This is a genomic window from Pseudomonas sp. AC242 (genome assembly GCF_979258655.1).
The window spans coordinates 4,555,367-4,611,234 of record NZ_OZ409873.1 but is presented as its reverse complement, the minus strand read 5'-3'; the positions used below and the strand labels follow the sequence as shown (position 1 = coordinate 4,611,234).

At 59.3% G+C, this 55,868-nt stretch carries 52 protein-coding genes and 1 riboswitch (2 of these 53 running past the window's edge); of the genes, 30 read left to right on the top strand and 22 right to left on the bottom strand.

Annotated elements, in window-relative coordinates; translation table 11 throughout:
* The 7 genes from ACZZ0A_RS20600 to ACZZ0A_RS20570 all read right to left on the bottom strand — a co-directional run.
* Positions 1–586: the 5' portion of an SDR family NAD(P)-dependent oxidoreductase gene (locus tag ACZZ0A_RS20600; protein WP_007912854.1), read on the bottom strand. Its footprint begins 197 nt before the window's first position; the window shows 586 of its 783 coding nt (coding positions 1–586); its start codon is at positions 584–586; the stop codon falls past the left edge of the window.
* Complete coding sequence (locus tag ACZZ0A_RS20595) at positions 583–1,005, bottom strand: nuclear transport factor 2 family protein (RefSeq protein WP_007912852.1); 423 nt, start codon at positions 1,003–1,005, stop codon at positions 583–585. The genes ACZZ0A_RS20600 and ACZZ0A_RS20595 overlap by 4 nt, the downstream gene beginning before the upstream one ends.
* Positions 998–2,443 carry a deoxyribodipyrimidine photo-lyase gene (gene phrB / locus ACZZ0A_RS20590; RefSeq protein ID WP_463543667.1) on the bottom strand — a complete coding sequence of 482 codons (1,446 nt, stop codon included), beginning with the start codon at positions 2,441–2,443 and terminating at the stop codon, positions 998–1,000. Before phrB ends, ACZZ0A_RS20595 begins: the two co-directional genes overlap by 8 nt.
* A 20-nt stretch (positions 2,444–2,463) precedes the next feature.
* Positions 2,464–3,405 carry a MerR family transcriptional regulator gene (locus ACZZ0A_RS20585; RefSeq protein WP_447787090.1) on the bottom strand — a complete coding sequence of 314 codons (942 nt, stop codon included), beginning with the start codon at positions 3,403–3,405 and terminating at the stop codon, positions 2,464–2,466.
* A complete protein-coding gene (locus ACZZ0A_RS20580; RefSeq protein ID WP_095114383.1) occupies positions 3,405–4,367 on the bottom strand; it encodes a YbgA family protein in 963 nt (320 codons plus the stop codon). The genes ACZZ0A_RS20585 and ACZZ0A_RS20580 overlap by 1 nt, the downstream gene beginning before the upstream one ends.
* A 179-nt stretch (positions 4,368–4,546) precedes the next feature.
* Positions 4,547–4,765, bottom strand: a complete 219-nt coding sequence (locus ACZZ0A_RS20575) for a TIGR02450 family Trp-rich protein (protein ID WP_095114384.1) — start codon at positions 4,763–4,765, stop codon at positions 4,547–4,549.
* Positions 4,762–5,748, bottom strand: coding sequence for an NAD(P)/FAD-dependent oxidoreductase (locus ACZZ0A_RS20570; RefSeq protein ID WP_007912846.1), 987 nt, complete (start codon positions 5,746–5,748; stop codon positions 4,762–4,764). Before ACZZ0A_RS20570 ends, ACZZ0A_RS20575 begins: the two co-directional genes overlap by 4 nt.
* Before the next feature lie 197 nt (positions 5,749–5,945).
* Here ACZZ0A_RS20570 and ACZZ0A_RS20565 point away from each other — a divergent pair, with 197 nt between their 5' ends.
* Both ACZZ0A_RS20565 and hemH read left to right on the top strand, forming a co-directional pair.
* On the top strand, positions 5,946–6,848 hold the full coding sequence (locus ACZZ0A_RS20565) for a TIGR01777 family oxidoreductase (RefSeq protein ID WP_007912845.1): 903 nt from the start codon (positions 5,946–5,948) through the stop codon (positions 6,846–6,848).
* A gap of 13 nt (positions 6,849–6,861) precedes the next feature.
* On the top strand, positions 6,862–7,887 hold the full coding sequence (gene hemH / locus ACZZ0A_RS20560) for a ferrochelatase (RefSeq protein WP_123376573.1): 1,026 nt from the start codon (positions 6,862–6,864) through the stop codon (positions 7,885–7,887).
* Between the two features lie 74 nt (positions 7,888–7,961).
* Here hemH and ACZZ0A_RS20555 read toward each other — a convergent pair whose 3' ends face one another.
* Both ACZZ0A_RS20555 and upp read right to left on the bottom strand, forming a co-directional pair.
* Positions 7,962–9,236, bottom strand: coding sequence for a uracil-xanthine permease family protein (locus tag ACZZ0A_RS20555; RefSeq protein WP_077574503.1), 1,275 nt, complete (start codon positions 9,234–9,236; stop codon positions 7,962–7,964).
* Positions 9,237–9,238: 2 nt separating this feature from the next.
* Positions 9,239–9,877, bottom strand: a complete 639-nt coding sequence (gene upp / locus ACZZ0A_RS20550; protein ID WP_007912842.1) for a uracil phosphoribosyltransferase — start codon at positions 9,875–9,877, stop codon at positions 9,239–9,241.
* A gap of 175 nt (positions 9,878–10,052) precedes the next feature.
* On the opposite strand from upp, the gene ACZZ0A_RS20545 reads away from it, so the two are divergent.
* The 3 genes from ACZZ0A_RS20545 (at position 10,053) to ACZZ0A_RS20535 (ending at position 11,602) form a co-directional block, all read left to right on the top strand.
* Positions 10,053–10,610 carry a hypoxanthine-guanine phosphoribosyltransferase gene (locus ACZZ0A_RS20545; protein ID WP_007912840.1) on the top strand — a complete coding sequence of 186 codons (558 nt, stop codon included), beginning with the start codon at positions 10,053–10,055 and terminating at the stop codon, positions 10,608–10,610.
* A gap of 161 nt (positions 10,611–10,771) precedes the next feature.
* Positions 10,772–11,251: a hypothetical protein gene (locus ACZZ0A_RS20540; protein WP_007912838.1), complete on the top strand. Its 480-nt coding sequence runs from the start codon at positions 10,772–10,774 to the stop codon at positions 11,249–11,251.
* Between the two features lie 63 nt (positions 11,252–11,314).
* Entirely contained in the window at positions 11,315–11,602 is a 288-nt protein-coding gene (locus ACZZ0A_RS20535; protein WP_463543666.1) for a PA4642 family protein, read from the top strand.
* A 137-nt stretch (positions 11,603–11,739) separates the two neighbouring features.
* On the opposite strand, the gene mqo is transcribed toward ACZZ0A_RS20535, so the two are convergent.
* Complete coding sequence (gene mqo, locus ACZZ0A_RS20530) at positions 11,740–13,248, bottom strand: malate dehydrogenase (quinone) (protein ID WP_095114387.1); 1,509 nt, start codon at positions 13,246–13,248, stop codon at positions 11,740–11,742.
* Between the two features lie 708 nt (positions 13,249–13,956).
* Complete coding sequence (locus ACZZ0A_RS20525; protein ID WP_007912834.1) at positions 13,957–14,190, bottom strand: hypothetical protein; 234 nt, start codon at positions 14,188–14,190, stop codon at positions 13,957–13,959.
* 204 nt (positions 14,191–14,394) lie between these two features.
* Between ACZZ0A_RS20525 and ACZZ0A_RS20520 the strand changes: the two genes are divergently transcribed.
* Complete coding sequence (locus ACZZ0A_RS20520) at positions 14,395–14,979, top strand: YajG family lipoprotein (RefSeq protein WP_007912832.1); 585 nt, start codon at positions 14,395–14,397, stop codon at positions 14,977–14,979.
* Between the two features lie 245 nt (positions 14,980–15,224).
* Here the strand turns inward: ACZZ0A_RS20520 and ACZZ0A_RS20515 are convergent, their stop codons facing one another.
* Positions 15,225–15,431 (bottom strand): hypothetical protein, encoded by a 207-nt coding sequence (locus ACZZ0A_RS20515; RefSeq protein WP_008083982.1) that lies wholly within the window; start codon positions 15,429–15,431, stop codon positions 15,225–15,227.
* 193 nt (positions 15,432–15,624) lie between these two features.
* Here ACZZ0A_RS20515 and ACZZ0A_RS20510 point away from each other — a divergent pair, with 193 nt between their 5' ends.
* Positions 15,625–15,903 carry a hypothetical protein gene (locus ACZZ0A_RS20510; protein ID WP_007912825.1) on the top strand — a complete coding sequence of 93 codons (279 nt, stop codon included), beginning with the start codon at positions 15,625–15,627 and terminating at the stop codon, positions 15,901–15,903.
* 60 nt (positions 15,904–15,963) lie between these two features.
* On the opposite strand, the gene ACZZ0A_RS20505 is transcribed toward ACZZ0A_RS20510, so the two are convergent.
* On the bottom strand, positions 15,964–17,127 hold the full coding sequence (locus ACZZ0A_RS20505) for a 1-acyl-sn-glycerol-3-phosphate acyltransferase (protein ID WP_414893581.1): 1,164 nt from the start codon (positions 17,125–17,127) through the stop codon (positions 15,964–15,966).
* A gap of 142 nt (positions 17,128–17,269) precedes the next feature.
* Between ACZZ0A_RS20505 and ACZZ0A_RS20500 the strand changes: the two genes are divergently transcribed.
* From ACZZ0A_RS20500 to ACZZ0A_RS20490, 3 genes are read left to right on the top strand one after another with little or no spacing between them, the layout of a single operon-like run.
* On the top strand, positions 17,270–17,452 hold the full coding sequence (locus ACZZ0A_RS20500) for a CPXCG motif-containing cysteine-rich protein (protein WP_122599131.1): 183 nt from the start codon (positions 17,270–17,272) through the stop codon (positions 17,450–17,452).
* A 9-nt stretch (positions 17,453–17,461) separates the two neighbouring features.
* Positions 17,462–17,722, top strand: a complete 261-nt coding sequence (locus ACZZ0A_RS20495; protein WP_007912819.1) for a putative signal transducing protein — start codon at positions 17,462–17,464, stop codon at positions 17,720–17,722.
* A 36-nt stretch (positions 17,723–17,758) separates the two neighbouring features.
* Positions 17,759–18,382 carry an SOS response-associated peptidase gene (locus ACZZ0A_RS20490; protein ID WP_463543665.1) on the top strand — a complete coding sequence of 208 codons (624 nt, stop codon included), beginning with the start codon at positions 17,759–17,761 and terminating at the stop codon, positions 18,380–18,382.
* 207 nt (positions 18,383–18,589) lie between these two features.
* Here ACZZ0A_RS20490 and ACZZ0A_RS20485 read toward each other — a convergent pair whose 3' ends face one another.
* Entirely contained in the window at positions 18,590–20,731 is a 2,142-nt protein-coding gene (locus ACZZ0A_RS20485; RefSeq protein ID WP_463543664.1) for a methyl-accepting chemotaxis protein, read from the bottom strand.
* A gap of 263 nt (positions 20,732–20,994) precedes the next feature.
* Between ACZZ0A_RS20485 and ACZZ0A_RS20480 the strand changes: the two genes are divergently transcribed.
* Positions 20,995–21,813 (top strand): M48 family metallopeptidase, encoded by an 819-nt coding sequence (locus tag ACZZ0A_RS20480; RefSeq protein ID WP_007912815.1) that lies wholly within the window; start codon positions 20,995–20,997, stop codon positions 21,811–21,813.
* Between the two features lie 124 nt (positions 21,814–21,937).
* Here the strand turns inward: ACZZ0A_RS20480 and ACZZ0A_RS20475 are convergent, their stop codons facing one another.
* The 3 genes from ACZZ0A_RS20475 to ACZZ0A_RS20465 form a co-directional block, all read right to left on the bottom strand.
* The gene (locus tag ACZZ0A_RS20475) at positions 21,938–22,522 is read right to left on the bottom strand and encodes a TMEM165/GDT1 family protein (RefSeq protein WP_007912813.1); all 585 of its coding nucleotides are present in this window, start codon (positions 22,520–22,522) and stop codon (positions 21,938–21,940) included.
* An 87-nt stretch (positions 22,523–22,609) separates the two neighbouring features.
* Positions 22,610–22,734: riboswitch (yybP-ykoY riboswitch) on the bottom strand.
* Positions 22,735–22,773: 39 nt separating this feature from the next.
* The gene (locus tag ACZZ0A_RS20470; RefSeq protein WP_322844761.1) at positions 22,774–23,772 is read right to left on the bottom strand and encodes a class I SAM-dependent methyltransferase; all 999 of its coding nucleotides are present in this window, start codon (positions 23,770–23,772) and stop codon (positions 22,774–22,776) included.
* Between the two features lie 32 nt (positions 23,773–23,804).
* Positions 23,805–24,770 carry a 2-hydroxyacid dehydrogenase gene (locus ACZZ0A_RS20465; protein WP_095112424.1) on the bottom strand — a complete coding sequence of 322 codons (966 nt, stop codon included), beginning with the start codon at positions 24,768–24,770 and terminating at the stop codon, positions 23,805–23,807.
* 91 nt (positions 24,771–24,861) lie between these two features.
* On the opposite strand from ACZZ0A_RS20465, the gene ACZZ0A_RS20460 reads away from it, so the two are divergent.
* Positions 24,862–25,491, top strand: coding sequence for a LysE family translocator (locus ACZZ0A_RS20460; RefSeq protein ID WP_007912807.1), 630 nt, complete (start codon positions 24,862–24,864; stop codon positions 25,489–25,491).
* Between the two features lie 95 nt (positions 25,492–25,586).
* Here the strand turns inward: ACZZ0A_RS20460 and ACZZ0A_RS20455 are convergent, their stop codons facing one another.
* The gene (locus ACZZ0A_RS20455; protein ID WP_007912805.1) at positions 25,587–26,351 is read right to left on the bottom strand and encodes an AraC family transcriptional regulator; all 765 of its coding nucleotides are present in this window, start codon (positions 26,349–26,351) and stop codon (positions 25,587–25,589) included.
* Positions 26,352–26,436: 85 nt separating this feature from the next.
* Here ACZZ0A_RS20455 and ACZZ0A_RS20450 point away from each other — a divergent pair, with 85 nt between their 5' ends.
* From ACZZ0A_RS20450 to ACZZ0A_RS20430, 5 genes are all read left to right on the top strand, one after another.
* Positions 26,437–27,621 carry an MFS transporter gene (locus ACZZ0A_RS20450; RefSeq protein ID WP_414893584.1) on the top strand — a complete coding sequence of 395 codons (1,185 nt, stop codon included), beginning with the start codon at positions 26,437–26,439 and terminating at the stop codon, positions 27,619–27,621.
* Positions 27,622–27,767: 146 nt separating this feature from the next.
* Positions 27,768–29,450: a fatty acid--CoA ligase gene (locus ACZZ0A_RS20445; protein ID WP_007912801.1), complete on the top strand. Its 1,683-nt coding sequence runs from the start codon at positions 27,768–27,770 to the stop codon at positions 29,448–29,450.
* Positions 29,451–29,787: 337 nt separating this feature from the next.
* Complete coding sequence (locus ACZZ0A_RS20440; protein WP_007912799.1) at positions 29,788–31,677, top strand: DUF1302 domain-containing protein; 1,890 nt, start codon at positions 29,788–29,790, stop codon at positions 31,675–31,677.
* A 26-nt stretch (positions 31,678–31,703) separates the two neighbouring features.
* On the top strand, positions 31,704–33,068 hold the full coding sequence (locus ACZZ0A_RS20435; RefSeq protein WP_007912796.1) for a DUF1329 domain-containing protein: 1,365 nt from the start codon (positions 31,704–31,706) through the stop codon (positions 33,066–33,068).
* 201 nt (positions 33,069–33,269) lie between these two features.
* Positions 33,270–36,002: a LuxR C-terminal-related transcriptional regulator gene (locus ACZZ0A_RS20430; protein WP_095112420.1), complete on the top strand. Its 2,733-nt coding sequence runs from the start codon at positions 33,270–33,272 to the stop codon at positions 36,000–36,002.
* Positions 36,003–36,088: 86 nt separating this feature from the next.
* On the opposite strand, the gene ACZZ0A_RS20425 is transcribed toward ACZZ0A_RS20430, so the two are convergent.
* Positions 36,089–41,671, bottom strand: coding sequence for a matrixin family metalloprotease (locus ACZZ0A_RS20425; RefSeq protein ID WP_463543663.1), 5,583 nt, complete (start codon positions 41,669–41,671; stop codon positions 36,089–36,091).
* 202 nt (positions 41,672–41,873) lie between these two features.
* On the opposite strand from ACZZ0A_RS20425, the gene ACZZ0A_RS20420 reads away from it, so the two are divergent.
* A complete protein-coding gene (locus ACZZ0A_RS20420; RefSeq protein WP_463543662.1) occupies positions 41,874–42,518 on the top strand; it encodes an MBL fold metallo-hydrolase in 645 nt (214 codons plus the stop codon).
* Positions 42,519–42,635: 117 nt separating this feature from the next.
* On the top strand, positions 42,636–43,373 hold the full coding sequence (locus tag ACZZ0A_RS20415; RefSeq protein ID WP_007917058.1) for an OmpA family lipoprotein: 738 nt from the start codon (positions 42,636–42,638) through the stop codon (positions 43,371–43,373).
* 254 nt (positions 43,374–43,627) lie between these two features.
* On the opposite strand, the gene ACZZ0A_RS20410 is transcribed toward ACZZ0A_RS20415, so the two are convergent.
* Positions 43,628–44,062: a Z-ring associated ZapG family protein gene (locus tag ACZZ0A_RS20410; protein ID WP_007917055.1), complete on the bottom strand. Its 435-nt coding sequence runs from the start codon at positions 44,060–44,062 to the stop codon at positions 43,628–43,630.
* 144 nt (positions 44,063–44,206) lie between these two features.
* Between ACZZ0A_RS20410 and ACZZ0A_RS20405 the strand changes: the two genes are divergently transcribed.
* The 3 genes from ACZZ0A_RS20405 to zapE all read left to right on the top strand — a co-directional run bounded on the left by ACZZ0A_RS20405 (position 44,207) and on the right by zapE (position 47,401).
* On the top strand, positions 44,207–44,836 hold the full coding sequence (locus tag ACZZ0A_RS20405; protein WP_038361122.1) for an alpha/beta hydrolase: 630 nt from the start codon (positions 44,207–44,209) through the stop codon (positions 44,834–44,836).
* Between the two features lie 24 nt (positions 44,837–44,860).
* On the top strand, positions 44,861–46,216 hold the full coding sequence (locus ACZZ0A_RS20400; protein ID WP_414917000.1) for a tryptophan--tRNA ligase: 1,356 nt from the start codon (positions 44,861–44,863) through the stop codon (positions 46,214–46,216).
* A 90-nt stretch (positions 46,217–46,306) separates the two neighbouring features.
* On the top strand, positions 46,307–47,401 hold the full coding sequence (zapE, locus tag ACZZ0A_RS20395; protein WP_034156483.1) for a cell division protein ZapE: 1,095 nt from the start codon (positions 46,307–46,309) through the stop codon (positions 47,399–47,401).
* A 184-nt stretch (positions 47,402–47,585) separates the two neighbouring features.
* Here the strand turns inward: zapE and ACZZ0A_RS20390 are convergent, their stop codons facing one another.
* On the bottom strand, positions 47,586–48,482 hold the full coding sequence (locus tag ACZZ0A_RS20390; RefSeq protein WP_171057287.1) for a GlxA family transcriptional regulator: 897 nt from the start codon (positions 48,480–48,482) through the stop codon (positions 47,586–47,588).
* A 250-nt stretch (positions 48,483–48,732) separates the two neighbouring features.
* On the opposite strand from ACZZ0A_RS20390, the gene ACZZ0A_RS20385 reads away from it, so the two are divergent.
* Complete coding sequence (locus ACZZ0A_RS20385; RefSeq protein ID WP_095112414.1) at positions 48,733–49,869, top strand: acyl-CoA dehydrogenase family protein; 1,137 nt, start codon at positions 48,733–48,735, stop codon at positions 49,867–49,869.
* A 156-nt stretch (positions 49,870–50,025) separates the two neighbouring features.
* Here the strand turns inward: ACZZ0A_RS20385 and ACZZ0A_RS20380 are convergent, their stop codons facing one another.
* Entirely contained in the window at positions 50,026–51,066 is a 1,041-nt protein-coding gene (locus tag ACZZ0A_RS20380) for an NADP(H)-dependent aldo-keto reductase (RefSeq protein ID WP_463543661.1), read from the bottom strand.
* 245 nt (positions 51,067–51,311) lie between these two features.
* On the opposite strand from ACZZ0A_RS20380, the gene rplM reads away from it, so the two are divergent.
* From rplM to ACZZ0A_RS20345, 7 genes are all read left to right on the top strand, one after another.
* A complete protein-coding gene (rplM, locus tag ACZZ0A_RS20375; RefSeq protein ID WP_007917032.1) occupies positions 51,312–51,740 on the top strand; it encodes a 50S ribosomal protein L13 in 429 nt (142 codons plus the stop codon).
* 14 nt (positions 51,741–51,754) lie between these two features.
* The gene (gene rpsI, locus ACZZ0A_RS20370; RefSeq protein ID WP_003205364.1) at positions 51,755–52,147 is read left to right on the top strand and encodes a 30S ribosomal protein S9; all 393 of its coding nucleotides are present in this window, start codon (positions 51,755–51,757) and stop codon (positions 52,145–52,147) included.
* Positions 52,148–52,417: 270 nt separating this feature from the next.
* A complete protein-coding gene (petA, locus tag ACZZ0A_RS20365) occupies positions 52,418–53,011 on the top strand; it encodes a ubiquinol-cytochrome c reductase iron-sulfur subunit (protein ID WP_007917031.1) in 594 nt (197 codons plus the stop codon).
* Entirely contained in the window at positions 53,011–54,222 is a 1,212-nt protein-coding gene (locus ACZZ0A_RS20360) for a cytochrome b (protein WP_007917029.1), read from the top strand. Before petA ends, ACZZ0A_RS20360 begins: the two co-directional genes overlap by 1 nt.
* Entirely contained in the window at positions 54,222–55,004 is a 783-nt protein-coding gene (locus tag ACZZ0A_RS20355) for a cytochrome c1 (protein WP_007917027.1), read from the top strand. The genes ACZZ0A_RS20360 and ACZZ0A_RS20355 overlap by 1 nt, the downstream gene beginning before the upstream one ends.
* Positions 55,005–55,150: 146 nt before the next feature.
* Positions 55,151–55,768, top strand: coding sequence for a glutathione S-transferase N-terminal domain-containing protein (locus ACZZ0A_RS20350; protein ID WP_007917025.1), 618 nt, complete (start codon positions 55,151–55,153; stop codon positions 55,766–55,768).
* A 16-nt stretch (positions 55,769–55,784) separates the two neighbouring features.
* Positions 55,785–55,868 carry the 5' portion of a ClpXP protease specificity-enhancing factor gene (locus tag ACZZ0A_RS20345; protein WP_007917024.1) on the top strand. The gene runs 330 nt beyond the window's last position, so 84 of the gene's 414 nt are visible here — the first part of the coding sequence; its start codon is at positions 55,785–55,787; the stop codon falls past the right edge of the window.

Genomic DNA, 55,868 nt, shown 5'->3' with positions numbered 1-55,868 from the left:
GGAAATCGTTTTTGGCGGTCAGCGGTGTTTCGACAAAACCGGGGCTGACCACGGTGACTTCAATGCCTTCGTCGGCCAGATCGATGCGCAACGACTCGAACAGGTAACGCAAACCGGCCTTCGAGGCACCGTAGGCTTCGGCCCGTGGCAGCGGCAGATAGGTCACCGAACTGGCGACGCCGACCAGGTGCGGCGCAGTGCCTTTGCGCAGCAGCGGCAGTGCGGCCTCGATGCAATAACTGCTGGCGAGCAGGTTGGTGCGCACCACATGTTCGATGATCGATGAGTCGAACTGCTTGGCGTCCACGTATTCGCAGGTGCCGGCGTTGAGAATCACCGAGTCCAGCGAACCCCAGTCCTCGGCGATCTGCTCACCGATTTCGCGCACAGTCTGGCTGTTGGTCAGATCTCCCGGCACGACCAGAACCTGCCCCGGATAGCGTTGCGACAAGACCTTGAGCGGAGCAACCTGACGGGAACTGACTGCCAGGTGCGCACCGGTTTTCAGGATCTCTTCAGCCAGCGCCGCGCCGATGCCACTGCTGGCCCCGGTCAACCAATAACGCCGTGGAGGTGTACGACTCATCCCATTCTCCTTTTCAGCCAGGCAATGACCCGGCCCAATACTGGCAAGTGTTCATACAGCAGCGCCCCGGCATCGAAGTAATCCCGGTGGCGATAAACCTTGTCACGCCAGAGCAGATGCGAGCAGCCGCTGACGCGAATCACGCGGCCATTCGCCAGGCGCGGATGGCGATAGCTCATGACCCAGCGCAAATAGCCTTCGCAGTCGCTGATCTGGTCGAAACCATGAAAGTCGAAGCGCAGTTCGCTGACGTTGGCGTATAACTCGCCGAAATAGTCGCGTAACTGCGCCAGCCCCTGCACCTCATGCAGCGGGTCGGTGAAGTGAATGTCATCGCTGTACAGCTCGCCCAGGCTTTGCAGGTTGTCTTTGTTCAACGCTGAAAATTGCCGGGCGAAGCGGCGCAGGAATTCACTCATCATCACCTCCTGAAGACGTACGCGAAGGCAGATTCTTGAAGGCTGCCAGCGCCCGTTGCCGCGAGGTGCTGAGGTTGACGATCGGCGACGGATAGTCTGCGGCGCCGAACAAGCCGCCGAGGTTGGCCGGGTTGTGCACTTCTTTTTTGTTGAGGCCGGCCAGTTCTGGTAGCCAGTGCTTGATGAACAAGCCTTCGCTGTCGAATTTTTCCGATTGGCTCAGCGGATTGAAGATGCGGAAGTACGGCGCCGAATCGGTGCCCGTCGACGAACTCCATTGCCAGCCACCGTTGTTCGCCGCCAGATCGCCATCAATCAAGTGGCGCATGAAAAAGCGTTCGCCTTCGCGCCAGTCGATCAGCAGGTTTTTGGTCAGGAACATCGCCACGATCATGCGCAGGCGATTGTGCATCCAGCCGGTTTCGAGCAATTGGCGCATGGCCGCGTCGATGATCGGCAGACCGGTGCGCGCTTCTTGCCATGCGGCAAGATCGTCCGGCGCATCACGCCAGGCCAACGCCTCGGTTTCCGGGCGAAATGCACGGTGCCGAGAGACCCGTGGATAGCCGACCAGAATGTGTTTGTAGAACTCACGCCACAGCAACTCGTTGATCCAGGTGACCGCACCGACCTTGCCGCTCTCGAACTCGCCCTGATTGCTTTGCAGGGCGGCGTGCAGGCATTGGCGCGGCGAAATCACGCCGGCCGCGAGATACGCCGAGAGCTGACTGGTGCCGGGTTTGGCCGGGAAGTCGCGTTCGCTCTGGTAGTAGTCGATCTGCGCGTCGGTGAAGGTGTCGAGACGGCGCCGGGCTTCGTTTTCGCCGGCGGGCCATAGATCGCGCAAGGTCTGGCTCGGCGTCGAGAAGCCCTTAACCGAGTCGGGAATCGGATCGCTGCTGAGCTCAAGTTTTTCCTGTTTGCCGGGGGCCTTGACCAGCGCCGGCATCGAGCGATGCAGGCGTTCGTAACAGACTTTGCGGAACTGACTGAACACCTTGAAGTAACTCTCGGTCTTGGTCAGCACGCTGCCAGGTTTGAACAGCAACTGGTCGAGATAGCTGTGAAAGGTGATGCCCTCGGCCTTTAGTGTTTCGCCTACCGCTGCATCGCGACGGCTTTCATGAACGCCATATTCTTCATTGGCGTGAACCGCCGCTATCTTCAGCTGCCGGCAGAGTTTGAGCAGTTCTGCCGGGGCTTGATCCCAATGGGTTGCGGTGCGAATCAGCAACGGGATGTTGAGTTTGCCAAGGCTTGCGCTCAGCTCACGCAGGTTGCGCAACCAGAAGTCGACCTTGCACGGCGCATCGTCATGTTCCAGCCACTGCTGCGCGCTCAACAGGTACACGGCGACCGTCGGGCCGCGCGCTGCGGCGGCCGCGAGGGCGGTGTTGTCATGTTGGCGCAAGTCGCTGCGCAGCCAGATCAATTGCATGTCGGAACTCACTGCGTCCATTAGATCAGCCCACGCTGAACGAGCACCTGGTGCGCTACAAGCGCGTCTTCAGCCAGGAACACATCAGCCATCTCTGAGGTTTTTACGGACAACTCGGCGTAGTGGATGCATACCGTTGGTCCGACCAGCATTTTTGTACAACCGACTCCGTTCAGTAGTTTGGGCAACTGCGCAAGGTTCATGGCTTTGCTGGAATACAGCAGTACGCCACGGGCTTGCAGATGTTCGACCGCCAGCGCCAGTTCGGCGGCAGGCAGCGGCCAGTCAAACACTTGCACCGGACAATCAGCGCTACTGATCAGCCACGCGCACAGCCACAGATGAGGTTCCAGTGGCAGGTCGGAATGATTGATCAATAGCAGCGGGGCGCCATGCAACTGACGATTGTTATGGTAGATGCGTGTGCCGAATTTGCTGCGTAACCACGAATAAAAGAACACCCGCTCCATCTGTGCGCCGAACTGGCCTTGCCAGCGCTGCTCCAGTTCCGCCAACAGCGGCATCAGCAATTGCTCGCACAATGTGCGTGGCGGGTAGAGCGCCATGGCCTGATTGACGCTGTCGTCGAGGCTGCGTTCATTGAGTTGCGTGACGGCCGTCAGCAGTGTCTGGCGCAACCGCTGCCAGTCGTTTTCCACGGTTTCGCTGAACGCCTGTGGTGTGTCGAGCAGAGGTTTGACCTGGCTGACCGCGACGCCACGGTTGAGCCAGGTAAGGATGGTCAGAATCCGCTGCACATGTTCGGCCGAATACAGCCGGTGGCCCTTGGGCGTGCGTTGCGGCACGACCAGCCCGTAGCGGCGTTCCCACGCGCGCAAAGTGATCGCGTTGACGCCGGTCTGCCGGGCGACTTCGCGGATCGGCAGCCAGCCCTCGTCGAGGGCTTTTTTAAAATCAGCGCCAAGGTCTTCCTGGGCGCTGGTATCCATTTTGTCGTTCATTAGATTGCGTTTCGCAGGCTGAGGTTTTCCGGGTGCGGTTGCAGGTAAACCTGTTGCGCGATGTACGAATCCGGATGGAGGCGAAAGTGGTGCTTGAGCAGCGTCAACGGCACCACCAGCGGCACGATGCCCTGGCGGTACTGGCCGATGACGTGTTGCATTTCCTGTTTGTCTTCGGCGCTGATTGCCTGTTTCAGATAACCGCTGATGTGCAGCAAAACGTTGCAGTGCGTGCCACGGGTGGCGCATTTCTTCAATGCCGCCATCAGTTCGCTGAAATAGCGCGGGCCGAGTTCGGCGGGATCGGTGTCGGCCATGTTGCCGAGCATTTTGCCCAGCGCTTTGTATTGCGGCGGATTGTGCGCCATCAGCAAATATTTATAGCGCGAATGGAATTCGGTGAGGGCGCGACGACTCAGGCCACCGGCAAGGACGTGTTGCCATTCGCTGTAGGCGAACACGCGGGTGATGAAGTTCTCGCGCAGCACCGGATCATTGAGGCGCCCGGCTTCTTCCACCGGCAAATCCGGATGGCGCGCGCAGAACGCCTGGGCGTAAATACCGCGCCCGCCGCCGTTAATCGGGGCACCGTTGGTGTGGTAGACCTTGACCCGTTCGAGGCCGCAGGACGGCGATTGCTGCATGAAGATGTAGCCGCAGATGTCATCAAGCTCGGCGGCCATTTTCGTGCCGTACTCGGCCAATGGCTGGGTGACGTTGATCGCCGGGTTGACCGTGCCGACCGCTTGCGGATGCTCGGCCTCGCCAACGAGGCGGATCGGTTCGCGCGGGATGCCCAGGCCGATGGCGACTTCAGGGCATACCGGGACAAAATCGAAATGCTCGGTGAGGGTGCGGCTGCACAGTCGCGATTCCTTGTGCCCACCGTTGAAGCGCACCTCGGCACCCAGCAGGCAGGCGCTGATGGCGATTTTTGGCTTGGCTACGCAAGTATCTGACATGGGCACCTCGAATCTATACCTGTACAGAGGTAGATCTCTGTACAACTTTCGTCAGCATAGATTCATGGGTGTACAAGTCAAATTATTTGTACAACTTTCTGTAGGAGCTGCCGAAGGCTGCGATCTTTTGATGTTGTGGTTGTAAAGCAAAATCAAAAGATCGCAGCCTTCGGCAGCTCCTACATGAGCCAACCGATTTTCCAGTGAGTGCTGTTTTGTAGCGCTTGCCAATCGAGTCGTTCGGCACGCTTGGTCAACACCGCCTGCAATTCGACTTCCAGCACCGTACCTTCCTCATCTCGGAACAGTTCGGTCACCAGAAAATGTTTTTCACGATTCAGCGGTTGAGCTGCTGTCCATTTCGACAGCAGCAATTTTTGCGGATTGATGCGGTTCATTGCAGGTGTTCGTGCAAGCGTCGTGCAGCTTCCTGGCCACTGAGCCAAGCGCCTTCGACGCGCCCGGACAGGCACCAGTCGCCGCAAGCGTAGAGGCCCAGATCGGCATCGGCCAGCGTGCCCCATTCGTGGCCCGTCGCGGGTCGCGCATAGAGCCAGCGGTGGGCGAGGCTGAAGGTCGGCGCGGGCATGGCGCTGTGCAGCAATTCGGCAAAGGCACCGTGCAGTTGCTCGATCACCGCTTCCTTGGACAAGTCGATGTGTTGCCGGCTCCACGCGCTGGTGGCATGCAGCACCCACGTGTCGAGGGTGTTGTCGCGCCCCGGTTTACTGCGGTTTCGCGCCAACCAGTCGAGCGGGCTGTCCTGCACAAAGCAACCTTCGATCGGCGTATCCAGTGGTGTTTCGAAAGCGAGGGCGACGGCCCAGGTCGGGTCCATTTTCACCCCGGCGGCGGCCCCGGCAAGTTTCGGTGCGGCGGCCAGCAGGGCAGTCGCTTGCGGTGCTGGCGTGGCGATCACGACATGACTGAACGGCCCGTGCGTGAAACCTTCGGCGTCCTGCAAGTGCCAATGTTCTTCACCGCGATAGACCTCGGTAATCCGGCAGGCAAAGTGCACTTCCAGACCGTCAAGCAAGCCACGAGTAATGGCGCTCATACGCGGCGCACCGACCCATCGGGTCTGCTCGTCCGGCGACAGGTTCAGTTGCCCGCCCTGATAGGTGTAGAGCTGTGGCGTCCACTCGGCGACCCAACCCTGGCTTTGCCAACGCTGCACTTCGGTGACGAAGCGGCGGTCGCGGGCAGTGAAATATTGCGCGCCCATGTCCAGCGAGCCAGCGTCACTGCGCTTGCTCGACATACGCCCGCCGCTGCCGCGACTTTTGTCGAATAATTGAACGGTGTGCCCGCTCTCTGTCAGAGCCTGGGCGGCGGAGAGCCCGGCGATGCCGGTGCCGATGATTGCGATAGGTACAGTCATAGGGGCCTCGTTTACCTTTCTGTACAGACTACGCCGTGGATGAAACCTGTACAATTTTGTTTTTTGGTATAACTTCTAGCGTTCTCGTTCTGACAGCTTGGCCTATGGTTAAACAATAGAGCCTGCCCGATAGAAAAGATCCCTGCTTATAAAAATAGACTAGTGATCCGGGTTAAACGCCACGCGAGGAAGATGTCATGCACATATTGCTGACCGGCGGTACTGGTTTGATTGGACGTGCGCTCTGCCGACACTGGTTGGGGCAGGGCCATCGCTTGACGGTGTGGAGCCGCAAGCCGGAGAAAGTCGCGAAAATCTGTGGTGCGCAGGTACGTGGTATTGCGCGCCTGGAAGACCTCGGCGAAGAGTCGGTCGACGCGATCATCAATCTGGCCGGTGCGCCGATTGCCGATCGGCCGTGGACCCATCGACGCAAAGCGTTGCTGTGGAGCAGCCGCATCACCCTGACCGAAACCCTGTTGGCCTGGCTGGAAACGCGATCACAAAAACCGGCGTTGCTGATCTCCGGGTCGGCGATCGGCTGGTACGGCGACGGCGGTGAGCGCGAACTGACGGAAGATTCGCCGCCGGTGATCGATGATTTCGCCAGCCAGTTGTGCATCGCCTGGGAAGAAACCGCGCAACGTGCCGAAGCGCAGGGAATCCGCGTGGTGCTGGTGCGAACGGGTCTGGTGCTGTCGGCCGAGGGCGGCTTTTTGTCGCGCTTGCTGTTGCCCTTCAAGCTCGGGCTGGGTGGGCCTTTGGGCAATGGTCGGCAGTGGATGCCGTGGATTCATATCAACGATCAAATCGCCCTGATTGATTTTCTTCTGCATCGTGATCAGGCCAGTGGTCCTTATAATGCGTGCGCGCCGCAACCTGTGCGCAATCGCGAATTTGCCAAGACGCTGGGCAGCGTTCTGCACCGCCCGGCGTTCATGCCGATGCCGACGCTGGCACTGAAAGTCGGCCTCGGCGAAATGTCTTTGTTGTTGCTCGGCGGCCAGAAGGCCCTGCCGGCACGCTTGCTGGAAGCGGGTTTCACTTTCCAGTTCACGGATTTACGCGCGGCCCTGGACGATCTCTCCAGCCGCCTCTGAAATAGGACGTTGCATGACCGATCACGCTTTGCTTCTGGTCAACCTGGGTTCCCCGGCCTCAACCTCAGTGGCCGATGTACGCAGCTACCTCAACCAATTCCTGATGGACCCGTACGTGATCGACCTGCCGTGGCCGGTGCGGCGTTTGCTGGTGTCGCTGATCCTGGTCAAGCGCCCGGAACAATCGGCCCACGCTTACGCCTCGATCTGGTGGGAGGAGGGCTCACCGCTGGTGGTGCTCAGCCGTCGTCTGCAACAGCAGATGACCGCACAGTGGAATCACGGCCCGGTGGAACTGGCGATGCGTTACGGCGAGCCGTCGATTGAAACCTGTTTGCTCAAGCTGGTGGCGGCGGGGCACAAGCGCATCACGCTGGCGCCGCTGTATCCGCAGTTCGCTGACAGCACTACGACCACGGTGATCGAAGAAGCCAAACGGGTGATTCGCCAGAAGAAGCTCGACGTGCAATTGTCGGTGCTGCAGCCGTTCTACGATCAGCCGGAATACCTCGATGCGCTGGTTGAAAGCGCCCGGCCACATTTGCAGCAGGATTACGATCACTTGCTGCTGAGCTTCCACGGTCTGCCTGAGCGGCACCTGACCAAACTCGATCCGACCGGCAATCATTGTTTCAAGAATGACGACTGCTGCAAGAACGCTTCGCCTGCAGTATTGGCGACCTGTTATCGCGCGCAATGCCTGCGGACAGCGGCGTTGTTCGCCGAGCGCATGGGCCTGCCGGATGGCAAGTGGTCGGTGTCGTTTCAGTCCCGTCTGGGCCGGGCGAAGTGGATCGAACCGTACACCGAAGCGCGGCTGGATGAACTGGCGAAAAGCGGCGTGAAGAAAATACTGGTGATGTGCCCGGCGTTTGTCGCCGATTGCATCGAGACGCTGGAAGAGATTGGTGATCGCGGCAAGGAACAGTTCCGCGAAGCGGGGGGCGAAGAGTTGGTGCTGGTGCCGTGCCTGAATGATGACACGCATTGGGCGAAAGCCTTGGCGACTCTCTGCGAAAGAGCACCGCTGGCGCTCTGAAAGCGAATCGCGAGCAGGCTCACTCCCACATGATCGTTCCCACGCAGAGCGTGGGAACGATCAGATCTAAGGGGTTAGATCAGCGGCTCATCCGCCTTCTTGTTCTTCCAGCCATCATTGCCCGGCAGAATCAGGTTCAGCGCAATCGCCACCACCGCGCACAGCGCGATGCCTTTGAGGCCGAAATCATCCGGGCCAGTGCCGGTGCCAACCAGCACACCGCCAATGCCGAACACCAGCGTCACCGACACAATGACCAGATTGCGCGCTTCGCCCAGATCGATCTTGTGACGGATCAGGGTGTTCATCCCCACGGCCGCAATCGAACCGAACAACAGGCACAGAATCCCGCCCATCACCGGCACCGGAATGCTTTGCAGCAGCGCGCCGAACTTGCCGATGAACGCCAGGCTGATGGCGAAGATCGCCGCCCAGGTCATGATTTTCGGGTTGTAGTTCTTGGTCAGCATCACCGCGCCCGTTACTTCGGCGTAGGTGGTGTTTGGTGGGCCGCCGAACAGGCCGGCTGCGGTGGTGGCAATGCCGTCACCGAGCAGGGTGCGATGCAGGCCGGGCTTCTTCAGGTAATCGCGACCGGTCACGCTACCGACGGCAATCACGCCACCGATGTGCTCAATGGCCGGGGCCAATGCCACCGGAACAATGAACAGAATCGCCTGCCAGTTAAACTCCGGCGCGGTGAAGTGCGGAATCGCAAACCAGGGCGCTGCGGCAATCTTCGCGGTATCAACGACACCGAAATAGAACGCCATGGCAAAACCGACCAGCACGCCGGAAATGATCGGCACCAGACGGAAGATGCCTTTGCCGAACACCGCCACGATCAACGTGGTCAGCAATGCCGGCATCGAGATCAGCATAGCGGTCTGGTAGTGGATCAGTTCGGAACCGTCGCCAGCCTTGCCCATTGCCATGTTTGCGGCAATCGGTGCCATGGCCAGGCCGATGGAAATGATCACCGGACCAATCACCACCGGTGGCAGCAGACGGTCGATAAAGCCCGTGCCTTTGATCTTCACGGCAAGGCCGAGGAAGGTGTAGACGAAACCGGCTGCCATCACTCCGCCCATGGTCGCGGCGAGGCCGAACTGGCCCTTGGCGAGAATGATCGGGGTGATGAAAGCGAAGCTCGACGCCAGAAACACCGGCACCTGACGCCCGGTGACGATCTGGAACAGGATCGTCCCAAGACCTGCGGTAAACAGTGCCACGTTCGGGTCCAGGCCCGTGATCAGCGGCATCAGCACCAAAGCGCCGAAAGCCACGAACAGCATCTGGGCGCCGGACAGCACCGTGCGCCAGAGCGGATCGTTGAACTCTTGCTGCATGGTCACGCGTCCTTCTGCTTGGTGCCGAAGATCTTGTCACCGGCGTCGCCAAGTCCAGGAATGATGTAACCGTGCTCGTTCAAGCGCTCATCAATGGACGCGGTGTAGATGGTCACGTCCGGGTGAGCTTTTTCGACTGCTGCGATACCTTCCGGCGCGGCAACCAGCACCATCGCGCGGATGTCTTTGCAACCAGCCTTTTTCAACAGGTCGATGGTCGCGACCATCGAGCTGCCAGTGGCGAGCATCGGGTCGATGATCATCGCCAACCGTTCGTCGATTTCCGGAACCAGTTTTTCCAGATAGGTGTGCGCTTGCAGGGTTTCTTCGTTGCGGGCGACACCCACAGCGGAAACCTTGGCACCCGGGATCAGGCTCAGCACGCCTTCGAGCATGCCGATGCCGGCGCGCAGGATCGGCACGACAGTGATCTTCTTGCCGGCGATTTTCTCGACCGACACGGTGCCGCACCAGCCTGCAATATCGTAGGACTCCAGCGGCAAATCTTTTGTAGCTTCATAGGTCAACAGGGCGCCGACTTCCTGAGCGAGCTCACGGAAGTTCTTGGTGCTGATATCGGCGCGGCGCATCAGGCCGAGTTTATGACGGATCAGCGGATGGCGGATCTCGAGGATGGGCATGGAAAAACTCCGGCGGCGGGCAAAAAAACCGGCCTAGATTAATCTATCCGAGGGTGATGTCCTATAGGACATTCTGTACGTTAGTCCATAAAGGCTTGATTCGGCCTCGCGAGATGCGTACCTTTGCCCGCTTTTCGCAGCCATACCCCCCCACATTCCCCCCCTGGAGAGCGCCATGTCCGCTGATCTCGAGCATATCCGTCAAATCATGCGAGAGGCTGACTGCCTGTACACCGAGTCTGAAGTCGAGGCGGCCATCGCCCGTGTCGGTGCACAAATCAACGAACAACTGGCTGACAGCAACCCGGTGGTGTTCTGCGTGATGAACGGCGGGCTGATTTTCTCCGGCAAACTGCTGACGCATCTGCACTTCCCGCTGGAAGCCTCCTACCTGCACGCGACCCGTTATCGCAACGAAACCAGCGGCGGCGACCTGTTCTGGAAAGCCAAGCCGGAAGTCTCGTTCATCGACCGCGACGTACTGATCATCGACGACATCCTCGACGAAGGTCACACCCTCGGTGCGATCATCGACTTCTGCAAACACGCCGGCGCGCGCAAAGTGCACACCGCCGTACTGATCGACAAGGACCATGACCGCAAGGCGCGTCCTGACCTGAAAGCCGATTTCGTCGGCCTGCCGTGCATCGACCGTTACATCTTCGGTTACGGCATGGACTACAAAGGCTACTGGCGCAACGCCAACGGGATTTTTGCCGTTAAAGGCATGTAAGACCCTGCACCATCCCCTGTAGGAGTGAGCCTGCTCGCGATAGCGTCGTATCAGCCAACATCAACGTTGCTGACAGACCGCAATCGCGAGCAGGCTCACTCCTACATTTGTTTGCGTGATACCCATGCTAGAGTGCTCGGCCCCGCCCTCCGGAGCCTGTCATGCGCCTCTTGATCCGCAGCCTCGCCGCCTTCTTGCTGGCCGTCAGCCTGCCGCTGTCCGCCGCGCCGATGCACAGCCAATTCCTGCCGCCGGACGATCTGACCGTGCGCGATGCCGAGCCCGAGCAGCAGCAACTTCTGCAGGTCACCGATTACTCGGTGGTCGTCGGCGCGCAACGTCAGTCCAATCAGCAGCCGATTCCGGTTACCTCGCCGTTGATGATCCGCCTCAAGGGCAAGTCCTTGAACAAGGGAGCGACCATCACCCAAGTGCTGGTCAATTTCGACGGCGAAAGTAAAAGCCTGAAAAAACCGGTCTACGACGACAAGAGCAAAACCCTGACGTTGTTTTATCCACAGGCCCAATACCGCGTGATCATCGATCTGCTGCGCAATGACACCGTGTATGTGCAGTTCCTCAGTTACGCCAACGGCCATATCTGGGCCGATTTGCACACCGGGGCGGTGCGATCGCGTTGAGCCCGGCGGCCGGGCAGGGGTAAACTGCCCGCCCCGTGTAATGTCTGCGAGCTGGAGTCGGCAATGCGTAAAGATAAGAAACAAGTGATTGGTGACGAGATCGGCGATGAGCAGATCAAGCTGTTCCTCGATTTTGAACCGGTCGACGCCACTTCGCCGTCACTGCACAAACTGATCAAAGCTTACCGTGGCCTGCGTATCGATGATTTCGAACGCTTTCTGGGCTTCTTCGTCGCTGCCGGTTATGACGTTGATGGCAAAGACGAGCAGGGCCAGACCTTCGTTGACGTGATCGCCGATCAGCGCAACGCCCCGGACTACATCGAGCTGATCGATAAAGCTCGCGCTTAAGATCAAAAGATCGCAGCCTTCGGCAGCTCCTACAGGATAAATACACATCCCATGTAGGAGCTGCCGCAGGCTGCGATCTTTTGCTTCTGACAGACATAAAAAAACGCCCCGATTGGGGCGTTTTTTATGCGGCTTGATCAAGCGTAGCTTGGGGTCTCGCTGCTTTCTTCAACCAGCTCCAGCGCGATGTTGTTCTGCGTATTGATCTTGCGATACAGCGCAGCATCGGTTTCCAGAACCTTTTCACGGGCCGGGAAGATCTCGGCCAGTTTGCCAGCCCACTCACCCTTGGCCTTGGCCGGGAAGCACTTCTCGATCAGTTCCAGCATGATCGAAACGGTCACCGACGCACCTGGCGAAGCACCGAGCAGGGCGGCGAGGGAACCGTCCTTGGCCGCAACCAGTTCGGTACCGAACTGCAGGATGCCGCCTTTTTTCGGGTCTTTCTTGATGATCTGCACCCGTTGGCCGGCCACTTCCAGGCGCCAGTCTTCGGCTTTCGCCTCAGGGTAGAAACGGCGCAGGGAATCCAGACGCTGTTCCATCGACTGCATCACTTCGCTGACCAGGTATTTGGTCAGGTCCATGTTGTTTTTCGCCACGGCCAGCATCGGCCCGATGTTGCCGGCGCGCACCGACAGCGGCAGGTCCATGAAGGAACCGTGCTTGAGGAACTTGGTGGTGAAACCGGCGTATGGCCCGAACAGCAGGGATTTCTTGCCGTCGACCACGCGGGTGTCCAGGTGCGGCACCGACATCGGTGGCGAACCCACGGCGGCCTGGCTGTAAACCTTGGCCTGGTGCTGTTTGACCACTTCCGGATTGTCGCAGCGCAGCCATTGGCCACTGATCGGGAAGCCGCCGAAGCCTTTGCTTTCTTCGATGCCCGAAGCCTGCAGCAATGGCAGGGCGGCACCGCCGGCGCCGAGGAAGACGAACTTGGCGTCGACTTCACGGGTGTTGCCGTTGTTGACGTCCTTGATGCTCACGGTCCAGCCAGCGCCGTTACGCTTGAGGCCGGTGACGCGCTTGCAGTATTTGACTTGGGTGTCGGGTGCGCTGGTCAGGTGCTTGAGCAACTGATTGGTCAGGGCGCCGAAGTTGACGTCGGTGCCGTTCATCACGCGAGTGGCGGCGAGGACTTCGTCCGGCGAGCGCCCCGGCATCATCAACGGCATCCATTCGGCCATTTTGGCCTTGTCTTCGGTGTATTCCATGTCGGCGAAGGCGTGGTGCTTGTGCAGCACGTCAAAACGTTCTTTCAGGAACGACACGCCGGAGTCGCCCTGGACGAAACTCAGGTGCGGTACCGGGCTGATGAAGGATTTGCACGAGCCGAAGGTGCCTTTCTTGGTCAGGTACGACCAGAACTGCTTCGACACCTCGAACTGGGTGTTGATGTGCACGGCTTTCTTGATGTCGACGGTGCCATCGGCGGCCTGCGGCGTGTAGTTCAGCTCGCACAGACCGGCGTGGCCGGTACCGGCGTTGTTCCAAGGGTTGGAACTCTCTGCGGCACCGGAATCCATCAGCTCGACGACTTCCAGCTTGATCGCGGGGTCGAGCTCTTTGAGCAGCACGGCAAGAGTGGCACTCATGATGCCGGCCCCAACCAGTACTACGTCGACTGCTTCGTTATGCGCCATTTAACGCGTCTCCAAAATCTGCAGCACCAAATTGTCGGCATGGCTGCCAGGCGTTCCGGGACAGATCAGTGGTGTCCAGGCTATCCATGGTCAGGTCGCCATGTCCGAATCTTCGCAATTTTTCGCAACTTCAACGGATGTATGCGGCTTGGCTTCAAGAGCTCCATGAACTCATTTCAGCGCGCGGCTGGCAATTCGACTTATGGTCGAGACATCCGTTTTTGTGCAACCAAATCCGTAGCGGACAGGCTTCAGGCTCCGATATTCGAGGTATACCCGGTCCTGTGTCGTTGGGCTGTTTCAGACGCTAATGGTGCATGTTCAGACGCAAAACTTTTCATTTGCTCGCCACACTCTTGTGAAGTTGTGAAAACCCGTTTTTTTCACGCTCTTTTGAAGACGTGAACCTCAAAAAAGGGCTGTCCAGGCCTGGCACCTTGCCCGCAAAGGCAAAACAACGCGGTGGCCGAGCGTCATGACAGCTCTGCAGATTCGCGAAAAGCGGGGTTTTTGCCGGAAGAACAGGCAAGCGCGCCAACTTCACTCGATCTGTGTGGGCGGCTCTCTGTGGGCGATTTTGGGTGTCGATGCATGCGCATTGACGCTGTTGCGGGGCCCGATCAGGAGACGTCCTTATAATCGGGGGGAGATTGTATCGAAGAAATGCGGGCAGTTGCTCGTGTTTAATGACTTTTATTAGGCATCCGGTCAGATGCTCAACATCGCTTGCACCCGTGCGCGGGGCTGCGACGCTATGACGCGGGCGCTGGCGGGCAGTGGCTGGTGCAACCAGTTGAGGCGGATTTCTTCGATTTCCACCCAACCGTCACCCATCGGCTGCAGGCTGCACTGCTTGAATGCCTGGCAATGGCCGTTGCGGTCGAGCAGGGCGAAGCTGCGATGCAGCGGACGTGGGGCGAACAACGAGATCAGATAACGCATGATTGAGTACCTTGTGGGGGACTGATTGCAAGGTTGCCAAAGCGCCGTGACGTCAACGTGTATGGCGGGTGAATAATCTGTGACAGGAACCGCTTTCCCACGGGTTTGTCAGACATTTCAGTATTCGCTGCCGGGCGCTGGTTACCCGCAGTGGCCCACCGCTATACTGCCGGCCTGTTTGTGCCTGATTCTGGAGAGAAGAGCATGTTGCAACGCCTGTTGTTCGGTTTGATCACTGTGGCCGGTTTGACCCTGGCCGGCTGCGCCCACAGCCCGCAACAACTGAGCCCGGAGCCGAAGCTGACCACCCAGCTGCCTGCGGTCGGCCGTGGCCAGCCTGTTGTCGTGCGTGTGGTCGACGGTCGCCCGTCGCCAACGTTGGGCACCCGTGGCGGCCTGTACCCGGAAACCAGCGCTATCACCGTGCAGCGCGAGCAGATCCTGCCGAAGTTGCAGGCTCAGGCTGAAGCCGCCGTGCGTCTGCTCGGCTTCACCCCGACCAACAACGCGCCAAACGCGCCGCAGTTGACCGTGACGTTGGCCGAACTGAAGTATCAGTCGCCTAAAGAAGGCATGTACGTGACCGAAGCGACCATCGGCGCGACCTTCCGCTCCGACGTGCAGAACGCCAACCGTCGCTACAGCGGCCGTTACGGTGCGTCGCTGGACCAGCGTTTCGGCATGGCGCCGAACCAGGAAACCAACACCAAACTGGTCAGCGATGTCTTGAGCGATGCGCTGACGCGTCTGTTCAAGGATCCGACTGTGGGTCAGGTTTTGGCTGAGTAAGTTTTCGGCGGATGTGAAAAAGCCCGGGGCCAGTGATGGTTCCGGGCTTTTTTGTGGGGCCTGAAATCCTCCCCCTCACCCCAGCCCTCTCCCCCAGGGGGGCGAGGGGGAAAGGGAGCCGATCGGGGGCTTTTCAGAACCGGAGTTCAACTCGAGTTTTTCAGGTCGATGTATCTCGAATAAACACCTCGGTCAGTCCCCTCTCCTTCTGGGAGAGGGCTAGGGTGAGGGTGCTTTTGCTATTTTCAGGCCGCCTGAGAATAGAAGTCGAGCACGCTGACGCCCGTCAGCAAATCCGTCTCGGGCAAATCTGCATGCTGATGCCCGCCGAGCGCGCAATACACCAGCCAATGGCGATCCTGAACATTGAAGGCAAGGCTGCCGACGAGGCTTTGTTGTTCGTCGTAAGGCGTGATGAGGTACAGACGATCCTGGTTTTCAGCGTGAAGCATGTCGCGTTCCATGTGTGTTTCGAGGCGCGCAGGGTGGCCTATCCACATGACGATGCCGTGACACAGGACAGCCATCGGTCGATTGTCAGGTTATTTGTCGCAAAGACTGGGGGTGAACCGGCAGGTTTGGTTAGAATCCGCGCCGCAGTCGTCGATCGGGCGTCTGCCATACCGGTTCAGATAGAGGTCTGTGATGTCGCTGCACTTGATGACACTGTTTACCGCCCATCCCGCCAAGTTGATCAACCTGCTGGCGCTGTTGTTGGCGTTTCCGGGCAGTTGGCTGCTGCACGCCACTCGCCGCCGTGAACAGCGCGCGATGGCCAGCATTGCCGCCCAGCGTCAGGCGCAGCCGAATGCCGAGCCGATCCTGGACTGGGCGACCTTGCGCATGAACCGGTTTTTCTATCGCTTCGGTTTTGCTTGCCTCGCTCTGGCCCTGATCGTTTCCTGGATCAGCACGCGCTTCTAAAAGCTTCAGGCATAAAAAACGGCGCCCGAAGGCGCCGTTTTTGCGTCAGGTGGAAACCGCTTACAGCGGCAACCCAGCCTTGACCCGGTATTGATTACGCACCGGCGTCGCATATTGCAGGACCAGATACGGACGATGCTCCTCAGGGCAAGCGTCCAGCCGGCTCTGCCATTCTTCCTGCGCCTTGGCCAGCTCATCCGCCGGGAAAACCTCGGCAGCCTTCGGCACATTCAACTGCGGATCGGCATCGGCCCACTGCGAGTACGCCAGGTAATGCACCGGGAATAACCGGTAGCCGCCGAGAATCTGCTTGTCCATTTCGACCGCCAATTGCTTGGTGTCTTCAAACAGCTCGGTGATCGGCGCCGCAAAGTTCACGTGCACCCGGCCCTTGTAGCCGGTGATGCCCTTGGCGATGCTTACGTCATCCTCGCCCGGCGCTTTCGCGTAGGTGCCGGTGGTGGCGCGGATGAATAGCTCGCGGGCCTTGGCCTGGTCGCACGGGTCGTATTCGTAGCTGATCGACACCGGGGTGACGTTCAGCGAGCGAATGACTTCGCCGAACGGCTCGTCCTTGCGGCTCATGTGGAACATCTTGAGGATCGCCGACTCGGTGCGATCGTCGCCGTCCTTCGCCCGACCTTCGGCCTGAGCGATCCAGATCGACGCGCAATCGTTGCGGATCGAGTGGTTGATGTACGCCGACAACAGTTGATACGCAGCCATTTTCTCGCGACGGCCGGTGATCGAACGGTGAACGATGAAGCTCTTGTTCAAGCGCATCAGGTCGCTGACAAACGGCTTCTGCAGCAGATTGTCGCCGATCGCGATGCGCGGGGTCGGCAGGCCTGCGTGGTACACGGCATAGTTGACGAAGGCCGGGTCCATCACGATGTCGCGGTGGTTGGCGATGAACAGATAGGCGCTGCCGGACTTGAATTGCTCGACACCGGTGTAGGTCACGCCGTCGGTGGCGCGCTCGATGGTGTGGTCGACGTAGGACTCGACCTTGTCCTGCAACGTCGCCACCGAGGTCACGTCGGCGAACTCACGACGCAGCCGATGGGCTATAAGTGGTTTGAGCATCCAGCCGAAGGCACCGGCAAAACGCGGGAAGCGGAAGTGGGTGAGGATATCTAGAAACGCCTTGTCGCCGAGCAGTCTTGCCAGTACCACAGGTACTTCGCTGTCGTCGTAAGGTCGGATGGCATCGAATTCGCCCATCATGCTCTCTTGTTGGAAACGGCTAGGGTAAGTAAAGGTTTTGATCGAAAACCCGCGGGGCACGGTCTGAAAAAGTAGCCAGACAAAAATAGCCCTGCAAATAGACCGGCGATTATACGCACAAGTCACTTGGGAGACCGCGATGCTGGAAACCGCTGAATACGAATGTCCTTATTGTGGGGAAGTAGTAGAGACGACGCTGGACCTGTCCGGTGGAGATCAGACTTACATTGAGGACTGTCAGGTGTGTTGTCGGCCGATCACGTTTGTATTGCAGGTTCATGGAGAGGAATGGCATCTGGAAGTCTTCAGCGAAAACGAGTGAGGCGTGCCCATGCAGCGAATCTATGAGCCGGAAAACCTGATGGAAGGTGAAATGCTCAAGGGCATGCTCGCCAGCGAAGGCATCGAGGCGCACTTGATTGGCCGCGATTTGCTCGGCGGTACGGGTGAATTGCCGATCTTCGGGTTATTGGGACTGTCCGTCGATAACGATCAGGCCGAATACGCCCGCGAGCTGATCACCGCGTACAATGCCGCGCTGCCGCTGCCCGGCGATGAACCGGAGAGCTTTCCCGGGACGCTGGTCTGTTAGGCTGAGCTTCGTTTTACTTCAGAGTCGTGTTGCCCCATGTGTGGACGTTATGCCCTGTTTCGCTGGAACCGCGATTTCGCGGCCCTGCCAGGTTTTCCCGCCGATCAGCAGGCGCAGTGGAACATTTCCCCCAATGATTCGGTGTTGATGCTGCGTGCCGCTGAAGATGGCCAGCGCACCTTGGCCCGCGCCCGTTGGGGGCTGACGCCGCCGTGGCTGACCGATTTGTCGAAGACGCCGGCGCATGCCCGCGCGGAAACCGTGGCGGAGCAACCGATGTTTCGTGAAGCGCTGCGCCAGCGTCGCTGCCTCCTGCCGGCAAATGGCTTCTACGAATGGCGCGGAACACAGCGCAAGCGGCCGTACTGGCTGACGCCAGGGGAGGGCGCTTCGCTGTTTTTTGCGGCGATCTGGGAGGCGTATCCGGTGCAGGAGCAGGTCTGGCTGAGCACGGCGGTGATTACTCAGCCGGCGTCGAGTCAGCGGCGGCCGTTGATTTTGGATGAGGCGGGGCAGGCGGCTTGGCTGGATCCGGAGACGCCGTTACATGTATTGCAGGGGTTGCTGGCCAGTGAACCGGCGGCGCTGCGTGAGCGGGTGTTGGCGAATCTGATTAATGATCCCAAGCTCAATGGGCCGGAGTGTCTGACTCCGGGTTAAAGCCTGAAGGTCAAAAGCCCCTCACCCTAGCCCTCTCCCGGAGGGAGAGGGGACTGACCGAGTTTTCTACCGTCATGCATCGACCTGAAAAATCGTGGCGATTATGGATTCGGTGAAAAGCGTTCAAGTCGGTGTACTTCGTCAATATCCCCCAATCAGTCCCCTCTCCCTCTGGGAGAGGGTTAGGGTGAGGGTGCTCTTGGCTTTTCAGACCTTGAACTGATTGATCAACCGCCGCTGCTGCTCCGCCAGTTTGGTCAGATCCGCGCTCGCCGAACTCGACTCATCCGCGCCACCCGCCACTTCATTGGCCACTTGCCCAATGTTGATCACGTTGCGATTGATGTCATCCGCCACTGCACTCTGCTCTTCCGCCGCACTAGCGATCTGCGTGTTCATGTCGTTGATTACCGATACCGCGTGAGTAATCGTCTCCAGTGCTTGAGCCGCTTTCGCCGCGTGCTGCACGCTTTCGTCGGTGCGGTTCTGGCTGTCCTCCATGACCCGCACGACATCGCGGGTGCCCTGTTGCAGTTGCTGGATCATGGACTGGATTTCTTCAGTGGCTTTCTGGGTTTTCTGCGCCAGATTGCGCACTTCATCCGCCACCACGGCAAAGCCGCGACCCTGCTCGCCGGCACGCGCCGCTTCAATCGCCGCGTTCAGCGCCAGCAGATTGGTCTGCTCGGCAATCCCGCGAATCGCCGTGAGAATCGCGTTGATGTTCTCGCTGTCCTTGGCCAAGGTCTGCACCACATCGACAGCCTTGCCGATTTCCAGCGCCAACACGCCAATCGAATCGGACGTGTCACGCACGATCTGCATGCCCTGACTCGCCGCCTGATCGGCATGGCTGGCCGCTTGCGCAGCCTGCGTAGCGTTACGCGCGACGTCCTGGGCGGTGGCGGTCATTTCCTGCACCGCCGTGGCGACTTGATCGATCTCGGCCATTTGTTTCTGGATGCCGATGTTGGTGCGAATGGCAATGTCGGCGGTGTGTTCCGAAGAATCGCTGACGCTCTGCACCGACGTCACCACTTGGGTGATCATCGCCTGCAATTTAGCGAGGAAGGTATTGAAGCCCTTGGCGATCGAGCCCAATTCATCGCTGCGATCACTGCTCAAGCGTCGGGTCAGATCACCTTCACCCTGAGCAATGTCATTGAGCATCGCGACCATTTGCTTCAGCGGTCGGGCGATGCCGTGGCCGACCAGCCAGATCACCAGCAAGCCAATGCCGGCGATGATCAGGCCGACCATGGCCATGCCGAACGTGTCGGACTTGCGTTGCGCATCGAGGTCGGCCTGCAGTTTTTGCAGATCCGCCATCACCGCGTTGAGCGGCAGTTGCAACATCAACGTCCAGCGCGCGTCGGTCTGGCCGATGCCGAATGGCAGGTACAACTCGATGCGCCCCTTGTCCTTGTTCACCGAGTAAGTCACTTCGCCGCGCTTGAGATTGGCCATGTTGGCGGTTTGTTCGGCGTCGAGGATGTCGCTGACTTTTTCGCCGAACTTGCTCGGGTCTTTGGTGTAGGCAACGATCCGCCCGTTACCGCCAATCAGCGCCATTTGCCCGGCGCCGCTGTACAACTTCTGGTTGGCGCCGAGGAGCATTTCCTGAATGAAGTTCACCGACAGGTCGGCGCCGACAATGCCCTGGAAAGCGCCGTTGAGCATGATCGGCTCAATAAAGGAGGCGAGCATGACGATCTTGTCACCGACCTTGTACGGCGCCGGATCGATCACGCAGGCTTTCTTCGTTTCCTTCGAGCACAAGTAGTACTCGCTGGCGCGCACGCCGGTGGACAGGGTTTTCTGGTCGTCAACGTCGACCAGTTTGTCCAGGCCGAGGGTGCCGTCATCGTTGCGGAACCACCACGGCAGGAAGCGCCCGTTGGCGGCATCGATACCGACCACGCTGGTGCCGACGTAGGCCGCGTCATTGTGGTCCAGGGCGTTCTTTTCCCAGCCGATGTAAGTGCCGAGAATCTTCGGGTTCTTTTCGACGTTTTCTTTGATCAGGCTGATCAGTTGTTCGCGGCTGACGCTCAGGCGCGGCTGGCCATCGGCGCCCGGCGTACCGAGCAGGGCGTTGACTCGCACCAGACCGCCGGCGATCAGCAGCGGCGCTTCGAGTTCGCGCTGGATCTGGCTGACCTGGGTTTGTGCCAGCGAAGTCAGGCGCCGTTCGATGACTTGCTCGAACTGCGCCTGAGTGCGCTGCTGCACCATTTCTTGTGTGCGCGCGCCGGAAAACAGCGCATACAGCACCAGCGCGGCCACCACGCTGAGCACGATGGCGCCGGCCAGGGCGGCAACGGAAAACTGGATCGACTTGAACTTCATGGGAGCTCCGCACGCAAGAGGACGTCTGCGCTGATGTATCGGCAGGCGGCATTGGGCCATGAGTGCGAGCAGGTGCAATTGAAAGCCGATGTCGCAAATGGATCAGTGCGCGACGCAGTTGCACGGGGCTTGATGGTGGCTGTGAATTTTTTACGACAGGCCAAGTGGGAAACGTCTGAAAGTCGCTGCAACACGTCCGTTGTATCTGGCGCCGATACAATTACCCGCCTAGGATACGCGACAGGTTTTCAGGGAGCTTTTGAATGAACAAGACATTGGTTGTAAGTGCACTGAGCGCAGCGCTGTTGCTGGCCGGTTGTCAGTCGGTCAACACCACCAGCGGCGGCGCCGTGGGGGTGGAGCGCAAGCAGTACATGTTCAGCATGCTGTCCTCGCAAGAGGTCGACCAGATGTATGCCCAGTCGTATCAGAAGACCGTCGGCGAGGCCTCCAGCAAAGGTGTGCTGGACAAGACCAGCCCCGAGGCCAAGCGGGTTCAGGCGATTGCCAACCGCCTGATCGCCCAGGCGCCGAATTTCCGTCCGGATGCGGCGCAATGGCAGTGGGAGGTCAATCTGATCAAGAGTGATGAACTTAACGCCAACTGCGGGCCTGGCGGCAAGATCATTTTCTACACCGGGCTGATCGACAGCCTGAAACTCACCGACGATGAAATCGCCGCGGTCATGGGCCATGAAATCGCCCACGCCCTGCGCGAACACGGTCGTGAAGCGATGTCCAAGGCTTACGGGATTGAAATGGCCAAGCAGGGCGCAGGTGCATTGCTCGGTCTGGGGCAGGACAGTCTGGCGCTGGCCGACACCGTGGCCAACTACGGCATGACCCTGCCGAACAGCCGTGCCAACGAAAACGAAGCTGACCTGATTGGTCTGGAGCTGGCCGCTCGTGCGGGCTACAACCCGAATGCCGCGATCACTCTGTGGAACAAGATGAGCAAGGCGTCGGAAGGTTCGCCGCCGGAGTTCATGAGTACTCACCCGGCTTCGACCAGCCGGATTGCCTCGTTGCAGGCGGCGATTCCGAAGGTCATGCCGCTGTACGAACAAGCGCCTAAATCCTGAGTCGGTGATCGTTCCCACGCTCTGCGTGGGAATGCCTCAAGGGACGCTCCGCGTTCCAAAAGGGACGCAAAGCGTCCCCGGCTGCATTCCCACGCAGAGCGTGGGAACGATCCTTCTCTCAGGGTTAAACCCAGCCACTGCTCTGCATTGCCTTGTACACCGCAACGATCGCCAGAATCATGAATGCCGAGGCCGCGAGGCGACGGATCAGGGTCAGTGGCAGTTTGTCCGCAGCAAAATTACCCGCCAGAACCACCGGCACGTTGGCAATCAACATGCCCGCCGTCGTACCGATAATCACCAGCCACAGATCCGGGTATTGTGCTGCGAGCATCACCGTAGCGACCTGAGTCTTGTCGCCCATTTCGGCGAGAAAAAACGCAATCAACGTGGTAAGGAAAGGCCCGAACTTGCGCGCGGTGCTGGTTTCATCGTCGTCCATTTTGTCCGGGACCAATGTCCACAGCGCAGTGGCGGTGAAGCTTGCGGCGAGTATCCAGTGCAGCGTCGCATTCGAGAAGAAACTGCCGAACCAGGCGCCGACCGCACCGGCTGCTGCGTGGTTGGCCAGGGTCGCGGCAACAATACCGGCAATGATCGGCCAGGGTTTGCGGAAGCGAGCGGCAAGAATCAGCGCGAGCAGTTGCGTCTTGTCGCCGATTTCGGCCAAGGCAACGATTGCGGTGGGAACGAGTAACGAGTCCAGCATCAGGATTTCCTAAGGGGCGGGTCGACACGGCTATGACACGTACAGCCTTCCCGCCCCGGGTAAGGTGTGCGTGTCATAGGTCTTGTCAAACCCTGCGATCCGTCTGCTGCGGACGCTTGGGTCGCATACGCCATGATCTGAGGATCAAGTATGTTGACGTATGCCGGACGAGCTTGGCGCTCGTGGGAGACTACTCCCCTAGGACGGAGCGGATTCTGCCTAGGCAAATCCGATTGAGCAAGAACAAATTTTCAGCCGCGCTTGGCCCGGTAAATCCGGAAACCATTGCCTTCGGCCTTGATCGCACAGATGCCCAGATGCTCTTCGATCAGTGGTTGATACTTGAGGAAACTATTCGCGACCAAGCGCAGTTCGCCGCCGTTTTTCAGATGTTTCGCTGCTTTTCGCAGCAAGTTCTCCGTGGCGAAATAATCGGTATGCACGCCGACATGGAAGGGTGGGTTGCTCAGAATAGCGTTCAAACCCATTGGTGCAGCGTCGATCCCGTCCCCGGTCAGCACTTCGGCTTCCAGACCGTTGGCCGCCAGCGTCAGACGGCTGCTGGCAGCGGCAAACGCATCCACATCCAGCAACGTGACCTGATTGTGTGGGTAGCGACGTTTGACCGCAGCCCCCAGCACGCCCGCGCCGCAACCGAAGTCGAGCAAATGGCCGCTCGGCAGTTTGTCCAGATGCTCCAGCAGCAGGGCGCTGCCGCGATCCAGGCGACCGTGGCTGAATACGCCCGGCAGGCTGATGACTTTCAGCGGACCCTCGGCCAAAGGCAATTCATAGGTCTGCGCCAGGCTTTCCAGGGATTTTGCTTCCGGCGCGTTGGCTACGGTGACTTGCCAGAGCTGGCAATGACGCGCGCTGTCGAGCTTGCGCGGTTTGCCGAACGGGTTGAGCTGCTTGGACGCGCCTTCGATGCCGCTGCGTTTTTCGCCGACTAGAAACACTTCGCGGCCGGCCAGACGCGAAGCCACCGCGTTGAGGATGTAATCGGTCAGATCCTTGGATTTTGGCAAGAACACCACGGCGCTGTCGAACTCGCGCTCCGGGACATTCACGCCGAAATGGCTGCGACCTTCGAAGCGCGCGTCCAGCGCGGCTTGATCGCCGGCATGCCAGCACCAGCCAAATGCGTTGGGCAGGCGCCCGAGCAAATCGTCGGCAGGCAAACCAGCCAGCAACAACGAACCTTGAAATAACTCGGGCTGACGAAGCAGTACTTCACTGCGCGGATCCATAACTGCTCCTCAAAAAAAAGTGCCGCAGTTTATCAACTGACGACCCGCAGCGCCTTACCGCTGAAAAACGCCTGGGCGTTTTCGGTCAATTGGCCGACGATGCGCTGCCGTGCCTCGCGGCTGCCCCAGGCGTTGTGCGGGGTGACAATCAGGCGCGGAATGTCCGCCGCGAGCAACGGATTGCCCTGGGTCGGCGGCTCGACGCTCAACACATCGGTAGCCGCGCCGCCGAGGTGACCGTTGCGCAAGGCATCGGCCAGCGCTTGCTCATCGATCAGTCCGCCGCGTGCCGTGTTGACCACGAATGCTCCGGGTTTCATCGACGCCAATTCGCGGGCACCGATGAAGTGGCGGGTGTGCTCATTGAGCGGGCAGTGCAGGGTGAGGGCGTCGATCTGCGGCAACAGCTCATCCAGTGGCAAGCGATCCGGGCGGGCTGGGCGCCCGGGAATCTGCCCGAGCAGCACGCGCATGCCGAACGCTTCGGCCAATCGCGCCACGGCGCCGCCGAGTTCGCCATGCCCGAGCAAGCCGAGGGTTTTGCCTTCCAGCTCGACAATCGGGTAGTCGAGCAAACAGAACTGTTTCGCCTGTTGCCAGCGACCTTCGCCAACGGCTTTCTGATAATCGGCCAGACGCGTGGCGAGGTTGAGCAGCAGCATGATCGTGTGCTGCGCCACCGACGGCGTGCCGTAACCTTGGCAGTTGCACACGGTGATGCCGTGAGCGCGGGCGGCAGCAAGGTCGACGTTGTTGGTGCCGGTGGCGGTGATCAGGATCAGTTTCAGCTCGGGGTTGGCGGCCATCGCGGCGGCGTCGATCAGGATCTTGTTGGAAATGGCGACGGTGGCGCCATGCAGGCGTTCGCTGACTTGCTCGGGCAAGGTCTGGGCGAACAGCTGCAGATCGCTGAAACACTCGCGCAACGGACTGAGGTCGAGGTCGCCGAGATCCAGCGAAGGGTGATCAAGGAATACCGCGCGGCGCGTGTTCGTCATCAACTGTACCTTTTGTGCTGTGAGCGTTGGGCGTAATCTGCCGAGCCTACCAGATGAAACAAATTGATACGCTTGGCCGAAAGGAGCCCCCATGTACTGGACCGAGTTCTTGACCGTTGCACTGATCCACTTGCTGGCCGTCGCCAGCCCCGGCCCGGACTTCGCCGTGGTGGTGCGCGAGAGCGTGACCCACGGGCGCCGCGCGGGCACCTGGACCGCGCTGGGCGTGGGTACGGCGATTTTCCTCCACGTTGGTTATTCGCTGCTCGGCATTGGCCTGATCGTGTCGCAATCGATTGTGCTGTTCAACGCCTTGAAATGGGCGGCGGCTGCGTACTTGCTGTACATCGGCTTCAAGGCATTGCGCGCGCAACCGGCGAAAACCGTCACCGATGATCTGCACAAAGAAGCGGGCGTACGCACCGCTCGCGGCGCATTCACTTCAGGCTTCGTGACCAACGGCCTGAACCCGAAAGCCACGCTGTTCTTTCTGTCGCTGTTCACCGTGGTGATCAATCCGCACACGCCACTGGCCGTGCAGGCCGGTTACGGGATTTACCTGGCTGTCGCAACTGCGATTTGGTTCTGCCTGGTGGCGATGCTGTTCAGCCAGCAACGTGTACGCGCCGGTTTCGCCCGCATGGGCCATTGGTTCGACCGCACCATGGGCGCGGTGCTGATCGCTCTCGGCGTGAAAATCGCGTTCACCGAGATGCATTGATCCTACTGTGTAGGAGCTGCCGAAGGCTGCGATCTTTTGATCTTGATCTTAAAAACAAAGTCAAAAGATCGCAGCCTCGTTGCACTCGACAGCTCCTACACCAGTTCGCTGAGCTTGCTCAGGTTATTCAGGTATTCGCGCGGATTCTCCCCGAGTAAACGGCGAAACATCGCGCTGAACGCCCGCGCGCTGCCGTAACCCAGATCCCGCGCCACACGCTGCACGCTGTCCCCGGCGAGCAGGCGTGGCAGGGCTTCCATCAGGCGCAGTTGCTGGCGCCAGGCGTTGAAACTCATCTGCAATTGTTGCTGAAACAGCCGCGCCAACGTGCGTGAGCTGGCACCGACCTGCTGCGCCCAGTCTTCCAGCGTATTGGCGTGATCCGGGGTGTGCAGCAGTGCCAGACAGATGTTTTGCAGACGCCGGTCAGTGGGCATCGGAATGTGCAGCGGCAGGTTCTCCAGGCTGGCGAGTTCTTCGAGCATCAGTTGCTGGATCAACGGATTATCGGCATGCGGCGGCCCTTGCACGGCACGCAGGATCAGCTCGCGCAGCAGCGGCGTCACCGCCAATACGCAGCACTGTTGCAGGCTGGCGGGCGACAGCTCAGGGGCGATGAACAGCGAGCGCATCTGCACATCGCCACTCATGAAAATCTCGTGCGCCACCTCGGGTGGAATCCACACCGCGCGACTCGGCGGAATCACCCACGCACCCGATTGCGTGACCACGCGCATGATCCCGCTGACCGCGTACAACAACTGCGCCTCGCGATGCAGGTGCAGCGGCTGGTGCGCGCCATCCAGATAATCCCGGGGGTAGGCACTCACCGGGCCGTGTTCGAAGTGGCTGATCAACATGTCTGATTCGATGACTTGCTTGGCAGGAATGCGCTTTATGGCCAACTTAGCATAAGCGCCACACAACAACGTAAAGCGTGCCGCCATGAATCAATCCCGCAATGTCATTCGCTATATCAACGCCGCGCATGTGATCGATCACATGTTCATGCTGATTTTTCCCGCCGCCGTGCTTGGCATGACTCAAGCGTTCGGTCTCGATTACGCCGCACTGATCGGCTTGTCACTGGGCGGTTTCATTGCCTTCGGCGCTTGTTCACTACCCGCTGGTTGGCTGGGTGATCACTGGAGTCGGCGACAGATGATGCTGGTGTTTTTCTTCGGCATTGGCGCTTCGGCGATCTTCACCGGGCTGAGCAACAGCCCGAGCATGCTGGTGATCGGCCTGACCCTGATCGGTATTTTTGCGGCAATTTATCACCCGGTCGGCACGGCAATGCTGGTTGCTTACGCGCAGAACCGTGGCCGCGAAATCGGCATCAATGGCATGTGGGGCAATCTGGGCGTGGCGTTTTCTGCGTTGATCACGGGGTTGTTGGTGGCGCAATTCGGTTGGCGATCGGCGTTTCTTATCCCGGGCGCAGTGGCGATTGTGCTGGGGGTTGGTTTCGCTTTGCAGGTGCGTGAAGAACCGATTCCGAAGCGTGCGCACACACCACTCAAAGGTGCCGCCGGTCAGCGTATTTCGATGATGATGGTGTTCGGCGTGCTGGCGTTGGCCACGGCCACCGGCGGTGTGGTGTTCAACGCCACCACCATGACCTATCCAAAGCTGTTTCAGGAGCGTTTGCATGAGCTGTTCGCTTCGCCGCAAACCCTCGGCGTGGTGGTCAGTCTGGCCTATGCCTTCGGCGCGGTCGCGCAGTTGAGCATTGGTCGGATATTGCATCGGCTCAGCCTGAAATGGCCGTTCATTGTCCTGACGCTGTGCCAGGCACCGTTGCTGTTTGCGCTGGCCTATGCCGACGGCTGGGCAGTAATTGCCCTCGGTGCAGCGTTCATGTTCGTGGTGTTCGGGCAGGTAACAGTCAACGATGCGATGGTTGCCAACTTCGTCGCCCCGCAATGGCAATCACGGGTGTTCGCCCTGCGTTACTGTTTATCGTTTGGTGCCAGTGCGACGGCGATTCCGCTGATTTCCTATGTCGAACCGCGCCATGGTTTTGTAGGCCTGTACTTGATTCTCGCGGGTTTCGGCGCGTTGACCTTCCTTGCTGCAGTCGTATTCCCACGCACGCCTTCTGAAGAGGCAGTAGGACAAACGGCCTGACCGAAGACGAAAACCGGCAAATGCTGGCGCAAAGCTAGCATTTGTACGGCTTTGCAAATCATTCCTTTGGCTGATTTGGCTGGCGTATAAGGGTTCTAGAGTACCAATCTCTACGCCAACACCGTGCAGTCAGAAAAGGGATTCTTATGTTGCAGACTCGCGTCATTCCCCCGGCCGATGGGGCCTACCAGTATCCATTGCTGATCAAACGGCTGCTGATGTCCGGCGCCCGTTACGAGAAAACCCGCGAGATCATTTACCGCGACCAGATTCGCTATAGCTACCCGACCCTGATCGAGCGCGTGGCGCGGTTGGCCAACGTGCTGACGGCGGCCGGTGTCAAGGCCGGTGACACCGTGGCGGTGATGGACTGGGACAGCCACCGTTACCTGGAATGCATGTTTGCGATTCCGATGATTGGCGCGGTGATCCACACCATCAACGTGCGTCTGTCGCCTGAGCAGATCCTCTACACCATGAACCACGCCGAGGACCGCTTTGTGCTGGTCAACAGCGAGTTCGTCGGGTTGTATCAAGCGATCGCGCCGCACCTGACCACGGTCGAGAAAACCCTGCTGCTGACCGATCTGCCGGAGAAAACCGCCGATTTGCCGAATCTGGTCGGCGAGTACGAGCAACTGCTGGCCGCTGCAAGTCCGCAGTACGACTTCCAGGACTTCGACGAAAACTCGGTCGCGACCACGTTCTACACCACCGGCACCACCGGCAACCCGAAAGGCGTGTATTTCACCCATCGGCAACTGGTGCTGCACACCATGGGTGTGTCGACGATCATGGGTTCCATTGACAGCGTGCGCCTGCTTGGCACCAACGATGTGTACATGCCGATCACGCCAATGTTCCACGTTCACGCCTGGGGTCTGCCATACGTGGCAACCATGCTCGGACTCAAGCAGGTTTATCCGGGCCGCTACGATCCGGAGTTTCTGGTGGAGTTGTGGCGCAAAGAGAAGGTCACCTTCTCCCACTGCGTGCCGACCATTCTGCAAATGCTGCTTAACGCCAAAGGCGCACAAGGCACCGATTTCGGCGGCTGGAAAATCGTCATTGGCGGCAGCGCGCTCAATCGCACGCTGTATGAAACCGCGAAGGCCCGCGGCATTCAGCTCACCGCCGCCTACGGCATGTCGGAAACCGGGCCGCTGGTGTCCTGCGCGCACCTCAACGACGAACTGATGGCCGGCACCGAAGACGAGCGCACCACTTACCGAATCAAGGCCGGTGTGCCGGGGCCGCTGGTGGAGGCGGCAATCGTCGACGGCGACGGCAATTTCCTCCCGGCCGACGGTGAGACCCAGGGCGAACTGGTGCTGCGCGCGCCCTGGCTCACCGAAGGTTATTTCAACGAACCGCAGAAGGGCGCCGAACTCTGGGCCGGCGGCTGGTTGCACACCGGCGATGTCGCCACGCTCGACAGCATGGGCGTGATCGACATCCGCGACCGCATCAAGGACGTGATCAAGACTGGCGGCGAGTGGATCTCCTCGCTGGACCTCGAAGACTTGATCAGTCGTCACGTCGCGGTACGCGAAGTAGCAGTGGTGGGGATCGCCGATCCGCAGTGGGGCGAGCGTCCGTTTGCCTTGCTGGTGATCCGTGAAGGGCATGTGATCGGGGCACGCGAGCTCAAGGAACACCTCAAGCCGTTCGTGGAGTTGGGCCACCTGAGCAAGTGGGCAATCCCGAGTCAGATCGCCCTTGTTACCGAAATTCCCAAGACCAGTGTCGGCAAGCTCGACAAGAAGCGCATCCGCCTCGACATCACCGAATGGCAGGCCAACAACAGCACCTTCCTCTCGACACTTTGAGTGTCTGCTGGCGCGCCGAAACCGGCGCGCCAGACCCACCAAGCAAGCGCTTGGCTTGTGAAATCGAAAAAATCAGCCATCCTTGCCGTGCCGACATGCGTCGGACTGGCGAAAGGACTGTTCCAGAGTGGCCGGCAGCTGCAAATCACACTTTAGAGGGATCAAGCAGTACCACCTGCTGGCTATAGTCCGCTCAAGGATTTTTAAGAACGGAGCACACGCACAAATCGGGGCGATGCATCTTTGGAGTGATTTCGGGTTGTCTCTGGCACCTGGTCCTTCAGGCGTTTTTAAAAGTACTCACTGCCATAACAATAATGCACATGGAGTAGCGTCGATGACCTCAGTAAACCAGTTCTGGCGCCGGGCGAAACTGCCTCTGGCGGTCAGTCTTGCCTCTTCGCTCGCCGGGCCCGCATTCGGCGTCAGTTTCAACGTCGGTGAAATCGAGGGCCAGTTCGACTCGTCCCTGTCGATCGGTGCCAGTTGGTCTACTCAGAGCCCGAACAAGAACCTCATCGGCGTCAACAACGGTGGCCACGGCCTGTCGCAGACATCCGATGACGGTCACGCCAACTTCAAGAGCGGTGAAACCTTTTCGAAGATCTTCAAGGGCATCCATGACCTTGAACTGAAATACGGCGACACCGGCGTGTTCGTCCGTGGCAAATACTGGTACGACTTCGAACTCAAGGATGAAAGCCGCCAGTTCAAGGACATCAGCGATTCGGGTCGCAAAGAGGGCGCCAAATCGTCCGGCGGGCAGATCCTCGACGCCTTCGTCTACCACAACTACGCGATTGCCGATCAGCCGGGTTCCGTGCGTCTGGGCAAGCAGGTGGTGAGCTGGGGTGAAAGTACCTTCATCGGCGGCGGCATCAACTCGATCAACCCGATCGACGTCTCCGCGTTCCGTCGTCCGGGTGCCGAAATCAAGGAAGGCCTGATTCCGGTCAACATGTTCTATGTGTCGCAGAGCCTGACCGAAAACCTTTCGGCTGAAGCGTTCTACCAGCTGGAATGGGACCAGACCGTCGTCGACAACTGCGGCACGTTCTTCTCTCAGCCGGACATCGTTGCGGATGGCTGCGACAGCAATCTGCGCGTGCTGAACAAGCGTTCGCAGATTCCGGCGATTGCCCTGGGGCCTCTGGCGGGCGCAGGCGTCGATGTCAACGAAGAAGGCGTGCTGGTGCGTCGCGGCCCGGATCGCGATGCCCGCGACAGCGGTCAGTGGGGGGCGTCCCTCAAATACATGTTCGAGCCACTCGATACCGAGTTCGGCGCCTACTTCATGAATTACCACAGCCGTGCGCCGATCTTCAGTGCGACTGGTGCACCGCAGTCTGTCTACAACACTGCGGCCTCGCTGCCGGGGCCATTTGCCGCGCTCGCGCCACTGCTGGTAGCGGGCAACTCGAACTACTTCATTGAATACCCTGAAGACATTCGCCTTTACGGTCTGAGCTTCTCCACCACCCTGCCTACCGGTACGGCGTGGAGCGGTGAGATCAGCTACCGTCCGAACGCGCCGGTGCAACTGAACTCCACCGACATCCTGTTCGCCGGTGTGCGTCCGATCGGTGGTGCACTGACCAACGCTTCGATTCTCAATGGCGTGCCGGGTCAGGACCTGCACGGTTACGAACGCAAGGAAATCACCCAGATCCAGACAACGTTCACGCACTTCTTCGACCAGGTCATGGGCGCCAGCCGTCTGACCCTCGTCGGTGAAGTCGGCGCGACCTACGTCGGCGGCCTGGAAAGCCGTTCCGAGAAGCGTTATGGCCGCGATCCGGTGTATGGCCCGGGCGAGTTGCCGGCCACTGGCACAGCCAACACCTGCGCCAACATTCTCAACGCCAGCACCATCAACGGTGCAGGGCCGGGTTCGCCGCAGAACAACCGCAGCCGCAATTGCGACAACGACGGTTTCACCACATCGATGTCGTGGGGTTACCGCGGTCGCGCCATCTGGGAATACAACGACGTCTTCGCCGGTGTGAACCTCAAGCCGAACGTGGCCTGGTCCCACGACGTCAGCGGTTACTCGCCAGGCCCTGGCGGCAACTTCGAGGAAGGTCGCAAAGCGGTCAGCCTGGGCGTTGATGCCGAATACCAGAACACCTACACCGCGAGCCTGGCTTACACCAACTTCTTTGACGGCAAGTACACCACTGTGGATGACCGCGACTTCGTTGCGCTCAGCTTCGGCGTGAACTTCTAAGCACTGCATTCAGGACGAACGAATTTATGAAAATAACAAAGAGTCTGTTCCACGCCGGTGTTCTGGGCCTGTCGCTGCTGGCGACCGGCGTCATGGCCGCCGTGCCTGCTGCCGAAGCCGACAAACTGGGCAAGAGCCTGACGCCGATGGGCGCCGAAATGGCCGGTAACGCCGACGGTTCGATCCCGGCGTGGAAGCCGTTGCCAAAGAATGCCGGCTCGGTCGACAGCAAGGGTTTCCTGTCCAATCCATACGCCAGTGAGCAACCGCTGTTCACCATCACTGCGAAAGACGTCGACAAGTACAAGGACAAGCTGGCGCCGGGTCAGTACGCGATGTTCAAGCGTTACCCGGAAACCTTCAAGATGCCGGTCTACCCATCCCATCGCGGGGCGACCGTGCCGGATGACGTGTTCGCCGCCATCAAGAAAAATGCCACCACCACCAACCTGGTGTCTGGCGGCAACGGTCTGGAAAACTTCGACACCGCCGTACCATTCCCGATTCCTAAAACCGGTGTGGAAGTGATCTGGAACCACATCACCCGCTACCGCGGTGGCAGCGTGACCCGTCTGGTGACCCAGGCCACGCCGCAACCGAACGGCTCGTACAGCCTGGTGTACTTCCAGGATCAGTTCGTGTTCCGCGACAAGATGAAGGACTACGATCCGGCGAACCCGGGCAACATCCTGTTCTACTTCAAGCAGAAAGTGACCGCGCCGGCACGTCTGGCCGGTGGTGTGCTGCTGGTGCACGAAACCCTCGACCAGGTGAAAGAGCCACGTTCGGCGTGGGTCTATAACGCCGGTCAGCGCCGTGTCCGTCGTGCGCCACAAGTGTCCTACGACGGCCCGGGTACTGCGGCGGATGGCCTGCGGACTTCCGACAACCTCGACATGTTCAACGGTGCGCCGGATCGCTACGACTGGAAGCTCGAAGGCAAGAAAGAGATGTACATCGCCTCCGACAGCTACAAGCTCGACGATCCGAAGTTGAAGTACGCCGACATCATCAAGGCCGGCCACATCAACCAGGACCTGGCGCGTTACGAGCTGCGTCGCGTCTGGCATGTGGTAGCAACCCTGAAGGAAGGTCAGCGCCACATCTACGCCAAGCGTGACTTCTACATCGATGAAGACACCTGGCAGGCTGCGGTGATCGACCACTACGACGGTCGTGGCCAACTGTGGCGCGTCGCTGAAGCACACGCCGAGAACTACTACGACAAGCAAGTGCCGTGGTATGCCCTGGAAACCCTTTACGACCTGCAGTCCGGCCGCTATCTGGCACTGGGCATGAAGAACGAAGAGAAGAGTGCCTATGACTTCGGCTTCACCGCTACCACCAGCGACTTCACCCCGGCCGCCCTGCGTCAGGATGGTGTCCGCTAACCCGTTGTAACCCGAGGCCGCATCCTCGTGAAAACGCCCCGACTGGTTCGGGGCGTTTTTTTGCTTTTGTAGGGGGGGAGCCACAGGAGGGTGTAGCCTTTTTGTAGCCATTTGTAGCAGCAACCTTCATAACCGGTTCGTTTAAGGCTAGTCTGCGGACATCTGCAACGCCGCCAACAGCAATTCGAACAAGAGCCGGCCATGACTGATCTGTCCCCACTTCCGGGTCCCGCAAGCGTTGCCGTCGCGGCACTGGACGGGCGTTTTTTTCGCCCGCCATTACCCGACGGCTACGTGTTGCGACCACGCCTTTGCGAGCGCCTGCAGGCCGGGCTCGGTGGGCGGCTGTTGCTGGTCAGCGCCCCCGCCGGGTTCGGCAAGAGTTCGCTGGCGGTGGAGTTCTGTCAGAGTCTGCCGGCGCACTGGCAAAGCCTCTGGCTGGGCCTGAGTCCTCGCGACAATGACCCCGGTCGCTTTCTCGAACGTTTGCTCGAAGGTTTGCAGGACTATTTTCCGCAACTGGGCAGTCGCGCACTCGGCCTGCTGAAAATGCGCCAACGCCATCAGCCCTTTGCCTTTGAAGAATGGCTCGACGGCCTGCTTGATGAGCTGGCGCTGCACCTCGATCCTGCTGCGCCGTTGCTGCTGGTGCTCGACGATTACCATCTCGCGCAAGGTCCGGTGCTTGACCGTTGCCTGCAGTTTTTCCTCAATCATCTGCCTGATGGCTTGCTGGTGATGGTCACCAGTCGCCAGCGCCCGGACTGGCATCTGGCGCGCTTGCGTCTGTCGCGGCAGTTGCTGGAGTTGCATGAGCAGGATCTGCGCCTGACCCATGACGAAGCGCTGACCTTGCTTGATCGTCATAGCAGTTCGCTGCGCGGCGAAGCGCTGGAAAACCTGATTCAGCGCAGCGAAGGCTGGGTCGCCGGTTTGCGTTTCTGGTTGCTGGCGGTGTCCGAAGCCGGCAGCGATGCGGCGCTGCCACAAGCACTGAACGGCGGGGAAGGGCTGATCCGCGATTATCTGCTGGAAGAGGTCATCGATTGCCTGCCAGCCGAAGTGCAGGCGTTCCTCTATGAAACCGCACCGCAAGAGCGTTTTTGCAGTGAGTTGTGCGATGCCGTTCGTGAGGCCCACGACAGCGCCGAGATTCTGCGTTTCCTGTTGGCGCATCAGGTCTTTCTGGTACCGCTGGATGAGCATGGGCACTGGTATCGTTATCACCATTTATTCTCTGATTTATTGCGCAGCCGGCCGATTGCTCAGGCGATGGTGCCGACGGCCACGCTGCACCTGCGCGCCTGTCGCTGGTTCAACGCGCAGGGGCTGCTGGATGAAGCGGTTGAACAGGCGTTGCGCGCCGGTCACCTCGATGTCGCCGCGAATCTGGTGCAGAACCTCTCGGAGGAGCAACTGCTGGCCGAGCAAAACGTCGGCATGCTGCTGCGCTGGAAAATGGATTTGCCCGACAGCCTGCTGATCAGCACGCCGCGGCTGATCGTTCTCTACAGTTGGGCGCTGGGGCTGGCCTGTCAGCTCGATGCCGCCGAAGAGTTGTCCAGCCATCTGAGCCGTTTCCTGCCGGCGCCATCGGCCACGGCGCAAAAGTCGATGCTGGCGCAATGGCTGGCGTTGAGCGGAATCATTGCCCGGGGCCGCGGCCATCGTGAGCTGACGCTCAGATACTGCAGCGAAGCCCTGGAAAGTCTGCCGGCCAAACGTTATGGCCAGCGGCTGATGTGCTTATCGACCCTGTCCAATCTGGCCATTGCCGATGGCGATCTGTGGCGCGCACGCGGTCTTAACCGCGAATCCCTGGAGCTGGCGCAGCGGGTCGGCAATCCGTTGTTCGAAGCTTTGGCCCATTACGATCGTGCGCGGGTGTTACAGGCACGCGGTGAAATTCTGCGCGCACTCGATGAAGTCCATCAGGGGCTGGAACGGTTGCGCGGCCTGTCGCCACAACGTTTGTATGCGGTGCGCGCGCGGCTGACCCTGTACGAGGGTTTTCTGTTGGCGATGCGCTTGCAGCCTCAGGCCGCACGCGTGCGCTTGTTGGCCGGGATCGGCGAGGCACGGGCCTGTCGCGACATCAGCGTATTGATTGGCCATTGCGTGATCGCGCGTCTGGATGGCAGCAGCGGCGAGTTCGCCAAGGCCTTTGCCGAGCTCGCCGAAGCCGAACGCCTGATGCACATCTGGGACGTGCCGCCGATCTACTATCTGGCAATGATCACGCTGGTCAAATGTGAGTTGTGGCTGGCGCAGGGCCGCACCGATCTGGCCGAGGCGTGGCTTGCGCGGTTGGGCCAGACCTACACCGGCGAGCGCGCCGCTGCGCCGCCGGAGTTTCACCCCCAACTGCCATTGCACGTGGAGCTGCAACAAGCGCTGCTCGACATGACGCGCGGCCAGCCGATGCTCGCCGAAGGGCGGCTGGACGTGCTGCACGAAAACGGTCAGCAAACCGGGCGCCAGTTACTCAGCGTGATGGCGTTGACGCAAAAGGTGGCGTTGCTACTGGCGGGCGGGCGCGAGCCGGAAGCACGCAAGACGTTGAGCCAGGCGCTGGAGCTGGCGGCCGGCGGGGTGTTGCAGCCATTCGATGGATTGGCCAAGGAGCACACGGACTGGTTGCGTGGGCAATTGCTGGCGTTCCCCGGACTGGCAGGCCAGCAACTGCTCAAGCATCTACCGCCAGCGCCGCCCCGGCAGATGCCGGAGTCCACGGTCACCGAACAGCTCAGCAGTCGCGAACTGGCCGTACTGCGGTTGATTGCCCAGGGTTGTTCGAACCAGGAAATCAGCGAGCAATTGTTCATTTCGCTGCACACCGTGAAAACCCACGCCAGTCATATCAACAGCAAGCTGGGGGTTGAGCGGCGGACGCAGGCAGTGGCGCGGGCCAAAGAGTTGGGCCTGTTGGCCTAGGAAATAAAAAACGTGGACAAAAAAACACCCCGCGATGGCGGGGTGTTTTCATTTTTCAGCTTCGAATGTTTCAGGCAGCTAAGGGATCAGACGATGACGTCGTTCGCACTGAGCGAGTTGACGCCCACCACTTGCACTTCGAAGTGCCCCCCCGCGTCTGCGCTCAGATTGCCCGACAGGACGTTATCTGCAAAACGCAGTTGCCCCAGCCCGGTGAATTCATTGGAGCCAATGAACGTCAAGTGTTGGTAGCCGAGGGTCATCGGGTCAATGTCGAATTTGGAGAAATCGATTTTGTCACCTTCCAGAGCGTTGAAATCGGCAATGACGTTCTGCGAGGAGCTTGTTCCGAATTCCTTTCCGAGATTGATCATGTTAGTGATGGCAAAGGTGTCAGCCCCGGTACCGCCCGTCAACGTGCTATGTCCCCACCCACCGTACAGTGTGTCGTTTCCTTCCCCACCGAACAGTTTGTCGGTTCCGCCATTGCCGCCGAGTACGTTGTTGCCGGCGTTACCCGTCAGAATGTTATCGAGGTTGTTGCCCCACATTGTCAGGTCTGCGCTGCCGAGCAGGGTGCCGTCCTCGACGTAATCCGAAAGGTTGTAGTCGACCGAAGTGCGGATCAGGTCGTGACCGCCATTCTGGAACTCGAAGATGAGGTCATTGACGTTATCCACAATAAAGATATCGTCGCCGCCCTCGCCAATCATGCGATCAGCGCCGAGACCGCCCGACAGGATGTTGTTGCCATCGTTGCCGTGCAAGACGTTTTCCAGGGCATTACCTGTCAGATTCAGGTTGGCACTGCCAATCATCTGACCATCTTCGACGTTGTCCGCCAGTGTGTAGTCGATGCTGGTGTTGACGGTATCAATCCCCTCATCCGCGAGTTCAACGATAACGTCGTTGATGTTATCCACGTTGTAGACGTCATGCCCGGCTCCACCAATCATGGTGTCTGCGCCTAGCCCGCCATCGATGTAGTTGGTGGCGGAGTTGCCTGTGATGGTGTTGTCCAGCGCATTGCCGGTGAGTGCACCCCACGTGTCGCCAAACATCGTCAAGTCTTCGACATTGGCGCCGAGGGTGTAGCTGATACTGGTTCTGACCAGATCATGCCCTTCGCCGATCTGCTCGATCACGACATCGTTGATGTTATCCACAACGTAGGTGTCGTTGCCGGCGCCACCGATCATGGTGTCGGCTCCCATGCCGCCGTCGAGAATGTTGTTGCCGATGTTGCCGGTGATACGGTTGTTGACCGCGTTGCCGGTGCCGTTGAGGTTGGCGCTGCCGATCAGGATCAGGTTTTCGACGTTGGCGCCGAGGGTGTAGTCGATGCTCGCGAACACGCGGTCGAGTGCGGTCAGCGAGGCGTCGGTTTCGGTCACCACATCACCGACGTTGTCGACGTAGTAGGTATCAACGCCGTCGCCACCGATCATGGTGTCGGCGCCGAGGCCGCCGTCGAGGGTGTCGTCACCGGCGCCGCCGCTGAGGGTGTTGTTCATGGCGTTGCCGGTGAGCACGTTGTTCAGGCTGTTGCCGGTGCCGTTGATGGCGTTGCCGGTCAGCACCAGATTTTCCAGGTTGGCGCCCAGTGTCCAGTCAACCGACGCGCGGACGGTGTCGATTTCGTTCGCCAGGGTGCTGGTCTCGGTGATGATGTCGCCAGCGTTGTCGACGACATAAGTGTCGTTGCCCAAGCCGCCAATCAGCGTGTCGATGCCGGCGCCGCCGTCGAGAATGTTGTCACCGGCGTTACCGGTCATACGGTTGCTGACCGCGTTGCCGGTGCCGTTGAGGTTGCCATTGCCGGTGAGGATCAGGTTTTCGACGTTGGCGCCGAGGGTGTAGTCGATGGAGGCGAACACGCGGTCGAGCGCGGTCAGCGAGGCATCGGCTTCGATGACCACGTCGCCGACGTTGTCGACGTAGTAGGTGTCGACACCGTCGCCGCCGATCATGGTGTCGGCGCCGAGGCCGCCATCGAGGGTGTTGGCCGCCGCGTTGCCGGTCAGCGTGTTGTTCAGCGCGTTACCGGTGCCGTTGACGGCGTTGCCGGTGAGCACGAGGTTTTCCAGGTTGGCGCCGAGTGTCCAGTCCAGCGAAGAACGCACGGTGTCGATTTCGGTGATCAGGGTGCTGGTTTCATTCACGGTGTCGCCGATGTTGTCGACGATGTAAGTGTCGTTGCCCAAGCCACCGATCAGCGTGTCGGCACCCAGGCCGCCGTCAAGAATGTTATCGCCGTCGTTGCCGGTGATGCGGTTGCTGACCGCGCTGCCGGTACCGTTGAGGTTGGCCGTGCCGGTCAGGATCAGGTTTTCGACGTTGGCGCCGAGGGTGTAGTCGATGGACGCGAACACGCGGTCGAGTGCGGTCAGCGAGGCATCGGTTTCGATCACTACATCGCCGACGTTGTCGACGTAGTAGGTGTCGACGCCATCACCACCGATCATGGTGTCGGCACCTGCGCCGCCATTGAGGGTGTTGGCCAGGGCGTTGCCGGTGATGCGGTTATCCCGCTCATTGCCGGTGCCGTTGACGGCGTTGCCGATCAGGATCAGGTTCTCGACGTTGGCGCCGAGGGTGTAGTCGATGGAGGCGAACACGCGGTCGAGCGCGGTCAGCGAGGCATCGGCTTCGATGACCACGTCGCCGACGTTGTCGACGTAGTAGGTGTCGACACCGTCGCCGCCGATCATGGTGTCGGCGCCGAGGCCGCCATCGAGGGTGTTGGCCGCTGCGTTGCCGGTCAGCGTGTTGTTCAGCGCGTTACCGGTGCCGTTGACGGCGTTGCCGGTGAGCACGAGGTTTTCCAGGTTGGCGCCGAGTGTCCAGTCCAGCGAAGAACGCACGGTGTCGATTTCGGTGATCAGGGTGCTGGTTTCATTCACGGTGTCGCCGATGTTGTCGACGATGTAAGTGTCGTTGCCCAAGCCACCGATCAGCGTGTCGGCGCCGAGGCCACCGTCAAGAATGTTATCGCCGTCGTTGCCGGTGATGCGGTTGCTGACCGCGCTGCCGGTGCCATTGAGGTTGGCCGTGCCGGTCAGGATCAGGTTTTCGACGTTGGCGCCGAGGGTGTAGTCGATGGATGCGAACACGCGGTCGAGTGCGGTCAGCGAGGCATCGGTTTCGATCACTACATCGCCGACGTTGTCGACGTAGTAGGTATCGACGCCATCACCGCCGATCATGGTGTCGGCACCTGCGCCGCCATTGAGGGTGTTGGCCAGGGCGTTGCCGGTGATGCGGTTATCCCGCTCATTGCCGGTGCCGTTGACAGCGTTGCCGATCAGGATCAGGTTCTCGACGTTGGCGCCGAGGGTGTAGTCGATGGAGGCGAACACGCGGTCGAGCGCGGTCAGCGAGGCATCGGCTTCGATGACCACGTCACCGACGTTGTCGACGTAGTAGGTGTCGACACCGTCGCCGCCGATCATGGTGTCGGCGCCGAGGCCGCCATCGAGGGTGTTGGCCGCTGCGTTGCCGGTCAGCGTGTTGTTCAGCGCGTTACCGGTGCCGTTGACGGCGTTGCCGGTGAGCACGAGGTTTTCCAGGTTGGCGCCGAGTGTCCAGTCAACCGATGCACGGACGGTGTCGATCTCGTTCGCCAGGGTGCTGGTTTCGGTGACGGTGTCGCCGACGTTGTCGACGATATAGGTGTCATTGCCCAGACCACCGATCAGCGTGTCGGCTCCGAGGCCGCCGTCAAGAATGTTATCGCCGTCGTTGCCGGTGATGCGGTTGCTGACCGCGCTGCCGGTGCCGTTGAGGTTGGCCGTGCCGGTCAGGATCAGGTTTTCGACGTTGGCACCGAGGGTGTAGTCGATGGACGCGAACACGCGGTCGAGTGCGGTCAGCGAGGCATCGGTTTCGATCACTACATCGCCGACGTTGTCGACGTAGTAGGTATCGACGCCATCACCGCCGATCATGGTGTCGGCACCTGCGCCGCCATTGAGGGTGTTGGCTGCAGCGTTACCGGTCAGCGTGTTGTCCAGCGCGTTACCGGTGCCGTTGATCGCATCGCCGGTGAGCACGAGGTTTTCCAGGTTGGCGCCCAGGGTCCAGTCCACCGACGCGCGCACGGTGTCGATTTCGCTGGCCAGCGTGCTGCTTTCAGTCACCGTGTCGCCGATGTTGTCGACGATATAAGTGTCATTGCCCAAGCCGCCATTCAGGACGTCGGCACCCGCGCCGCCATCGAGGATGTTGTTGCCCGAATTACCATTGATGTAGTTAACGCCGCTGTTGCCGGTGCCGTTGAGATTGGCGGTACCGGAAAGCGAGAGGGCTTCTATGTTGGCGCTCAAGGTGAAGTCGACCGACGACCAGACACTGTCGATCTCGCCGGCCAGGGTGCTGGTTTCCACGATGGTGTCGCCGACGTTATCGACGATATAGGTGTCGTTGCCGAGGCCGCCAATCAATGTGTCAGCGCCTGTGCGGCCATCAAGGATGTTATTGCCATCGTTACCGGTGATGCGGTTATTGACCGAGTTGCCGGTACCGTTGAGGTTGCCAGTGCCGGTCAGGATCAGGTTTTCGACGTTGTTGCCGAGGGTGTAATCGATGGACGCGAATACGCGGTCAAGGGCGGTCAGCGAGGCATCGGTTTCGATGACCACATCACCGACGTTGTCGACGTAGTAGGTGTCGACGCCATCGCCACCGGACATGGTGTCGGCACCTGCGCCGCCATCAAGCGTGTTGTTCAGCGCGTTACCGGTGAGGATGTCGTTGAACGCAGAACCGATGGCGTTCTCGATCTTCGCCCCGTAGGCAATCGCCAGGCCGTCATTGATCGCGGTCTGGTTGTTGTAATCGATGAACGCCTTGCCGATCTGGCTGTAAGCGCCTTCATTGAGGTTGATGCTGACGGCCGCGAGCTGGTTGCTGCCATCGATGGTGTCGTTGCCGCCGCCATCCCAGATGGTCTCGAAAATCGACTGGTTGGCTGCCCACTTGTAAACAGTGTCACCGGCCTGCCACGCCATGTTGGCGCCATACAGGCTCTGGATCGCGATGATGTCCAGCACCATTGGCGTGGTTGGCTGGTAGGAATAATTGCTGTTGTAGCTCATCACCGTGAAGTGAACATCATCGAGCGTCGGGTCGAGCAGGGTCTTGTTGGTCGAGCTGGCGTCGAACGGGTGCTTGAGTCCTAGCGCATGGCCGATTTCATGCACGAACGTCATGTAGTCGTAGGTGCCTTTGCCCGGGTTCGGATCATTGGTCTGCGGACCGATCCAGACATCGCCGGCGACTGGCGTATTGGCCGGGAAGTAAGCCCACGCAGCGGTCTTGTCGTCCATCAAGCGATAGCCGCCAAAACGCATGTCGCCGACGTTGAAAAGGGTGTCGGTGGTCAGCGTGAAGTTGAGGTTGGCGACGGCACTCCAGGCGCCCAGCGCGCTGGTGATTGCGGTTTTTTGCCCGGCCGTGAGCTCATACAGTGCGTTGTATTCGTTGTCGGGGCTGTAATCGGTCACGAAATACGAAGTGACCGGTGCCATGAAGCTATAGCTCAGGTTGGTCGGCCCAGTCGGACTCCAGTTGGCTCCCAGCCAATAGGTGCCGGAGATGAGGCTGTCAACGAGGGCATTGCCCGTCAGCGTGGAGGGCAAACTGATCGAATACGTCTTGGGCGTTGGCATGGAATTTCCTGAGAGCTATGCGACCCTTCCTGGATGCGGCCGCTACAAAAAGAACGCGATTTTGCACCAGAATTTATACATTTGACATCATAGGGCCACTATTTTCTGATTAGTGGCGTCAAATTACTGGCCTGGCATTCTGTATCGGCGCGTGCAGTAGAATCCTGAAAAAATGCTGTCCGCCGTCTGTCGAGGATTTTTCATGTCAGTTGTAACGCCTTCTCTCATCCGCGAAACCTTCCCCGTCGGCCCTTTGCAGTGCAACTGCACGATCATTGGCGACCCGTTGACCAAGAAAGCCATCGTCGTCGACCCCGGCGGCAACCCTGATCTGATCATGGCGCGCCTTGATGCGCTGGGCCTGAAAGTCGTCAGCATCATTCACACCCACGCGCATCTGGATCACTTTCTCGCTTCCGGGCAAATGAAGGAAAAAACCGGCGCGACCCTGCACCTGCACAAGGAAGATCAATTCCTGTGGGACAACCTGGAAATGCAATGCCAGATGTTCGGTGTGCCGTATGTGCCCGTGCCGTCACCGGATCGCTGGCTGAACGACGACGAAGAGCTGGCCTGCGGCTGCGGCGTGGCGCTGCATACGCCAGGTCATACACCCGGTTCCATGAGCTTTTGGTTTTCCGAGGCTAAGCTGTTGATTGCCGGCGACACGTTGTTTCGTCGCGGCGTAGGGCGTACGGATTTGTGGGGCGGCGATCAGGCGACCATCGTGCGTTCGATCAAGCAGCGGCTATACACCTTGGACGAGGACGCAACCGTGGTGACCGGACATGGGCCGGATACGCGTCTGGGTGACGAGATGCGCGAAAACCCGTTTGTGCGCGCCTAAATATTTTGTCACGAGTGCCCGGCGGAATTTTTGTGCATTGTCATGATCAAACGCCCGCGCAGGTCCATTAACCCAGTGGCCGCTGCACCACAGAATGCGAAAAACCAGGAGCTCTCCATGTTCACCAAGCGTCGTTTGATTATTGTCGCTACTGCCGTGGCCTTGCTGTCCGGCTGTGCCTCGCCTAACCCGTATGACAATCAGGGCCAGGCTGACGGTGGCTCGCAAGGCATGAGCAAAACCGCCAAGTACGGTGGCCTCGGTGCTCTGGCCGGTGCGCTCGCCGGTGCCGCCATCGACCACAACAACCGCGGCAAAGGTGCCCTGATCGGTGCGGCTGTGGTGGGTGCCTCCGCAGCCGGTTACGGTTACTACGCCGACCAGCAGGAAAAGAAACTGCGCGCGAGTATGGCCAACACCGGTGTTGAAGTGCAGCGTCAGGGCGATCAGATCAAGCTGATCATGCCGGGCAATATCACCTTCGCTACCGACTCGGCGAACATCGCTTCCAGCTTCTACCAGCCGCTGAACAACCTGGCCAACTCGTTGAAAGAATTCAACCAGAACCAGATCGAAATTGTTGGCTACACCGACAGCACCGGCAGCCGCCAGCACAACATGGACCTGTCGCAGCGTCGTGCGCAGAGCGTGGCGACCTATCTGACCTCGCAAGGTGTCAGCGGTGCCAACCTCTCGGCCCGTGGCGCCGGTCCGGATAACCCGATTGCCAGCAACGGTGACGTCAATGGCCGGGCGCAGAACCGTCGGGTTGAAGTCAACCTGAAGGCGATCCCGGGTCAGCAGTATGGTGGTCAGCAGCAACAGCAGCCGGGTACGGTTCAGCAGTATCCGTAAGCGCTAGCCTGAATGAAAAAATGCCCGGTCCAGTGATCGGGCATTTTTTTGTCTGGCCTGTTATGGCCTCATCGCGAGCAGGCTCACTCCCACAGGAATTGATGATGTACACAAAAGTTGTGTTCCACACCTAACCCTGTGGGAGCGAGCTTGCTCGCGAAGGGGGCATAACAAACAGGCACAAATCATCGGATACAAAAAAGCCCCCGGACACATCGCTGTCCGGGGGCTTTTTGTTTGTCAGCGAAGGCTGATTACTTCTTCAAACCATAATGCTCATCGAGCATGCCCGGTGAGTTCGGGGTCTTCGGTGCGTAATCACGTGGCGGCTCCTGATCGCGCGGTGGCGTCAGGCGTTCACGTGGTGCGACTGCCGCGTCAGCGTGCAGGGCGGCGATCAGGCGCTGGCGGGTCTGCTCGTCCAGGGCCAGACGATTGGCGCCCTCGGCGAGATGATCCTGCACTTCCTGATAGCTCTGGGTCAGCTTCTTGACCAGCATCGCGGTGCTGTTGAAGTGGGTGACCACCTCGTTTTGATAACTGTCGAAACGCTCCTGGATATCATCCAGTTGACGCTGCGTACGGCTCGGCGCGGCGTTCGGCGCAACGCGCGCGATCAGGAATCCAATGGCGACACCCACAACCAGGGCAAGAGTCGGTAACAACCAAACTAAGAGCGAGTGTTCCACGAGTCCTTCCTCTATAAACGGCTTTGCTTTACGTTAACGGCTCGAACCTGCGCTGTATACCGCGATTCACTCGCAATAGATTGGCACAGACAATTTGCTAGACGAGTCGACCTGATTCGAGGTCACGGAGTTCCTTCCTTGCTGATGCGTGAAACCCCTGTAGTGATTGACGGCCCGGTGGGTCAACTTGAGTCTCTGTATCTGGATAACGAGCAGCCAATCGGCATCGCGCTGATCTGCCACCCGAACCCGGTGCAGGGCGGCACCATGCTCAACAAGGTCGTCTCGACCCTGCAGCGCACCGCGCGCGATGCGGGCCTGATTACCTTGCGCTTCAACTATCGTGGCGTCGGTGCCAGCGAAGGTTCGCACGACATGGGCACCGGCGAGGTCGACGATGCTCAGGCTGCCGCTGCATGGCTGCGAGAAAAACACCCGGATCTGCCGCTGACCCTGTTCGGTTTTTCCTTCGGCGGATTTGTTGCAGCAAGTCTCGGCGGTCGACTCGAAGCGCAGGGCGTACAGCTCAAGCACCTGTTCATGGTTGCTCCGGCGGTGATGCGTCTGGGCGAGCAGGATCAACTGCCGCAGCAGGGTGAACTCACGGTGATCCAGCCGGAAACCGACGAAGTCATCGATCCGCAACTGGTTTACGACTGGTCGGAAAAACTCCAGCGCCCCCATGAGCTGCTGAAAGTGGCAGAATGCGGACACTTTTTTCATGGCAAGCTGACCGATCTCAAGGATCTGATCCTGCCGCGTCTCTCGAATTGATTGCAGTCTGACAAGCGATTACCCATGACGAACCGTACCCGTATCCTCACCGGCATCACCACCACCGGCACGCCGCACCTGGGCAACTACGCCGGCGCCATTCGCCCGGCGATCCTCGCCAGCCGCGACAGCAATGCCGATTCGTTCTACTTCCTGGCCGACTACCACGCCCTGATCAAATGCGATGACCCGCTGCGCATCCAGCGCTCGCGTCTGGAAATCGCCGCGACCTGGCTGGCCGGTGGCCTCGATGTCGACCGCGTGACGTTCTACCGTCAGTCTGACATTCCGGAAATCCCTGAGCTGACCTGGCTGCTGACCTGCGTGGCCGCCAAGGGCCTGCTCAACCGTGCGCACGCTTACAAGGCGTCGGTGGACAAGAACATCGAAACCGGTGAAGACCCGGACGCCGGCATCACCATGGGCCTCTACAGCTATCCGGTACTGATGGCGGCGGACATCCTGATGTTCAATGCGCACAAAGTACCGGTCGGTCGTGACCAAATCCAGCACGTGGAAATGGCCCGCGACATCGGTCAGCGCTTCAACCACCTGTTCGGTCAGGGCAAAGAATTCTTCACCATGCCTGAAGCGCTGATCGAAGAAAGCGTGGCGACGTTGCCGGGCCTCGACGGTCGCAAGATGTCGAAGAGCTACGACAACACCATCCCGTTGTTCTCCAGCGCCAAAGAGATGAAGGACGCGATCTCCCGCATCGTCACCGACTCCAAAGCGCCAGGCGAAGCCAAGGATCCTGACAACTCGCACCTGTTCACCCTGTTCCAGGCCTTCGCCACGCCAGCGCAGGCTGACGAATTCCGCAGCGAATTGCTCGGCGGTCTGGGTTGGGGCGAGGCGAAGAACCGTCTGTTCCAGTTGCTCGACAACGATCTCGGCGAAGCGCGCGACAAGTATCACCAGTTGATCGAGCGCCCGGCGGATCTGGAAGACATTCTGCAGATCGGTGCCAAGAAAGCCCGTGCCGTGGCAACGCCGTTCCTCAACGAACTGCGCGAAGCCGTTGGCCTGCGTTCCTTCGTCAATCAGGTTCAGGTTGCCGCGACGACCAAGAAGAAAGCCGCAAAAGCCGCACGTTTCGTCAGTTTCCGCGAAGACGACGGCAGCTTCCGTTTCCGTCTGCTGGCGGCCGATGGCGAGCAACTGCTGTTGTCGCGCAACTTCGCCGACGGCAAAACCGCCGGGCAGGTGACCAAGCAACTGCAATCCGGCCAGCCGCTGGACGTGCGCAGCGAAGACCTGAGCTTCAGCGTGTGGCTGGAAGGCGAGTGCGTTGGCGATAGCCCGGCATTCGCCGACGCTGCGGCGCGGGACGCGGCCATCGAGGCTTTGCGCGTCGCGCTGACCCCGGTTCAGGACTAATCGGCGGCACGGTCCGACCAAGGGCCGATTGCCATTCCCACGGGCCGTCGCTACAGTGACGGCCCGTTTTTGTTGCCTTGCTAACGAATTATGACGCCCCTAGAACGATACCAAGCTGATCTGAAACGCCCGGACTTCTTCCATGACGCCGCGCAGGAAACTGCTGTGCGTCATCTGCAGCGTCTGTACGAGGATCTGATCGCCGCCGATCAGAACAAACCGGGTCTGCTGAGCAAACTGTTCGGCAAAAAAGATCAGACGCCGGTCAAGGGCCTGTATTTCTGGGGCGGCGTAGGTCGCGGCAAAACTTATCTGGTCGACACCTTCTTCGAAGCGCTGCCGTTCAAGGAAAAGACCCGCACCCACTTTCACCGCTTCATGAAGCGTGTGCACGAAGAGATGAAAACCCTCGGCGGCGAGAAAAACCCGCTGACCATCATCGCCAAGCGCTTTGCGACCGAGTCGCGGGTGATCTGCTTCGATGAATTCTTCGTCTCCGACATCACCGACGCGATGATCCTCGGCACGCTGATGGAAGAGTTGTTCAAGAATGGCGTGACCCTGGTCGCGACCTCGAACATCGTGCCGGACGGTCTGTACAAGGACGGCCTGCAACGCGCGCGTTTCTTGCCAGCCATCGCCCTGATCAAGCAGAACACCGAGATCGTCAACGTCGACAGCGGTGTCGACTACCGTCTGCGTCACCTCGAACAAGCGGAACTGTTCCACTATCCGCTCGACGAAGCCGCTCACGAAAGCCTGCGCAAGAGCTTCAAGGCTCTGACGCCAGAGTGCACCGCAGCGGTCGAGAACGACGTGTTGATGATCGAAAACCGCGAGATCCGTGCGCTGCGCACGTGTGACGACGTGGCCTGGTTCGACTTCCGCGAACTGTGCGACGGCCCACGTAGCCAGAACGACTACATCGAACTGGGCAAGATTTTCCACGCCGTGCTGCTCAGCGGTGTCGAGCAGATGAGCGTCACCACCGATGACATCGCCCGCCGTTTCATCAACATGGTTGACGAGTTCTATGACCGCAACGTCAAGCTGATCATCTCCGCTGAAGTCGAGCTGAAGGATCTGTACACCGGCGGCCGCTTGAATTTCGAATTCCAGCGCACGCTGAGCCGTCTGCTGGAGATGCAATCGCACGAATTCCTGTCGCGGGCGCACAAGCCTTAAACAGAATCGCGAAACAAAAAAGGGCCTGCAATTGCAGGCCCTTTTTTATGTCCAGAATTCACCGCAATACCCTGTAGGAGTGAGCCTGCTCGCGATAGCGGTGGATCAGTCACATAAATGCTGCATGGACGGACGCAATCGCGAGCAGGCTCACTCCTACATGGGGTTGTGTATGGGCAGAGGGCTACGCCGCCTGCTGAAACTGCTGCCGATACTGGTTCGGCGACAGTTCAGTGTGCTGACGGAACAGCCGCGCAAAGAAGCTCGCGTCGTCGTAACCGACTTCATAACTGATGGTTTTGATGCTCTTGCGGCTCCCGGACAGCAAACCCTTGGCGGTCTCGATACGCAGCCGTTGCAAGTAATGCAGTGGCTTGTCACCGGTGGCCGTCTGGAAGCGTCGCATGAAATTGCGGATGCTCATGCCATGCTCGCGGGCCACGTCTTCGAAGCGGAACTTGTCGGCGAAATGCTCTTCGAGCCAATGCTGAATCTGCAGGATGATTACGTCCTGATGCAGTTTCTGCCCGCCAAAACCGATGCGTCCCGGCGCATAGCTGCGCTGCACCTCATAGAGAATGTCGCGGGCCACGGCTTGCGCGACGTTGGCCCCGCAAAAGCGCTCGATCAAGTAAATGTAGAGATCGCAGGCTGAGGTGGTGCCGCCGGCGCAGTACAGGTTGTCGGCGTCGGTCAGGTGCTTGTCCTGATTGAGGTAGACCTTGGGAAACCGCTCGGCGAAGGCATTGAAGAAGCGCCAGTAGGTGGTCGCTTCCTTGCCGTTGAGCAGACCGGCCTCGGCCAGCCAGAACACCCCGGTGGCTTCGCCGCACAACACGGCGCCGCGCGAGTGTTGTTCGCGCAGCCACGGCAGGACTTGTGGATACCGGCTGCACAGCGTATCGAAATCGTCCCAGAACGCCGGGAGGATAATGACATCGGCGTTTTCCAGGCCACCGTCGACCGGCATCACGACGTCACTGAAGCTGTTCACCGGTTTGCCGTCGGGGCTGACCAGGCGTGTTTCAAACGCCGGTGTCAGGCCGTGGCCCAGTTGTTTGCCATAACGCAGGCTGGCCAGATGGAAGAAATCCTTGGCTTGCATGAGAGTGGAAGCGAAAACCCGGTCGATTGCCAGGATGCTGACGCGCCGCAAGGGCGTGGAGACTTGCTTGGACATAATTCAACTTTTGTTTTGTTTTTATAAGGGAAAGTGGTCACCAGACGGCTGGATCGTCTTATTTTTTGTCGGATGTGTCCAGTGTCCTGTGTCAGAGGGGAGGCTTAGTCTCTGAAGGTCATCTCCCTCCAACAACAAAGAAAGGTGCCGCATGATCCCCAGAACCTTGTTTAGCCCCGAGCACGAATTGTTTCGCGACAGCGTCCGCACTTTCCTCGAAAAAGAGGCCGTGCCGTTTCATGCGCAATGGGAGAAGCAAGGCTATATCGACCGCAAACTCTGGAACAAGGCAGGGGAGGCGGGGATGCTCTGCTCGCACCTGCCGGAAGAGTATGGCGGGCTGGGAGCGGACTTTCTTTACAGCGCGGTGGTGATCGAGGAGGTCGGTCGACTGGGCCTGACCGGCATCGGTTTCTCGCTGCATTCGGACATTGTCGCGCCGTACATCCTGCATTACGGCAGCGAGGCGCTAAAGCACAAATACCTGCCGAAACTGGTTTCGGGCGAGATGGTCACTGCTATCGCGATGACCGAGCCGGGGGCGGGTTCCGATCTGCAAGGTGTGAAGACCACCGCCGTGCTGGACGGTGACGAATATGTGATCAACGGCTCGAAAACCTTCATTACCAACGGCTTTCTGGCGGACCTGGTGATCGTTGTTGCCAAGACCGATCCGAAGGCCGGCGCCAAGGGCACCAGCCTGTTTCTGGTGGAAGCGAATACGCCGGGCTTCGACAAGGGCAAGCGCCTGGAGAAGGTCGGCATGAAGGCGCAGGACACCTCGGAATTGTTCTTTCAGGATGTGCGCGTGCCGAAGGAAAACCTGCTGGGGCAGGCTGGGGCAGGGTTTGCTTATCTGATGCAGGAGTTGCCGCAAGAGCGTCTGACGGTAGCGATTGGTGGCCTGGCTTCAGCTGAAGCGGCGTTGCAATGGACGCTTGATTACACCCGTGATCGCAAGGCCTTTGGCAAGGCGATTGCCGACTTCCAGAACACCCGCTTCAAGCTGGCGGAGATGGCGACTGAAATCCAGATCGGTCGAGTGTTCGTCGATAAATGTCTGGAGCTGCATCTGCAAGGCAAGCTGGATGTGCCGACAGCGGCGATGGCCAAATACTGGGGCACCGATCTGCAATGCAAGGTACTCGACGAATGCGTGCAGTTGCATGGCGGCTACGGTTTCATGTGGGAATACCCGGTAGCCCGGGCGTGGGCGGATGCGCGGGTGCAACGGATTTATGCCGGCACCAATGAAATCATGAAGGAGATCATTGCGCGTTCGCTTTGATGATCGTTCCCACGCTCTGCGTGGGAATGCCGCCGGGGACGCTCCGCGTTCCGCTTTGGTGATGATCTGATCGGCCTCTTCGCGAGCAGGCTCGCTCCCCAAGGATCACGCTGTACCTGTGGGAGCGAGCCTGCTCGCGAAGCTTTTAGCGTTCAATCAAGGCGCAGGATTCGGATGATCCTTGTGAATCGCTTCGATCCCTGCCAGCACTTCGTCGGAAAGCTTCAGATCAAAACTGGCAATGTTGCTGTCCAGTTGCTCAAGCGTCGTCGCACCAATGATGTTGCTGGTGACGAACGGTTGCTGCGTGACAAACGCCAGCGCCATCTGCGCAGGATCCAGACCGTGCTCACGGGCCAGCGCCACATAGCGGCTGCACGCTGCTTCCGACTGCGCGTTGAAATAGCGGCTGAAGCGACTGTAGAGGCTCAGACGACCTTTCGGCGGCCGGGCGCCACCTTCGTACTTGCCTGACAGAAAACCAAACGCCAGCGGCGAATAGGCCAGCAGACCGCATTGCTCGCGAATGGCGATTTCTGCCAGACCGACTTCAAAGCTGCGGTTGAGCAGGTTGTACGGGTTTTGGATCGACACCGCACGCGGCCAGCCACGGGCCTCAGCCAATGCCAGAAAACGCATGGTGCCCCACGGCGTTTCGTTGGACAGGCCGATGTGGCGGATCTTGCCGGCCTTCACCTGTTCGTCGAGCGCTTCGAGGGTGTCTTCGAGCGGCGTCAGGTTGGCTTCGATCTTGTGTTTGTAGCCCAGCTGTCCGAAAAAGTTGGTGCTGCGTTCCGGCCAGTGCAATTGGTACAGGTCGATGTAATCGGTCTGCAGGCGCTCGAGGCTGGCGTCCACCGCTGCGGTGATGTGCTGGCGGTTGTGGCGCAGGTTTTTGTCGCGGATGTAGTCAATGGTGTTGCCCGGGCCGGCGATCTTGCTGGCGAGAATCCAGTCGGCGCGATCACCGTGACTTTTGAAGTAATTGCCGATGTAGCGCTCGGTGGTGGCGTAGGTTTCGGCTTTCGGCGGCACCGGATACATCTCGGCGGTGTCGATGAAATTGATCCCGGCTTCCTTGGCCCTTTCGATCTGCGCGAAGGCTTCAGCTTCAGTGTTTTGCTCGCCCCAGGTCATGGTGCCGAGGCAGATTGCACTCACGTTCAGGTCGGTACGGCCTAGCTGGCGATAGTCCATCGGGTGCTCCTTGGGCAAAACAATCATAAAAGCAGGTTGAAATATTTTTCGCAATCTGCATAATTGCCGACCTCTTTCTGCAGTGGAAGTGATGCGCCGCCGCCGAAGAATCTTGCCGTTGAACGGACGCGCCGACCCGAGCCCCCGAAAGCGTCTGTATCCGGCTGCCTTTGACTTGTCAAAGTACGCACTATTCAGTAAGATCCGCCGTCTAATTTACAGGGCGGCCCCTGAGGCTATAAAGAATGAAAACTTTTACTGCTAAACCGGAAACAGTAAAGCGCGACTGGTTTGTCGTCGACGCTGCTGGTCAGACCCTGGGTCGTCTGGCCACCGAAATCGCGAGCCGTCTGCGTGGCAAGCACAAGCCTGAGTACACTCCTCACGTTGACACCGGCGACTACATCGTCGTAATCAACGCTGAGCAGATTCGTGTTACCGGTGCTAAAACCACTGACAAAATGTACTACTCCCACTCCGGTTTCCCGGGCGGCATCAAGTCGATCAACTTTGAAAAGCTGATCGCTAAAGCCCCTGAGCGCGTGATCGAGACCGCGGTTAAAGGCATGCTGCCTAAAAACCCACTGGGTCGCGACATGTACCGTAAGCTGAAAGTCTATGCGGGCGCTGCACACCCACATACTGCTCAGCAGCCCCAAGAACTGAAGTTTTAACGGAATAGTACATTATGTCGGCGACTCAAAATTACGGCACTGGCCGTCGCAAGACCGCAACCGCACGCGTTTTCCTGCGTCCGGGTACTGGTAACATCTCCATCAACAACCGTTCGCTGGATAACTTCTTCGGCCGCGAAACTGCCCGCATGGTAGTTCGTCAGCCGCTGGAGCTGACCGAGACTGTCGAGAAGTTCGACATCTACGTCACCGTGATCGGTGGTGGTGTAAGTGGTCAAGCTGGCGCAATCCGCCACGGCATCACTCGCGCTCTGATGGACTACGACGAAACCCTGCGTGGCGCTCTGCGCAAAGCTGGCTTCGTTACTCGCGACGCCCGTGAAGTTGAACGTAAGAAAGTTGGTCTGCGTAAAGCGCGTAAGCGTCCGCAGTACTCGAAGCGTTAATTCCGCTTCCGCGTTCAAAAAGAACGCCCGCCTCCTCACGGAAGCGGGCGTTTTTTTATGCCTGTGATTTATCAAAGAATTGCGCTGCGACAACTTGCCACTTCCGTAGACCCCCTATACTGCAAGGCTTGAGGGTAAGAGCTCCGGGTAATTCCCTTGTCAGAATTGGGGCTTTTCATTACCATCTCGGCAAAATTTTTATAAGTAACATTGATTTATTTAGTAGACGCCTGATTTAACAGGCCACAAAAGCTGATGGGAGAGGACTGAATGAGCAATGACGGCGTGAATGCAGGCCGGCGTCGCTTCTTGGTAGCAGCCACATCCGTGGTGGGTGCTGCAGGAGCGGTGGGGGCTGCGGTCCCGTTCGTGGGGTCATGGTTTCCCAGTGCCAAGGCGAAAGCCGCCGGTGCACCGGTGAAAGTGAATGTCAGCAAAATCGAGCCAGGACAGCAGATGATTGCTGAATGGCGCGGCCAGCCGGTGTTCATTGTCCGCCGTACCGAGGAAATCCTGGGGAATCTCAAGAAGATCGAGGGCCAGCTCTCCGATCCAACCTCCAAAAACTCCACGCAACCCACCTATGTCGACCCTGAAGTGCGCTCGATCAAGCCGGAAATTCTGCTGCTGATCGGGATCTGCACACACTTGGGTTGCTCACCAACCTTCCGTCCCGAAGTGGCACCTGCGGATCTCGGTAAAGACTGGGTCGGTGGCTATTTCTGCCCTTGCCATGGTTCCCACTACGATCTGGCTGGCCGCGTCTACAAGTCGCAACCTGCGCCTTTGAACCTGCCAGTTCCCCCGCATTCCTATGAGACCGATGACCTGATTGTCATTGGCGTCGATACGGAGAAAGCGTGATGAGCAAGTTCATGGATTGGGTTGATGCGCGCTTTCCCGCGACCAAAATGTGGGAAGACCATCTCAGCAAGTATTACGCTCCAAAAAACTTCAACTTCTTCTATTTCTTCGGCTCCTTGGCGCTGCTGGTGCTGGTGAATCAGATCGTTACCGGTGTCTGGCTGACGATGAGTTACACGCCGTCGGCAGAAGAAGCCTTCGCTTCCGTTGAATACATCATGCGCGACGTCGAGTACGGCTCGATCCTGCGTCTGCTGCACTCGACCGGCGCTTCGGCGTTTTTCATCGTGGTTTATCTGCACATGTTCCGTGGCCTGCTCTACGGTTCGTACCAGAAACCGCGCGAGCTGGTCTGGGTCTTCGGCATGCTGATTTACCTGGCGCTGATGGCCGAAGCCTTCATGGGTTATCTGTTGCCTTGGGGTCAGATGTCCTACTGGGGTGCCCAGGTGATCATCTCGCTGTTCGGTGCGATTCCGGTGATCGGAAACGACCTGACGCAGTGGATTCGTGGTGACTACCTGATCTCCGGGATCACCCTGAACCGCTTCTTCGCCTTGCATGTGGTGGCTCTGCCAATCGTGATTCTCGGTCTGGTCGTGCTGCACATTCTGGCGTTGCACGAAGTCGGTTCGAACAACCCTGATGGCGTCGACATCAAGAAGCACAAAGACGAAAACGGCATCCCGCTGGACGGCATTGCCTTCCACCCGTACTACACCGTGAAAGACATAGTCGGTGTCGTGGTGTTCCTGTTTATCTTCTGTTTTATTGTGTTCTTCTTCCCGGAAATGGGCGGCTACTTCCTCGAAAAACCAAACTTCGAGCAGGCTAACCCGTTCAAGACACCAGAGCACATTGCCCCGGTCTGGTACTTCACGCCGTTCTACGCAATCTTGCGGGCGATCCCCGACAAACTCATGGGTGTGATTGCCATGGGCGCGGCGATTGCGGTGCTGTTCGTGCTGCCATGGCTGGACCGCAGTCCGGTCAAATCGATGCGCTATAAGGGCTGGATGAGCAAAATCTGGCTGCTGGTGTTCTGCATTTCGTTCGTGATTCTGGGCATTCTCGGTGTTCTTGCGCCGACGCCGGAGCGAACCTTGCTGTCGCAGGTCTGCACCTTCCTGTACTTCGCCTACTTCATTCTGATGCCGTTCTACACCAGGCTCGAGAAGACCAAACCGGTTCCGGAAAGGGTGACTGGCTGATGAAAAAGTTATTTTTCGCTCTGATTTTTGCTGCTTTGCCTGTCCTGTCTTTCGCTGCTGAGCACGGAGGTCCTGAGCTGGAGAAAGTCGACATCGACGTTTCCGACAAGGCCGCCCTGCAGGATGGCGCACGTACTTTTGCCAACTATTGCATGGGTTGCCACAGTGCCAAGTTCCAGCGTTACGAGCGGGTTGCCGATGATCTGGGCATTCCTCACGAAATGATGCTGGAGAAGCTGGTGTTCACCGGCGCCAAGATCGGCGATCACATGAACATCGGCATGCAGCCGGCGGACGCCAAGACCTGGTTCGGCGCGGCACCACCGGATCTGACCCTGGTGGCGCGCGTGCGTGGTACTGACTGGCTTTACGGTTACCTGCGCTCGTTCTACGAAGATCCGGCACGTCCTTGGGGTGTAAACAACAAGGTCTTCCCGAACGTCGGCATGCCTAACGTGCTGGTCGGCCTGCAAGGTCGCCAGGTCGTGGGCTGCAAACAGGTGCAGATCGTCGAAGACGGCAAGAAGCAATATGATCCGTTGACCGGCACGCCTCTGACGCATGAAGCGTGCGATCAACTGACCATCGTGCCGAAATCCGGTGCTCTGAACGAAGAGCAGTTCGATGAGAAGGTCAAGAATCTGGTAACCTTCCTGGCTTACTCGGCTAACCCGGTTAAGCTGCAACATCAGCGCATCGGTACTTATGTCTTGCTGTACCTGGCGTTCTTCTTTGTGTTCGCCTACCTGCTCAAGCGTGAATACTGGAAAGACGTGCACTGATACGCTTCAAGCATTGCTGTTAATCGCGCGCGCCCAAGGGCGCCTCCAATAACGCAACGTCTGGTTCGCCAAGCGTTGCGGGAGGCGCCCTCTGGGCGCGCGCGTTTTTCCGGTTCCGACAAATTCAACAAGCGAGGAGGATCGCCATGGGCGTGACCAATCGGTTGGCCTGTTACTCCGACCCCGCCGACCACTATTCCCACCGAGTGCGCATTGTGCTTGCAGAGAAGGGTGTCAGCGCCGAGATCATTTATGTGGAAGCTGGTCGCCAGCCGCCTAAACTGATTGAGGTAAACCCTTACGGCAGTCTGCCGACGCTGGTCGATCGTGACCTGGCGTTGTGGGAGTCGACCGTGGTGATGGAATATCTGGATGAGCGTTACCCGCACCCGCCGTTGATGCCGGTTTACCCGGTGGCGCGTGCCAACAGCCGCCTGCTGATTCATCGTATTCAGCGCGACTGGTGTGGTCTGGTGGATCTGATTCTGGATCCCAAGTCCAAGGAGGCCGCGCGTGTCGTGGCGCGCAAGGAATTGCGTGAAAGCCTGACGGGCGTGTCGCCGCTGTTTGCCGACAAGCCGTTTTTCCTCAGTGAGGAACAAAGTCTGGTGGATTGCTGCCTATTGCCAATACTCTGGCGTTTGCCGATTCTGGGTATTGAACTGCCGCGGCCAGCCAAGCCGCTGCTTGATTATATGGAGCGCTCGTTTGCGCGTGAGGCTTTCCAGGCGAGTCTGTCTGGTGTCGAACGCGATATGCGCTAAGGCTTAAGGAGCCGCTATGAACTCCAGTCGACCTTATCTGGTCCGCGCGCTCTACGAGTGGATTGTTGATAACGATTGCACCCCGCACATGCTGGTCAAT

What these genes read in the sequence shown, in the direction of transcription:
- ACZZ0A_RS20460 (WP_007912807.1), top strand. Translation starts at nt 24,862, where the DNA reads ATGTACTGGACCGAGTTCTTGACCGTTGCACTGATCCACTTGCTGGCC.
- ACZZ0A_RS20405 (WP_038361122.1), top strand. Translation starts at nt 44,207, where the DNA reads ATGCGTGAAACCCCTGTAGTGATTGACGGCCCGGTGGGTCAACTTGAG.
- ACZZ0A_RS20580 (WP_095114383.1), bottom strand. Translation starts at nt 4,367, where the DNA reads ATGTCAGATACTTGCGTAGCCAAGCCAAAAATCGCCATCAGCGCCTGC.
- ACZZ0A_RS20415 (WP_007917058.1), top strand. Translation starts at nt 42,636, where the DNA reads ATGTTCACCAAGCGTCGTTTGATTATTGTCGCTACTGCCGTGGCCTTG.
- ACZZ0A_RS20525 (WP_007912834.1), bottom strand. Translation starts at nt 14,190, where the DNA reads ATGCGTTATCTGATCTCGTTGTTCGCCCCACGTCCGCTGCATCGCAGC.
- ACZZ0A_RS20440 (WP_007912799.1), top strand. Translation starts at nt 29,788, where the DNA reads ATGACCTCAGTAAACCAGTTCTGGCGCCGGGCGAAACTGCCTCTGGCG.
- rplM (WP_007917032.1), top strand. Translation starts at nt 51,312, where the DNA reads ATGAAAACTTTTACTGCTAAACCGGAAACAGTAAAGCGCGACTGGTTT.
- ACZZ0A_RS20350 (WP_007917025.1), top strand. Translation starts at nt 55,151, where the DNA reads ATGGGCGTGACCAATCGGTTGGCCTGTTACTCCGACCCCGCCGACCAC.
- ACZZ0A_RS20435 (WP_007912796.1), top strand. Translation starts at nt 31,704, where the DNA reads ATGAAAATAACAAAGAGTCTGTTCCACGCCGGTGTTCTGGGCCTGTCG.
- ACZZ0A_RS20465 (WP_095112424.1), bottom strand. Translation starts at nt 24,770, where the DNA reads ATGACGAACACGCGCCGCGCGGTATTCCTTGATCACCCTTCGCTGGAT.
- zapE (WP_034156483.1), top strand. Translation starts at nt 46,307, where the DNA reads ATGACGCCCCTAGAACGATACCAAGCTGATCTGAAACGCCCGGACTTC.
- ACZZ0A_RS20545 (WP_007912840.1), top strand. Translation starts at nt 10,053, where the DNA reads ATGTCCGCTGATCTCGAGCATATCCGTCAAATCATGCGAGAGGCTGAC.
- ACZZ0A_RS20425 (WP_463543663.1), bottom strand. Translation starts at nt 41,671, where the DNA reads ATGCCAACGCCCAAGACGTATTCGATCAGTTTGCCCTCCACGCTGACG.
- ACZZ0A_RS20535 (WP_463543666.1), top strand. Translation starts at nt 11,315, where the DNA reads ATGCGTAAAGATAAGAAACAAGTGATTGGTGACGAGATCGGCGATGAG.
- ACZZ0A_RS20480 (WP_007912815.1), top strand. Translation starts at nt 20,995, where the DNA reads ATGAACAAGACATTGGTTGTAAGTGCACTGAGCGCAGCGCTGTTGCTG.
- ACZZ0A_RS20495 (WP_007912819.1), top strand. Translation starts at nt 17,462, where the DNA reads ATGCAGCGAATCTATGAGCCGGAAAACCTGATGGAAGGTGAAATGCTC.
- ACZZ0A_RS20540 (WP_007912838.1), top strand. Translation starts at nt 10,772, where the DNA reads ATGCGCCTCTTGATCCGCAGCCTCGCCGCCTTCTTGCTGGCCGTCAGC.
- ACZZ0A_RS20445 (WP_007912801.1), top strand. Translation starts at nt 27,768, where the DNA reads ATGTTGCAGACTCGCGTCATTCCCCCGGCCGATGGGGCCTACCAGTAT.
- ACZZ0A_RS20485 (WP_463543664.1), bottom strand. Translation starts at nt 20,731, where the DNA reads ATGAAGTTCAAGTCGATCCAGTTTTCCGTTGCCGCCCTGGCCGGCGCC.
- rpsI (WP_003205364.1), top strand. Translation starts at nt 51,755, where the DNA reads ATGTCGGCGACTCAAAATTACGGCACTGGCCGTCGCAAGACCGCAACC.
- ACZZ0A_RS20595 (WP_007912852.1), bottom strand. Translation starts at nt 1,005, where the DNA reads ATGAGTGAATTCCTGCGCCGCTTCGCCCGGCAATTTTCAGCGTTGAAC.
- ACZZ0A_RS20355 (WP_007917027.1), top strand. Translation starts at nt 54,222, where the DNA reads ATGAAAAAGTTATTTTTCGCTCTGATTTTTGCTGCTTTGCCTGTCCTG.
- phrB (WP_463543667.1), bottom strand. Translation starts at nt 2,443, where the DNA reads ATGCAATTGATCTGGCTGCGCAGCGACTTGCGCCAACATGACAACACC.
- ACZZ0A_RS20400 (WP_414917000.1), top strand. Translation starts at nt 44,861, where the DNA reads ATGACGAACCGTACCCGTATCCTCACCGGCATCACCACCACCGGCACG.
- hemH (WP_123376573.1), top strand. Translation starts at nt 6,862, where the DNA reads ATGACCGATCACGCTTTGCTTCTGGTCAACCTGGGTTCCCCGGCCTCA.
- ACZZ0A_RS20380 (WP_463543661.1), bottom strand. Translation starts at nt 51,066, where the DNA reads ATGGACTATCGCCAGCTAGGCCGTACCGACCTGAACGTGAGTGCAATC.
- ACZZ0A_RS20520 (WP_007912832.1), top strand. Translation starts at nt 14,395, where the DNA reads ATGTTGCAACGCCTGTTGTTCGGTTTGATCACTGTGGCCGGTTTGACC.
- ACZZ0A_RS20450 (WP_414893584.1), top strand. Translation starts at nt 26,437, where the DNA reads ATGAATCAATCCCGCAATGTCATTCGCTATATCAACGCCGCGCATGTG.
- ACZZ0A_RS20420 (WP_463543662.1), top strand. Translation starts at nt 41,874, where the DNA reads ATGTCAGTTGTAACGCCTTCTCTCATCCGCGAAACCTTCCCCGTCGGC.
- petA (WP_007917031.1), top strand. Translation starts at nt 52,418, where the DNA reads ATGAGCAATGACGGCGTGAATGCAGGCCGGCGTCGCTTCTTGGTAGCA.
- ACZZ0A_RS20385 (WP_095112414.1), top strand. Translation starts at nt 48,733, where the DNA reads ATGATCCCCAGAACCTTGTTTAGCCCCGAGCACGAATTGTTTCGCGAC.
- ACZZ0A_RS20455 (WP_007912805.1), bottom strand. Translation starts at nt 26,351, where the DNA reads ATGTTGATCAGCCACTTCGAACACGGCCCGGTGAGTGCCTACCCCCGG.
- ACZZ0A_RS20565 (WP_007912845.1), top strand. Translation starts at nt 5,946, where the DNA reads ATGCACATATTGCTGACCGGCGGTACTGGTTTGATTGGACGTGCGCTC.
- ACZZ0A_RS20475 (WP_007912813.1), bottom strand. Translation starts at nt 22,522, where the DNA reads ATGCTGGACTCGTTACTCGTTCCCACCGCAATCGTTGCCTTGGCCGAA.
- ACZZ0A_RS20360 (WP_007917029.1), top strand. Translation starts at nt 53,011, where the DNA reads ATGAGCAAGTTCATGGATTGGGTTGATGCGCGCTTTCCCGCGACCAAA.
- ACZZ0A_RS20505 (WP_414893581.1), bottom strand. Translation starts at nt 17,127, where the DNA reads ATGGGCGAATTCGATGCCATCCGACCTTACGACGACAGCGAAGTACCT.
- ACZZ0A_RS20510 (WP_007912825.1), top strand. Translation starts at nt 15,625, where the DNA reads ATGTCGCTGCACTTGATGACACTGTTTACCGCCCATCCCGCCAAGTTG.
- upp (WP_007912842.1), bottom strand. Translation starts at nt 9,877, where the DNA reads ATGCCCATCCTCGAGATCCGCCATCCGCTGATCCGTCATAAACTCGGC.
- ACZZ0A_RS20500 (WP_122599131.1), top strand. Translation starts at nt 17,270, where the DNA reads ATGCTGGAAACCGCTGAATACGAATGTCCTTATTGTGGGGAAGTAGTA.
- ACZZ0A_RS20470 (WP_322844761.1), bottom strand. Translation starts at nt 23,772, where the DNA reads ATGGATCCGCGCAGTGAAGTACTGCTTCGTCAGCCCGAGTTATTTCAA.
- ACZZ0A_RS20515 (WP_008083982.1), bottom strand. Translation starts at nt 15,431, where the DNA reads ATGCTTCACGCTGAAAACCAGGATCGTCTGTACCTCATCACGCCTTAC.
- ACZZ0A_RS20555 (WP_077574503.1), bottom strand. Translation starts at nt 9,236, where the DNA reads ATGCAGCAAGAGTTCAACGATCCGCTCTGGCGCACGGTGCTGTCCGGC.
- ACZZ0A_RS20575 (WP_095114384.1), bottom strand. Translation starts at nt 4,765, where the DNA reads ATGAACCGCATCAATCCGCAAAAATTGCTGCTGTCGAAATGGACAGCA.
- ACZZ0A_RS20570 (WP_007912846.1), bottom strand. Translation starts at nt 5,748, where the DNA reads ATGACTGTACCTATCGCAATCATCGGCACCGGCATCGCCGGGCTCTCC.
- ACZZ0A_RS20430 (WP_095112420.1), top strand. Translation starts at nt 33,270, where the DNA reads ATGACTGATCTGTCCCCACTTCCGGGTCCCGCAAGCGTTGCCGTCGCG.
- ACZZ0A_RS20585 (WP_447787090.1), bottom strand. Translation starts at nt 3,405, where the DNA reads ATGAACGACAAAATGGATACCAGCGCCCAGGAAGACCTTGGCGCTGAT.
- ACZZ0A_RS20490 (WP_463543665.1), top strand. Translation starts at nt 17,759, where the DNA reads ATGTGTGGACGTTATGCCCTGTTTCGCTGGAACCGCGATTTCGCGGCC.
- mqo (WP_095114387.1), bottom strand. Translation starts at nt 13,248, where the DNA reads ATGGCGCATAACGAAGCAGTCGACGTAGTACTGGTTGGGGCCGGCATC.